The sequence below is a fragment of the Cytobacillus oceanisediminis 2691 genome (assembly GCF_007678455.1).
GTDB lineage: Bacteria > Bacillota > Bacilli > Bacillales > Cytobacillaceae > Mesobacillus > Mesobacillus oceanisediminis_A.
Map to the genome: position 1 here is coordinate 308,254 of NZ_VEEP01000003.1, position 56,269 is coordinate 364,522.

Sequence of the window (56,269 nt, forward strand, 5' to 3'; positions counted from 1 at the left end):
ATGGCAAGACCGTTCAATATTTTGACTTAAGGAAAATGCCTTAAAACCGCCATATGGCGGTTTTTTTGCCTATTATTCAAAATTGAATAAAAAAATACCAAATATAAATAATAAGCAGGATACTATCTACTCTAAAAGGAGCATGGACAATGAAAAAATTATTAGTTATTGGTTTAACATTATTCTTGTCACTGGAAATGGCGGTTGGAGTATCTCCTGCATTCGCAAAGCCTCAGCACGAATGTCTCAGCCAGTCAGAGGTCAAGTTTGAAAATCAATTCAGGAAACTGTGGGTTGACCATGTTTTGTGGACAAGCAATTACATAACAAGTGCCACAACTGCTGGTGCCGAGGATCAAAAAGAGGTGCTTGAGAGGCTCCTGAAAAACCAGGAGGATATCGGAAACGCGATTAAGCCTGTATATGGAGAGGAAGCCGGAAATAAACTTACAGATCTGCTTAAGGAGCATATTGTCATAGCCGGGGATATTGTTCAAGCTGCAAAAGACGGGAATAATGTAAAGCTCGATCAATTGAATAAAGCATGGTATAAGAATGCTGACGATATCGCTGCGTTCCTGAGCAAAGCCAATCCTAGTTTAAAAAATGATCAGTTAAAAGAATTGCTCTATAAGCATCTTGGATTGGTGGCTGATGACCTGTCAGCAAGCTTGAAAAAAGACTGGGGAGCTAGAATTGTTTCGATTGATGATGGAATGTCTCATATCGTTATGATGGCAGATGCCATTTCATCAGCTGTTGTAAAACAGTTCCCTGAGAAGTTCAAGAAATAACAAAAAATCTTGGAGGCTGTTGTGGCTCCAAGATTTTTTTATCGATTTTTTTTGCCAGAGATAAAAGGCAATTGAAAACGTCGTAGCAAATACAGATAAGAAGTTGATTCCAATCATCATTGGAACATAGGTAAATGCATTGATTAAACTTTCTGAGGTTGACCACGATGACGCATTAGGCGGACGAGAAAAAGTCCCTGCCAGATCGGGCCCGTTTGCTCCGATGATTATAAACAAAACACCCAGGAAGAAAAACGTCACCGGTACTTTGAATACCTTGAATTCTTTTTCCACCATTCCCCCCCTTTCTTCCCTGCTGCTAATCCAGATCTCCTGGTTATATTCATTCCTGGACAGGCATATTAATTACTGTACTTTGACCAAAAGGAGCTATTGAATTGATACGTATATTAGGGTTATCCTCTCTCATGCTATTTTGTATTTATCTGGTTTATGCTTATCCGCAAATTGCACAAAAAAATTCTGATGTTGAGACAAACGCTACTGTCCAGGAAGACCCGGAAACGAGTAATAACATACTAGAAACCATCATACCTGAGTTTGAATACCTGCACGAAGAAGCGCTAGACAAGGAAGTAGACGGATATATTGTTGAGACCTACAGAGAATATGAAATTCACCGTGACCAGGCTGGAAACATCATAAAACAAATCCCAACATCAAACTATGAGTATATAAGATATAGGAGCTACTAATTCTGGGCAAAGGCTCTTCTTTGCCTATTTTCATTGGAGAGAATAATTTACCGAGGAGTTACTCTCTCATTGAGCACCACCGCTGAGGATTCTTACTCCATTCGGATCCACTGCCTGTTTAACCGGGAAATTCTCCATAACAGCATCCCGGATGGTTACGGTATTGCCGATTATCGTATGTATTTCCTTTACAGGGTTTCCCAACAAATTAAGAATATCGTCTTCCAATCCTTCTTTTTTTGTTTCCACTGTTAAGCCTTCAATTCTATCTTCCATTGAATCTATTAAATCATTGTGTGTCTGCAGCTCTATCCGAAACTCATATGGCGTGGATAAAAAGGTCCTCCGTTCGCCATGATCCACTTTCCAGTTCATTTTTTCTGCATTTTTGCAAATAGCCTCTTGTTCCTTTTCTGATATGAGAAAGCCAATATGGTCAAACATGGGCTTTTTTCCATACCCAAAAGTGATATTGATGCTGCCCTTCCTGGCTTCTATAATCCGGAACATCACTTTTTTTTCACGGAAATCTTCCCATTTTAGCGGTGGATTAAAGTTCTGAAATTCTCCCTGATATTTTCCGATTCGCTGAACGATACGGAAGCCGTGATCTTCATAAAATTTTTCTGTCTCTTCGACATTTGGAGTCCAAAAATGATAATGAAAAAGCAAAGTAGCACCTCTTTTTATGGATTTTGTCACCAAGATTACCTAATGGGATTGAACAAATAGACCAATCAGCCAATAGATAACGGCTGCCCACAACAATAAAATCATTGCTCCTGCCAGCCAATTCTTCTTTTTCACCCTTCCGGTTGCTGCCACTTTCTCACGTGATTCCTGAATGACATGATCAGGTAGCAGTTTTAACAGAAGCGCAATTCCCAGCGGTACGAGGATGAGGTCATCCAGGTAACCGAGGATCGGTATAAAATCTGGAATTAAATCGATAGGGCTGAAAGCATAGGCAACTACAATCAATGCGAACAGCTTAATATAAAATGGTGTATCCGGGTGTTTGTAAGCTTCTGCAATAACAAAGATGTCTTCTTTGATTTTTTTCATCCGAACTTTGAATTGTTCCATAGCGTTACTCATTGATGTCCTCCCTTTTAACTTTCACATCCTTTTTCTAGCATAAATAGAGCCTGGCACAATGTCCAGGCTCTTCTATTTTAGGTTGCAGCCTTCGTATGGCAGTCATTAATAACACTTTGAAATGATTAATTCATTAAAACCTGACGGCATTTTTTTGATGCTGTTCAATATAAGCTTTTAGGCCAGTTTTGAACTGCTGGATTTCTTCCTTTGTATTATATGGAGCAAGCCCGATTCGAACCCAACCGCCTGATGGATAGACATCCAACACCTCAGCCATTGTGGAAGCATAGAAGTCTCCATCTGCAACACAAATATTGTAATTTTTGGCGAGCCATGCAGTGACTTCACGTGAATGATGTCCTTCTATGGTAAAAGCAAATGTCGGCGTTTTGCGGCCTGATGCTGCTCTATACAGAGTCACTTCTGGCAGGGTTCTCAGAAAGTGCTCCACTTCGGCAGCAAGCTCCTGCTCATATTCATCAATCGCATGCATACCAGACAGCAATCTTTCTCTTCTCGTCTCGCCATAGCCCAGTTCTTCAATGAATTGGATGGCACCCATCACCCCAGCAATGCCTTCATGATTTTGAGTTCCTGTCTCTAGTTTATAAGGAATCTCTGCAGGAGCAGGCTTCAGCTTATAAACCGGAAGTTTTTCAAAAAGACTCTCCCTGACAACAGCAATCCCAACATGCGGACCAAAAAACTTGTACGCCGAGCACAGAAGGATGTCACAGTCCAACTCCTGAACATTGATCGGTAAATGTGGTACACCATGGACTGCATCGACAACCGTCAGTGCCCCGACCTCCTTCGCCCGTTTTATTACGGGATTCAGATCAGTCACGGTCCCGGTAACATTCGATGACATTCCAACCGCGACCAGTTTTGTTTTTGGCGTAACAATCTGGTCTAACTCATCAAGCTTAAGACTGTACTTATCAGAGTCAAGCTTCAGGAACTTTATTTCTGCACCTTGGTCCCTTGCCAAGGTGATCCATGGATCTACATTTGCACGATGGTCTAGCTCAGTGACAACTATTTCGTCGCCTTCATTGATGAAACCAGCCAGACTACGTGCAATCGCAAAGGCATGAGTGGTCATGTTTGCGCCAAATGCCACTTCATTCGCCTTGCATCCAAGCAAATCCGCTACTGCTTCCCTGCCTTTTTCCAGCATCGCATCTGTGTCGGCACTGGTATTGAAGGTTCCGTGGAGATTCGCCATCCCATTCCTTATGTACCGATACATCGATTCGAGCGCAAAATCAACCATCTGCGTCCCGCCTGGCCCGTCAAAATAAATGACTTGCCGGCCATCATCTCTACGGCTTAAAGACGGAAACCGTTCCCTCACCTGCTCAATCGGAAACTTATCAGCCAACCTCATCACTCCCTCAGATAAAATATACATATATTATGTCATAATATTCTAACAATAACACCTTAAACCCTTCGACAATCGAAGGGTTTAAATGATTAATTATTTTAATACATCAGTTGTCAGTCAGAAGATAGGCAGAAAAAGTTCCCCACTCTTCCTTAACAGCCTTCTTATCAAATGAAAGCATAATTTCTGCATCCCTTTTGGTATTTGCATATTCAACTGTTATTTTACTGATTTCAGGGTTCAGGACCCACCCCAAGAACAAGGTTAGCTGAATCACTTATTCGTCTTCTGGTACGATTGGGCAGACTATATAGCAATACCCGCTCTCCGTACAAACAATCTCGCAGTCATCAAACGGCTCATCGCCTGTTCCATAGCAGGCTAAATAACAAATAGGTCCCATACATACCAAAACACAATCGTCAGGTACTTCTCTCACTGGAATGATTTCTAATCTAGGAAAAGGTACCCTGCTCACATTGCGATCACAAAACAAATCAGAAATATCCCCTAAATGATTTTTCCTCTTCATCTTCTCACCTCCATGTTACCATGTTATTCATTGGAGAAGACAAGGGTATGGATGTTCGTCAGGATTGAACCTAAGACATCATAGAGAAAATTGGATTATGACACCAGATAAGAAATGACATCTGAAATTCGCTGTTTAAAAGCTGTGTAATGATGCTCGGCCCCTTCAATCACTTTCAATTCTGCCTGTACTTCTTTCTGTTCAATTATTGAAAAAACCGATTTGTTTGTATCAAGAAACGGTGCTGCGAGTTTTTTGCCGCCTTCATTGGTACCGCAATCTAAATATATTTTTTCAAGTGAAGTTAAATCTGTATCCTTAAGCAGCTGCTCGATTTCTTCCTGATTCCGATAAAAGCCGGAAGAAAGTCCAGCAACTCTCTTAAAAATATGAGGATATGTGCATGCAGCGTAGACTGAAATCAAACTCCCCAATGAAATGCCTGCCATATAGGTTTGATTTGGGCTGGCAGGATACTCAGAATCAATTAAAGGCTTTAATTCATTTACAATAAACTCCATATACTCCTTCCCTTTCCCGCCTTGGGTACTCGGTTTGCCAAGCAGCTTTGTTGTATACTCACCATTTTTCCAGGGACAATACTCATTGACCCGATCTGCAGAATTCTGGTCAATTGCCACCACCATCAGGTCAATCTTATTCTTTTCCAGGAACTTATCCAGCTCAAGACCAACACCGCCAATTGACTCTTCATTGCCAAATACATTCTGGCCATCATGCATATACACCACTGGATACCGTTTACCCGCGTCTCCAGAGGGGACATATATCCGGATTCTTCTTTCCTTGCCAAACAATGAAACTTCAAAACTTTCTATCATAAACAGTACACTCATTTCATTTTTTGCAGAAAATTTTACCATAAAATAATCCATAATTATTATTTATTTTTAAAAAAGGGCTTCTCCTAACTATGCAAACTTCCTCTTAACCACGGTTTCGGGCGATATGAACCGATTGGAATCTGGATCAGGCTCGTTTGTTCACTCATTTTGTAAAGCTCATCCGCCATGCTTGCATTGAAACCAAGCAGTGGATGCCCTCCCAGTCCAAGGGCGGAGGATGTTAAAAGCAATCTTTGCACGAGCATGCCTGCTTCCATTTGTAAAATTCGGTAGCCTCTGTATCCTAGATCTTCCTGGTAAAAATCCCTATTGCATGCAACATGCAGACAAAGAGGCACCTGCTGCAGATTGACGTTATCAAAGGACAAACCTGACTGCAAGAGCATACGGTGGTCTCCTTGTTGGATTTCTAGTAATCTATGTTCCTTACTGTCATAATAATAGGCCCCATTGGGAATCCCCTCAACGTTATAGAGAGAACTATAGATCGAAACCCTGGGTTCCTGCCCGGAAAAAATATCGTCCAAATCATTGCGATAATGGAACGAAGTCATTGATTTCTTAAGCAGGACCGCCAACTGCTCCTGACTGATCCGTGTTAAAACAAAATCCATTTCAGGCGAAAAGCGTTTTTGGCTTACTTCTGCCAGATCATATGCTAATGATTCTGTTTGTGGAAGATTAACCTCTTGGTTACTGCGAACATCATAAGAGCGGTTCCGAAGCCGCGTGAATGAGTCGGTTGATTCGAATTTTGCGGCTTCATTCATGGTTATTAATTTAGGAAATTCTAGAACGTTCTTCGTCCTTTCTACCCGCTCAAAAAAAATTGGCCTTAATTCTCTTTTTAACCTATCCTCTGTTTGAGAATTAAACGTTCCGTTGCCGTTAGAACTCCAGTTTGTCGTTTCCACCGACAGCGGGATCACCGAATAGATGCTCTCCTCGTTTTCTGATAAACCAAGAAAGTGATTGATTGCTGAATCAAGATATTGATAGTAAACTCCCACGGCAAAACCAAAACGTTTTGCACTCTCCAACAGCTGCCCCATCAGCACGCCGGCATCCAGGCCTTGCAGCCGATAGGAGAAATTATTGTACTTAAAGAAGTTTTTCCAGAACATAGTGGAGACGAATACTGTGCCGAAGCAGGACGAAAGCTCACAACGTTCTCCTAAGGCAGCGGAAATGTAGGAATCAAAATTTCCAGCCCGCAACAGGACAAGTCGGTGGTGCGACGGGTCATAATGGTAGACTCCATCAGGAAGCCCTTTTATCTTCAAATATATATACAGTTCATTTGGATAGAGCGCTCCGCCAGAGGGAGCAAACCTTCTATAGGAATGGATCGGGTTTGCTTCCTCAGGAAAAACGGACTCGCTCACTTGAGAGATTCCATAAGCATACCAGAGAAAATGGCCGATTCCTTCTATATCTGGACTGGCTGGCATTCTGTATTCCGTGAGTGACAACGGAACCTCCGCAGAAAGAGGCACCACCGGGAGCCCTTTGTACAGCTTATAGGCTAAAGGCGAATCCTCCCAATTGGGTTCCCAGTTATCCTGGTTGGCACGATCGATATTAAATTGTAAATCCTTCAGAAATTCATCAAGTGTCATTTTCGCACCTCCTATGGGAATGGATGCGGCAAGTGGTTTAGTTCTTCATATGTCAATGGTTCTTTCTTAAAACCAAGCTGCATAGGGACATAGTGCACCCGATCAAGCCCTTTGAGTCGGGTCAGATGGTGCCCGAAAGTCATTGGCAACATTCCAGGTATCATCACTTTCACACAATAAAGCCCATTTTTCCTAAGTTCTGGCGGAGTCTGGTCGACAACGATGACTTTGAGTCCTATTTGACGAAATTTCCCGAGAACATCCTTTAAATCTTCGGTCAGGTCATCTGAACGGGATTCCCAGGTAAATGCATCACGAAAACTTTCCATCGAATAGTTGTCATCAAGCAGGAAGGCCAAACGCTCTTCGGACTGTGGCAGTCCGTATAGCATTCCATGGTCATCCATTTGCCGCACAAGATAATCATCCTCAAGCATTTGTAAATACTTTTCCTTGTTCTCTTCGAGTTTCCCATCAAGATTGAGCATCATCCCCGCAAGCTCCTGGATCGCACTTTTGGCAGCCTTCACTGGATCAAGATGGGCCCCTGCAGCACAGATGATGTTCAATCCCTTCCCCTTCAGGTTCTTCGCCATTGCCCAGACGCTTGGTATGCCATGCTCCATCGTAGCGTTATACAAAAGCAAATCATAACCAGCTACCGCACGCATTCGCTCTGCCATTAATTGCAATTCTTCGTCTTCTGCTGAAAAAGGATCAAGGCGGGGCAAGTTCAGCTTTGCGTACCAGGATAGAAGGAAGGAATCTCGCTCGACAACCTCCATGATGCCAAAAAAAATTGCCTCTTCCATGCTCCCTCCAAGGGCACAGCCATTGGAAGTTTCATAGACAAATCCCGCTGACCCGCATCCCAGGCTATAATAGGAGAGCAGTTCAGGCACAAGGATTGGCCGCTCTTCTGTCAAAGAATAACCCCAAACCCAATCCATCGGCCGATCAGGATCAAACTTCTGAAATGGAAACCCGGGCTTTTCATATTGCTCATCCGCGTGGACGCCAACTTCTAAAGGGTTCAATGCCTGTGCCTCTAAGTTTCGGTAACTGTCATGAATAACTGGGCGTTTCCCGCGAGGTTCAAGTCCGCAATGGCGTTCAAGGCCCTCCAATATCGCAGTCAGTTCACTATCTGCATAGCATTGTGTCCTTCCAGCTGTGCCTTCGTTGCCCCCTGAGATCATCGGCAGATTGACACTCGAATCAGCGAATGGAGTAACAAGATCGTACATTTTGCTGTTTAACAGTCCTGTCCGGTTGTCAAAGTAGTCCGCATAGAGAACTTCCTTTAATTCATCCAGCGGAGTAGTGCGGTAGCTGCCGGGGCTGATTTTTGGACTTGCTTTTAACGAAATTTTTGCGAGTTCAGCCGAATCCTCAGGAATTGGGCTGCATACCGGGCACAGAGAATCAGCAAGGAAAGAATGCCACGATCCATTTAATGTCTTTAGGTCGGTAAAATACATCCTTCCCTCGAGCTTAGACTTTTTCCCTGCAAGGATCTTATCTGTCTCCTGCACGATTACATGCGCGAGCTGTAAGACTCCGTTTTGTGAGGCCCATGGATCCCTTGTCATCCCTTCTTCAACAGCCAGCTTTTCCTTCACTGCCTGCATTTCACTTCGTTCCTGGCCCCCAAGCAGCCTTCTCAGATCGGCACATTGTGAACATCCTGGAGTATCTGGGCGAACGAGAGGGCCTGCAATTCCTTCTCCAAATGAAACAAAACCCCGGAGCCATGCGCTCCCTGTCATTTTCATTGTTTCTTCAGCCTCCTGATGGGCAGTGGGATTCCATGCATCGTGCAATACAAGGATCAACTCCGAATTTGCGGGAAGGCTATTTTCAAAATCAGTCCGTCTAAATACCTGGTAACGGGTTGATAATTCTTCCCCCACACGTTCAGCAAGCCTGCCTTCTCCAATTATTACTACGAAGGAACTCAATTCACTCCCTCCTCTCGCAGCAATACACCAACCAGCCCATTGAGTTGCTGATTAAATATCGGGTCAATCCGCAAGTCAAAGACTGACAGCCCCGTTCCGTTCTCTTTCAGGACATCCAAAGCTGCATACATGGTCTCCGTCTGGATTCTTTCTGGACAATCATGAATCGTGATGGTTTGTTTTTGCCACTCTTCAAGCTGCACTTCAGAATCTTGAAGGCAATCACCGTTAACATCGTTTTGAAAATCGTATAATGCATTCTGCAAAGCGTTTCTAAATGCCATTGTTCCATTCAAATCAGTACTGCCATACCAGCCTTTGCTCGTTCCAACCCAGAAAACAGGAAAACCGTTAATGTCCTTTCCTATTCCTACTCTCGGTGCACCCTGCATTGTCGAAAGAGCAGTAATATAGAAACGACAACGATTATCTTCAAGTTGCTCAACGTCCACAAGACTTATCAATTCTTTTTGGCCATCTCTTCGATTATTCAACTTCTCGGACAGACATTTTTGCAAACCGCGGCCAACTGCTTCCGCAAAGGTTTCTCCTGCGCCGACACCCATAAACTCCTCATTATGAAGCAAACCCGCCATTCTTGCTGCATAATCTTCAATTCCCGATAAAGCCGCTTCTATTCGTGCCTCTTCATGGGTAAAACCACTGCATACTCGCGATTCCAACAATTCGGCCGGACCTTCAGACAGCGGATTGGCTGCTTGAACACGACATTGTGCCAGTGGAAGTTGCTTCAGGTCCGCTTCCTCCCAGACATGCAAGATGCCGGTCCCCTTGGAAGTCAATAAGCTAAAGTATTGGAAAAGCCTTTCCGTTTCTGCAGTACTTTGGTTCTCTCCTAGCCGGAACTCCAGGGTTTCTATCTTTTCCAGGGTGGAGACTCTCGTTTCCAATGGATGAGGAAAAAATGAATGCCAACTTCCTTCAAGTGTCTCTAAATCTAGCAGAAAAATCCGGTTTTTTTGTTCAGCCTTTGTGACGCCAGCAAGATCTTTAAATAATTCAAAAGTGACCACGTTCGCCAGCAATGCTCCTGTTGTCAATGAAGCTGAAGGGACTCCCTGTTCTTGTTCAAAAACAGCGGAATGTAACCGTCTCCAGGCTGACTCCCAGCATACCTCTGAACCTGGATTAAATATTGGGCCAGCCAAGCCTTTATTTTTAAGAATTATAGCTGGAAGGAATGTTTTTTTCTCCTCCCTGCAAATGTTTTGCCACATCTTTAATTCTTCCTGATTGCCTCCTTGTGATACATAAAGGATATGGTCAAACGAACTCCTCAGCTCACGCCAGTTCTCTTCTTTTACCTGCAGTTCCTGGTACGCCACCTCGGAATCTGTTTTATGGGCATGTGCCACCAGCTCCGCAAGTCTTTTTCTGTTTGTATGAACTTCACTTGTAATCATGACATTCAGTTCTTTCAGGCCAGATTCCAGTAAAGAAGATACCAGCGAATTTAACATCGGCCCTGAGCCAACCGCAAGGACATTTGAATCGCGGAATTTCTGGAACCTTGCAGCCCCGGAGCCGGCCAAATTGTCAACAAACTCGATTTGCGAGGCGAATTTTTTCATAACTTCCTCAGATAGCGTATGGGAACCATCCTTTGCAGCATCCCGTACAAAGCCATTCTCTAAAAGAACCTCCGCAATTTGAAAGACACGCTCCCTATAAGGCCCGGGCAGCCCGTCAGTCAATTTTTCAAGTGAATACTCCCCATTGAACATCGGCAAAAGCTTCTCAACCCACTGATCAATCCCGATTCCCTCAAGACGGAAGGAACAAGAGTTATTACGTAAATACACTCCCCTGTTAGGTTCAGAGAGATAAAACGTATCCCTCTTCACTTTTAAACGCATGCTAGGATCCAATTTTTCCATTTCACTCCTCCTTAGGCTTTTCCAGCCCCCGCTCTGCCTAATTACCTCGCATTATCATCGTATGTATCTCAATTTGTCCCTTATGTCTCATCTGGGAATAACAAAAGCTCCTGCAATTCATTTTGCAGGAGCTTTTTTTACCAGCTATATTATTTTAACCCCGATGGCACCGGCCACAACCGCCGCATCGACCGCAGCCTCCGCAACGGAAGCAACCGCCACATCCGCCACAGCGGAAACAGCCGCCACAACGGAAACCTCCGCAGCCAAAGCAGCTGAAGAAGCAAGAGAAACCGAAACATCCGCCAAAGCCGCCTAAGCCCAAACCTAGAAAACGCTCATCCCCTGCATGATACATGTTCTGATCCCAGCTGACAGGTTGAGTTGCCTGGAAATCACCAACATTCAACATTTGCAGCTCATTATGAAAATCATTCATCATTTTTCTTTACCTCCTCGAAATAATAAAGGGCCGTTCTACACAACAAAAAACAAAAAGCATAACAAGAAATATTCCTGTAGATAAGATGCAAACAATAATTAATACTCTTCAACAATTTATGTAGACAAAAGGGCCTTTGTCACATATACAAAAGCCTATATTGTGTGGTGAAGGGAAAAAGAGGAAGTTGTGGGCAATAAGTTAGGTACGCAAAACCAAAGCAAACACCTGTAGTAGTTGAGTTTTTCACTACAAAATATTCTGCAAACGACGTAGCAAAGATGTACAATAGAGCTATAAAATTTATTCATTTTGGAGGTAAACAAATGAGGGATCATGAAATTGATTACAAAATTTACGGGGACGACATGCAGTTTGTTGAGGTTGAGCTAGATCCGAGTGAAACGGTTGTCGCCGAAGCTGGAAGTCTGATGATGATGGATCAGCAAATTGAAATGGAAACGATTTTTGGGGATGGCTCCGGAAATGGCGGCGGTCTAGTTGGCAAGCTGTTCGGCGCCGGTAAACGCCTGCTGACTGGCGAGAGCCTTTTTATGACAACCTTCACCAATACTGGACACGACAAAAAGCATGTTTCCTTTGCTTCTCCTTACCCAGGAAAAATCATTCCGATGGATTTGAGCGAGCTAGGCGGAAAAATCATTTGCCAAAAAGACGCTTTCCTGGCTGCTGCAAAAGGAGTATCTGTCGGAGTTGAGTTCCAGAGGAAGCTTGGAGCCGGTTTCTTCGGCGGCGAAGGTTTTATCATGCAAAAGCTTGAAGGAGACGGAATGGCATTTGTCCATGCTGGCGGAACAATACATAAGAAAGAACTCCAGGCGGGAGATGTCATCCGCGTAGACACCGGCTGTCTAGTAGCGATGACAAGTAATGTGGATTATAACATCGAAATGGTAAAAGGAGTCAAAACGGCCCTATTTGGCGGAGAAGGATTATTCTTCGCTACACTGAGAGGACCAGGCACTGTATGGATCCAATCCCTTCCCTTCAGCCGACTTGCAAGCAGAGTTTTTGCCGCAGCACCTCAAGGCGGAGGGCAAAACAAAGGTGAAGGCAGTGTACTCGGCGGAGTCTTCCGTATGCTGGATGGCGATTGATTAACAAAGCATGGAAAGTTTTTATGGTTCGGACAAAATCCCTGTTGGCGAGCATGGGTTTTGTCCGAAACCACATTCTAATAGATTATTCATTAAAATAGATTTAGAATAATTTAAATTATCAGTTTACAAACAGAACAACTGTTCCATATAATAGTAATAGATTCACTATAATCAAAAGATCAGGGGTGGTAATAAATGAGTAAAATCGCTGAATCACAAAGATCTTTTATTTACCTGGAACTGGACGAGCTTTATTTTAATTCGAACCTCTTAGAACTTCAAAAACAGTCAATCTACCAGGAGTTCAAGCTTTTCCTGGAAGGTGTGAATGACACTTCTCTTCTAACTGAAATCACTGATGCTATATTCGAACTTGGGGTTTCCGAGGAAGACCCATTCCCAAATCTATTAACCTTGAAAAACCAGCTATCAGACAAGCAACTGCTGCTCAAATTATGATACGACAAAATGTAAAAAGCTCAGAGATTTTGTCTCTGAGCTTACTTTTTCAAACTCTATTTCATTTAATACATTCCATTATGTCCTCTTTAAAGTGATATCCTTCCTCCGGAAAACACTAAGCACCATTCCCATAATAAAAGCATTGAAAAGCATGTGCAATAACCCATAACTGATGAACGGAAGGGACATGGAGATCAGTGGGAAAACGCCAAGAATCATTCCAACATTATAAACGAATTGGACAAGGAACAATGTCATGCCACCGAGAAGCAACAGGTTTCCGTATTTACTGTTAATCGACTTTGAAATCATCAAGATCCTTACAGCGAATAAAGATAGAATGATGAACAGCATAATGGCAAACCAATAACCGTAATGATACGTAAGGTTCAAGAAGGCATAATCAGTATGTTCAAGTGGCAAAGCCTTACTTTTAACGGTTGAACCAAACCATCCAGCTGAGGTCAATCTTTCTTGTAATTGCAGGTACATATACCCCCAGTTATCTGGATATTTTTCTGGATGCAGGAATCCTAACAATCTGGCGAGCTGGTATTCTTTTACTGTGAACCATGCGAAAATGCTGAAGGAGATGAAACCAAGACCAGCAATGATGGTGATAGTAATCGCTGTTTTCCTTTTAATCGTACTCCACCACATCATGGCAAACACCACGGTTACATAAAGAAATGTAACAGTCAAATTCGGTATGGCTAAAAATAATAAAAGGGGCACACCGAACAATAAGAAATGCTGCCACAGTTTGATCTTCTCGTTGCTGAAAAACGAAGCCCAGGCCAGGAACAAAAATGGAAGGGCCATAAAACTAGAAATCTGAATGGGCCCCACCGTTATATATGGAACACCATTAATAAATAAATTTGGAATGATTATTAACGCGATGAGAAGCAAGACGCCTGATGAATAAAACAAGTAACCTTTATTTTCAAACTTCCGATAATCAATGAACATCATGGCAACAGCAAGCAGGATGCCCAGAAGAACATGAATACTTTTCCTCGCTATATAAGCATTTTCTAACCCATCACCTACTGTAATCAATGGCAGGAAACTTAACCCCATTGTGATGGCCAGCAAACCAATAAGCAGCCAATCCACCTTTGGTCTATGCAGTTTGTTCATTTCATGTCCGAGCTTCGAGGGACTGCCCATCTGGCTGACAGCTTTCTCTTCCGCTTCGGATTCACTCATTCCCTTGCCGATCCATTCCTTTTTTACCTCATTTAAATGGTATTCCAGTTCTGAGGCTACGAATTTCTTCGCCTCCTTTGAACGGATATGGTTCATGATCTCGATTAAAAAATGCTCCCATCTCTTACTCACACCCATCACTCCTCCAGCAGCCCCCTAATTGACTTTCGTCTTGCCGCTATAGACTTTTCCTGCCTTCGGAGGTACCTTTTGCCCTTATCTCCGACCAGGTATACTTTTGTCCCTTCCTCTTTCCATGTAGAAACAATCCATCCTTTTTGTTCGAGACGGTGCAGGATTGTATATAGAAAACCTTCCTTGCCCTCGAATTTCTGAAATCCTCTTGATCTCAGAAGTCCAGTCAACTCATAGCCTGTTTTTTCAGTATTAAGAAGTTGCAGGATGGCGAATGTGATCATTTCTTCACTCTCATCAGGCCTATTGATTTGCTTATGGACCTCTCTTCTCATCTTTTCTGAAAAACTCAACTCTTTAAAAGCGGATTCCTCCATTGATTTCCGGAGGCGATTCAGACGATTCTCCATTTATATTGCCTCCAATCTTTCCTTTAAGAGTTCCTTTGCTCGTTTAAGCCGGGTCTTCACCGTGTTTTCTTTTATTTCAGTGATCGAGGATATTTCCTTGATTGTCAACTCTTCAAAATAAAATAAATAAATGACTTCGCGATAATCAACTGGCAGTTCCATGACAGCTGTGGCCAATTCACCATCCACTTCATCCTGGATCACTCTCTCCTCGACACTATCGCATTGAATAGAATCATAAATAGGCTGATAATCCGTCGCGAAGACATTTTTGTTATACCAGCTTTTCAAATAATCTTTGCAATGGTTGGACGCAATCCTCCAAAGCCATGTACGGAACTGAGATTTTCCGCTAAAAGTATGTAGCGATTTATAGCATTTCACAAAAATCTCCTGAGTCAAATCCTCGGCTACTTGCTTATTTTTCACATACGAAAATGCAAGCTGCAGAATCTCCTGACCGTATTTATCCATGATTTCATCGATTAATTCTCCTGCGTTATCGATTTCTACCATTTCTGCTGTTAATTCACCCACAACCTTTCCCCCTTCAAAGTTATAGACGACGCTGTTTAGAAAAAGTTTTTGATTATTTATAATAACAAATTAAGATTTTGCTGTATTCAGTCCTATTGAGGTTTAATCCCTCATTAAAAAAAGCACTTGATTTTTCAAGTGCTTCGGCTCTAAACTATGCTCTTCCCGCTTTTCCCTAGTGCATAATAGATTCCGTGCTGTAGGGTCTGGAGACATTCGTATTTTTTCAGGCCTGTGAGTGTTTCGGTGATCACCATTGCCAGTTCGGCGGAAATCCCTACAAGAATGACTTCCACACCTAACAATCTGGCAGCTGAACCAAGCTTATCTATCAACTCTGCAGTGTATGGGGATATGTCCTTGTTCAAACCTGTGAGATCAAGTAAAACGTATCTTGTATGATACTTTGGCAGATTATTCAATGTGTTGTTAATCAAATCCTCTGCACGGTTCTCATCATATCTGCCAATCAATGGAACGACGACTATACCCTCAAGCACTGGAATCATCGGAGAGGATAACTCCTTTACCAGATCCTGGAGCAGCTTCGTTTTTTCGGCTACCAGGCTCTCTAATTCCTGGATATGTTTATCTTCTTGTCTACTTGCCAACCTACGTATGTTTTGTTGAATACTCATGACAGATGGGAAGTATTCCACAACTGTATATGGATTGGATTCATTTTGGTATTTAATGATCTTATACCAGAAGTTACTTCCGAATAATCCTGTAAAAACCCCAGCATAATGCGCAGGAACGAAAATACCCTGCTTTTCCTCGGAACCCAATTTGTTCATTTTGTATTCCCAGTCATCTTGAATATATAAGGTGAAGTTTTTTGTATTTACATTCATTTCCTCAACACTTACGTATCCCCATCCTGCTGGTACATATGTATTTGACAGCCATTCCACAACATTGGATGTATTGATTTCCTTCATTTCCTTGAATCCTTCACCAACGATGATGCCCTGTCGGAAACCAGTGGCCTCTAGTACAAGGTTTGTTGCTTCTTCACCTGTAATTTCATTGATTGTGTCAAAGAACGTTTTCATTGCAGACACCCAGAAAAAAACGACGTCCCCACCCTCGAACAATACTTGACCTGAGTTTAAGTCCCATTTAAGTTCTACGCCGCCGACAATAAGATCCTTTTGCATCTCCATTTAAATCCCTCACTAGTCATAGATTATGTAAAATGTACATTGAGATTTATTATCAATTATATTTCGGCTTAAACATCCTAATTTCCTGCAAATTTGTAATTTTTTCTGTAATCAAATATACTCAAATTTATTGTTGAACAAAAGGGTCAGTGGTCTCAACAATTCTTTTTTAAATAAGATGAGAAGGCTGCACAGGATTCCCCTATGCAGCCTTCTATTATTAATATGGATCAGATTCGTGGCTTTTCTGAACAGCTTCTTTTGCTGCTTCATTGGCTGACAGTGAGCCTTGGGCATATTTTGATTTGCCTGATTCACGGCCAGGCACATTATCTTCATTCGACATAGCTTCCACTTCTTTCGTTCTTTTTTCAATCCCCTCTTTTACACGGCGGCCGTAATCTTCATCAGCTTGAGTGAAGTGCTCGATCATGGCATCCTGAATCTTTTTACTACATGCAGTTTGGGAAAATTTATGCAGTGTAAGAAAGCCGTCAATAATAACCCATTTCGGTTACTATGAAAAACATTTATCAGTATGTATTAAGGGGGATGTTTTTCTCTTTCCAACCACTCTATACCATGAAACGTTCTAGTTAAATCAACACTCGTCCAATGACCTTTGAGCAACACCCTAAACCATGAAAAAACGCATCGATCCATTGATCAATGCGCTGGGCTTTAAAATATATTAATCACCAATAATCTTCATTTCTTTAAACGGGTAAAAAACGACCTTTGTTGTTCCTACGATATTTTCAATTGGGACGGCTCCGATGTGGCGGCTGTCTTTACTGTTCCTTCTGTTGTCGCCCATTACAAAAACATGGCCTTCAGGTACAACTTCAGCTCCAACAGCGGTCTCTTCCAAGGTAAACGATCCTGTCAGCGGCCCATCAATCAATTGCTTTTTGATGTCATCCAAATACGGCTCATCATATGGCTTTCCATTTATATAAAGGACGTCGTTTTTATATTCTACACGGTCACCTGGCAACCCGATCACCCTTTTAATGTAATCCTTCTCCTCGGTTGCATGGAAAACGACAATATCAAACCGTTTAGGTTCACCGACCTTTGTGACGAACATCCTCTCTTCGTTATGCAGAGTTGGTTCCATGGAAGCACCTTTTACTTCAATTGGAGTAAAGAGAAAGGCACGTATAACAAATGCCAATAATATTGCAATCAGGAAAGCCTTTATCCATTCCCAAAGTTCATTTCGCTGTTTTACCATAGAACTGCATCCTCTCTAAATTTTAATCTTTAAGAGCTTCCACATACTAGCATGGAATTCCTTCTTTCCATTATATCAATTTTTACAAAAAAAAAGAGGCCGAAGCCCCTTTTTGTTGTTTAAAACTTATTTATTCACATACTGCATGAGCGTATCCGGGTCAAAACCAAGAACCCAGTAGCCATTCACTTTCGTTTGCGGCACACCCATCTGCCCAGTTTCTTCAACCAGCTTCTGTGCAGCTTGTTGATCGTATTGTACATTAACTTCTTTGTAGTTTAATCCTTGACCCTCAAGGAATTGTTTCATCATTGTGCAGTAAGGTCAAGTGTTTGTTGTGTAAACTGTAATATCATTCATTTCAAATGCCTCCTTAAAGTTTGTTATACCCTATAATGTATTATCCCGGTTATGCTAAATTTTTGCAAAAAAGATGCACCGGGATACCATTGTTTTTCCCTATTTCCACGAAAAAAAACAGGATGGGAGGTATCGTTTACATCACGGCAAGAACGATGCTGAGCGAGGCAAAAACAATAATATTGTGAGAAAAACCTGATTTTCCCCTGCATCCCTAATTGTATTATATTAAGAGCCATCAGATAGGCCTGATCTTAAAATGCCAGGGATAAGATTCGTTTATCAATGCTGGATCATTACCACCGCAGCACTAATTCCCAATACGATTTGCAGCTTATCCAATATCGTGAGTTTCTTTTTCACCTTCCATCCCCCGATTTTCCCCAAAAATAAAGAGAAGTACTTAATTGCCCTATATATGCTGGCATGTAGCAGTTAAAAACTTACATATGTAAAAGCATCGAATGGTTATTGTCTTGGTGCCATCAGCATCACAGATACTCCTACCAGGCAAATCGCCGCGCCAACCCAATCGTATAAATCTGGAGTTTTCTTATCGATTCCCCATCCCCATAATACGGACAGAATAATGAATACCCCTCCGTATGCAGCGTATACTCTTCCGAACGACGGGAAGGCCTGGAATGTGGCGATGACTCCATATATAGCGAGCGCGAATCCGCCACCGATTCCCCAATAAAGTGGTTTTCCTTCCCTCAGCCACAGCCAGATCAAATATCCGCCGCCAATCTCAGCAATTCCCGCTAAAATGAACAATATAATGGCACTAAAGATGATTATCACTTCCTAATTGTGTTTGTAACTGTATTATAACTAAAAAATATGCTTCGACGACATCGCTGCATAATGTTATATAGCGGAAAAATTGATTATATAGCGAGTTTTTCATTTTTATAGCGAGTTTAGGCTTTTTATAGCAACTTTTTCATTTTTATAGCAAATTGGAAATTTCATGCGTTTTTTCCAGTTTCAATTCTATTCATGATAAAATAAGGAAAACTGTTAAGGCGGGGTACTTATGCTGAATTGGCAGTATGTTCGAAGTGTCAGTTTGAAAGTGGATGAAGTACCTTCATTTCATTCATACCCATTTAATCTCCCCAGCTTTAAAAATTTGGATGAGATAGATTTACATCCAAAGGTGACATTTTTGATTGGTGAAAATGGGATGGGTAAATCGACTTTGCTTGAAGCGATTGCAGTGGGTCTTGGCTTTAATGCTGAGGGTGGTTCGTATAATTTCAATTTTTCCACCTATGACTCCCACTCAGAGCTGGGGAATTACCTGCGGATCGTAAAAGGAGTGGAACGGCCACAGGATGGATTTTTCCTCCGTGCGGAGAGTTTTTATAATGTTGCTTCTAATATTGAAGAAATGGATCGTGAAGTTATGGGAGGTCCAAGGGTCATTCATTCGTTTGGCGGGCAGTCTCTCCACGAGCAGTCACATGGTGAGGCTTTTTTCTCAACCTTCCTTCACCGCTTTCGCGGAAATGGTCTATACATATTGGACGAGCCAGAAGCGGCTCTTTCCCCGTTAAGGCAAATGTCGATGCTGACCCGAATACATGATCTTGTTAAGGAAAACTCCCAGTTGATTATTGCTACTCACTCCCCGATAATCATGGCTTATCCTGATGCCACGATATATGAATTCAGTGATGAAGGTATTTTTAAAAGAGATTTGGAAGAGACGAATCATTACCGGATCATGAAGCAATTTTTCGAAGACAAATCAAGGATGATCCATCACCTTCTGAGTGAGTAATCATCCTGGAATTAATCCTGAATAGCCTGTGTTAAAATGTAAAAAAGAAATAAAATTCCAGGGGGGAATTGGAGTGTATAGCAGTGGTTTGATCCTTGAAGGTGGAGGCATGAGAGGTGTCTACACGGCTGGGGTACTTGAATATTTTTTAGAAAATGATTTATTTTTCCCATATATCATCGGCGTTTCTGCCGGTGCGTGCCAGGGCTCTTCATATATTGCCAGACAGCCAGGGAGAAATAAGCAAGTGACGATTGATTATGTGACACATCAAGATTATATTTCTTATAGAAATTTGTTGTTAAAAAAAGAACTGTTTGGGATGGATTTTATATTTGATAAGCTTCCAAACGAGCTGGTACCCTTTGATTTCGAGACATTCAACAGTGCCGCGGAAACCTTTCTGATTGGTACGACAGATTGCTTCACTGGCGAACCTGTTTATTTTAATAAAAATGATGTGCCAGAGGATATTCTTAAAATCATCAGAGCTTCCAGCACGCTTCCATTCATGGCACCTGCGATTGAGTTTAGGGGAAAAACCCTTATGGATGGCGGAATATCCGATCCGATTCCTATCAGGAAAGCAATGACAGATGGAGTCCAAAAAAGCGTGATCGTACTGACGAAGCCAAAAGGATACCGGAAGAAAAAGTCCTCCTTTTCTTGGCTGCCGCGTTATGTGTATAAAGACTTCAAAGGCCTGCACCAAGCGCTTGAAACACGCTATAAAATGTACAATGAAACGCTCGATTACATCGAAGCTCTTGAAGCGAAAAATGAAGTGATCGTCATCAGGCCATCAATGAATCTCAAGGTTGGCCGTGTAGAACGAAATCCAGATAAACTGACACAGTTGTATGAAGTGGGCTATGAAGACGCGAAGGAAAAATTCGCCCAGGTAAATGACTGGTTAGGTGCGTGATTCGATGAAGGTTACTGAAGCTCTGGAAATTTTGACAAACAGCCTTGTTAAGGATAAAAGAATTCAAGCCATCTTTGTGAAGGGTTCTGTAGGACGAGGAGAGCAGGATGAACATTCTGATCTTGATCTATACTGCCTTGTTGACCAAGATGACCTCTCAGATTTCCTTTTGAGCCGAATCGATCATCTAGAAACCTACGGAAAGTTGCTTTTTTATGATGATATTTATATCATCGCCCCGCAGATTATAGCAGTGTATGAAAATATGCTGCACGTTGATTTATTTACGGTTACCGAGGAGATTTTTGTTGAAAAGGACTATTTCAAAGTAATCTATGACCCGTATAATCGGCTGGAAAGATTTAAAGCATCCCAAACTCTTCGTTTATCTCCAGAAGAATTTCAGGTCGCGGTCGATGATATAGCCTGGTTTCTATTTCAGTACAAAAAGTCATCTGTCCGCGGCAATGATTTATGGTCGGTGAATATGCTCAATCATGTGATGACTCACCTTGCGAAAGTGCTGCTTCACAGGTATCGACCGGAACGAGCACAGTTGGGTCTGAAGGCTTTAGAGTCCTCACTCCCAGATGCGATTATTGAGAACGTCCGTCAAATACAGGAAAACCTCACTCCGCAAAAACATCAGAATGCATGTGTACTTCTCCGTGACCTATTGAAAAAAGAAACTGACTGGATTCTTAGTGAAGTCGGCAATCCTGATAAAATCTACCCGCTGTGGAAGCTAATGGTGGTATGTTGACCATTGATCCTGCTGGCTTCAATTGCTTACCAGCAGGATCAATTGGTCCCCGCTCCACATCTTTGCACCTAAAAACGACCACTCTCCATCGTTGGAGAGTGATCCTTAACCTTAAAGTCTTACTCCGATAAATTTCAATTCAGTCATTTCCTCGATTGCATATTTTACGCCTTCCCTGCCGAGCCCGCTGAGTTTTACACCTCCATATGGATAATTGTCCTGACGATAGACAGAGGCCTCATTGATCCAGACGCCGCCCATTTCCAGTTTATCAGCTACCCTGTAAGCACGGCTTATGTCCTTTGTGAACACCCCTGCCTGCAGACCGTAAATGGAGTCATTTGTATTTTCAATCGCTTCATCCTCGGTCCTAAACGGCATTACGGTGACAATCGGAGCGAACGCTTCTTCTGTTACGACCTTCATCTCCTTTTTGACATTCGTGATAATCGTTGGATACACGATTGTCCCTTTTCTCTCACCTCCAGTTTCAATTGTTGCTCCCTGTTCTCTTGCTTCTTCTACCCATTCTTGGATTCTCTCAGCAGCATCCTCGTCAATCATTGGGCCGAAGTCCGTTTCCTCATCCAGCGGATCACCAATCTTCAGCTGTTCCGTTGCCTCTTTATACTTCATAAGGAACTCATCATAAACTTCTTCCTGTACATAAATCCTCTGTGCTGAAACACAAACTTGCCCTGAGTAGCCAAATGCAGCATTCACCAATCTTTCAACGGCATCATCAATTTCCGCGTCCTCAAAAACAATATTCGGCGAATTCGAACCAAGCTCCATTGTGACCTTCTTGAAACCAGCCGTATCTCGGATAATTTTTCCGACCGTCAGACTTCCGGTAAAAGTGATTTTCGGGACCTTTTTATGAGGGACAAGGGTTGAACCTGCCACTTTTCCAGTACTGAGCACCAGGTTCAGTACTCCATCCGGCAACCCCGCTTCATGGAAGAGCTTCGTCAGCATATATGCTGAAACTGGGGTTTTTTCTGCCGGTTTAAAAATCACCGTATTCCCGGCTGCAATTGCCGGAGCAATTTTATGCAGCGATAAATTCAACGGGAAATTGAAAGGGGTAATTGCACCAATTACGCCCATCGGCATCCGCTTCACCATTCCCATACGCTGGTCGCCGCGAAGTGCAGCATCCATTGGCAGCACTTCTCCTGTCATATGCTTTGAAAGTTCACTTGAAAACCGGATTACCTGAATGGATCGCTGAATTTCGGCTCTGCTGTGCTTTATCGGCTTTCCTGCTTCTATTGCAACGACCTGGGCAAAGTCTTCCTTTTTATCCTCCAATAGCTGTGCAGCCCTAAGCAGGATATCTGCCCTCTCATGGGCAGGCATCATTTTCATCGTGTTATTGAAAGCCTTGACACTGTTTTCGATCGCTTCCTCCATTTGTGCCTCATCTGCCAATTGCATTTCTGCTACAAGTTCACCAGTGAAGGGGTTTCTAACCTCCATCGTCTCTCCGTTGCTTTCTGCCTGTTCTACTCCATTAATAATAGAAGTAATTTTCATGACATCACCGCCTTTTCCTAGCATAAGATTTCACCTAGTTTCTCTGTTAGCTTCATATTTTCACTGTAATCCACTGGACAATCGATCAAGACCGGCTTATTCATTTCGACTGCTTTCTTGATGGCATCCTTTAATTGTCCGCCTTCTTCGATTCCAATCGCTTCAAAACCATACGATTTTGCAAGCTGAATAAAATCGGGATTACCAAACTTAATGTTGGAGGATCTGTTAAACTCTTTCATTTGTTTCCATTCAATGAGCCCGTATCCGCCATCTCGCCATAACAAAATAATGATCGGCAAATTTAGACGGACAGCTGTTTCAAGCTCAGCACTCGACATTTGGAAGGCACCGTCACCGACCACAGCAACAACATTCCTTTCTGTGTGCACCATTTTGGCCGATATGGCAGCTGGAACAGCAATTCCCATCGAAGCAAGGCCATTGGAAATCAGGCATGTATTCGGTTCAAAGGTATGATACATTCTCGCCATCCACATTTTGTGTGCCCCAACGTCCGAGATGACGATGTCCTTTTCGTTCATAACTGATCTCAAGTCACTGATGATTTTTTGCGGTTTTACCGGGAAGCTTGAATCATCTGAGTAGGATTGGAATTCATCCAATGTTTTTTCCCTTACATGGGATACCCATTTGTTTTCTCTGTCCCCGGCTGTGGTGACTTTCTCCAATTGTTTAAGGTTTTCGTTAATATCCCCTATGACACTGTGTTTCACTGGATAATTCGCGTCTGTTTCAGCTTCAGTTGTGTCGATGTGTAAAATAGGGCTTTCTCCATCTGGATTCCAGTTTTTCGGCGGATATTCTGCCATGTCAAAGCCAACGGCAATGATTAAATCGGATTGTTCAAAACCACAGGTAATATAGTCCTTGCCGCTGATACCTGCTGTCAAAAGGCTTAAGTCGTTTTTCCAGGAAATTGCTCCTTTACCCATAAACGTATGAACAACGGGAAGATTTGCTTTTTCCGCTAGACGTCTGAGACTATCCTCAGCCTGTCCTCTTTCCACTCCCATTCCTGCCAGGATCAAAGGGTGCTTAGCCTGTTCGATAAGCCGTGCTGCGTCCTTAATGACCCGTTCCCCCGCTTCCATTATTGTCGGTTCCATGATCTGAAGAGGACTGCCCTCCACATCCATCGCGGCAATATCCTCAGGCAGGTCAATATGTGTGGCACCAGGCTTTTCACCTGTAGCAACATCAAATGCCTTTCTGACCACCTCTGGAATGATTTCTGCTTTTTTCACCTGTGTATTCCATTTCGTCACAGGTTCATAGATTGAGACCAAATCATAATATTGATGTGATATTTTGTGCTGTCGGTCCAAACCTGCTTGGCCAGTAATGGCAACAATCGGACTGTGGTCCATATTTGAATTTGCCACCCCTGTCAAAAGGTTCGTTGCTCCTGGTCCAAGCGTCGCAAGGCAGACTCCCGGTTTACCGGTAAGTCTTCCATATGTCCCCGCCATGAAAGCGGCATTGGTTTCATGCCTCGTCACGATGAACTCAATACTGGAATCAAGAAGCGCATCCATAATATCTAGATTTTCTTCTCCAGGAACTCCGAAAATGTATTCTACACCTTCACGTTCCAAACACTTGATCAGTAATTCTGCGGCTTTCATATCAACACTCCTTAAATGGAATTTACCATGATCCTCTAATTGTCTATTCCACGCAGGTTCCCGATTAAACGTTACGCCTCCCGAATAAAAAAAGTGCGTACACCCATGGTGGATGTACGCACTTTTTTGTTTTATTTAGATTTAGGCTTGTCCTTCACCCTTGGATTTTTGTCCTGGGGCAAACCAGCCGATCAGGGCGATTGCTACCAATACACTGTAGAAGATAGTTGTCCATAATGTACTGTGAGGGAAATCATGATCCAAAATACCAATCTTCTCATGAGCAAGGGTAATAACGGCCAACTTCACACCGACCCAAGCAACGATTGCATAAGCAGTTGTTTCCAATGCAGGGCGCTCATCCAGCAGCTTAACAAACCAGGTTGCTGCATATTTGATCAGGATCAGGCCGGCGACTCCCCCAAGAAGTACTACGAGGAATTTACCACCATCCATACCGCCAAAGTTTCCTAGCGGTGAGTCCGGAAGTCCTAGTGCAAGCGCGACTGCAGCAAGAATTGAGTCAATTGCAAAGGCAAGGTCTGCCAATCCGATTTTGCCCACAGTCGGCCAGAATCCCAATCCTCTTGCTTCTTTCTCATCCTCTTTATGTATGTCCTCATTTTTCGCACCAAATTTAGCTTGGATGACATGCTTTAATCCAAGGTATAATAGATACGCTGCTCCAATTGCCTGTACCTGCCAGACATTTGCAATATAAGAAATCGCAAATAGTGCACCGAAGCGGAAGACAAACGCCATGAGTATTCCATAGCCGATCGCCTTTTTCTTTTGATCATCAGGTAAATGTTTAGCGATGATTGCCAATACTAGAGCATTGTCAGCCGATAACAAACCTTCCAGACCGATCAAAATTAATAATGCCCAGGCATATTCAAGCCAAATTGATTCCATAAACCTCTCTCCTTCCTCATTGGACCCAGGCTTTTTCCGTAATTCATCCACTTTACATACGCATTTTGGGGCTGCAAGGCCTAGAGCATTTTAAAGCAATAAGAAGAATTTATCGAAAAACTAACCCAGAAACCTCTTTTGTCGTTATCAATAGAATGACCCATAAAACCTCGGGCAATCCGCACAATTTACAGAGTCCCACTCTATGTAACCTACATTTATCTATTTCAATATACCTTTTAGAAGGTATAGATAAACTTACCATTATCGACTATAATACTCTATATTTTTCCGAAAAAATATTCAACAATTATCTCTTTTTTTCAGCAAAAAAGAAGCTCGTCCTAAATATTGCACAAACTTTTTTTAGTTGTGTATCTTGGATTTTTTCTTTAATGCCATACCAAGTGCCATCACCAGAAGGACGAGCTGCAAGCAGTAAAATATAAAGGAAAAGTTTGATTTTAATGCCAGACCGACGAGCACCGATGAACTGGATAAAAGTATCATTCCCACAATTGCCCCATTGCCCTGCCTTTTGGATCTGTTTTTCCAGATAAAACCCGCCGTCGAGATGATGAACACAAAGGTTATAGCGAAAAAAACAAGCTCCACAAATGACACCTCTTTTTAAAATTTTATCAGACTTCCCAATTATATCATTTTTTTCAGAATGTGTTGTATAAATTAAAGTTGCGCGTGAGAGAACCCCTGCATAAAGGTATCTTTTGACTTGAATGGTACCCTTATATGCGTGAGAACTACTGCATAAGGACATCTTTCGGCTTGGGAGGTACCCTTATGTGTGTGTGAACCCGTGCATAAGGGCATCTCTTGGCTTGAATGGTACCCTTATGTCTGTAAGAATCCTGCATAAGGGTATCTTTTGGCTTGAATGGTGCCCTTATGTCTGTGTGAATCCCTGCATAAGGGTATCTCTTGGCTTGAATGGTGCCCTTATGTCTGTGTGAATCCCTGCATAAGGGTATCTTTTCGCTTGAATGGTACCCTTATGTGTGTGAGAACCCTTTCATAAGGGTATCTTTTGGCTTGAATGGTGCCCTTATGTGTGTGGGAACCCCTGCATAAGGGCATCTTTCGGCTTAGGAGGCACCCTTATGTGTGTGTAAACCCCTGCATAAGGGTATCTCTTGGCTTGAATGGTGCCCTTATGTGTATCAAAATCCGTGCATAAGGGCATCTTTTGGCTTCAATGGCACCTTCCATGCTAAAAGAACCCCTGCATAAGGGCATCTTTTGCATAGAAGGTGCCTTTATAAGGGCTATGATCTAAGGTTATCCATCATATCTCTATTATCAAACCCTCCGTCTTATCGACTGGTTTTACAAGCCCCTACTATATATCGACTATATCCGACATCTTTCGCTAACAAAATGTTATCAAATGCTAGCAGTTAGCAACACCTTGCTATATTTCAGGTGAGACAGTTAAAAATCCTCCTGGTGTGACTTATTCATTTGCCTTCTTTTTTGCTTTAATTGACTCACTTTATTGTTGCGCTCTATTGTAGTTTTCGGATGAAAATGATGAACAACTCTCAGTTTTCTTTCTCTTTGCCAGTCATGATCATCTTCATCAAATTCATTTATCAAACAGGCTGCTCGTATTTCGTTTTTAGCTGTCACAACACGCTTGCTTGGGCGTCGTTTACTTGAATGACCACTTCGGTGAAACTTTGGATTCATTTCAGTACACCCCCTGCTTATTATCCCCTCACCCATTATTTTACCATGGCCATAGTTGTCCCATTAATAAATATTAAATGAATAATGATTGCTTAAATATCCGGTATTTCCATAAGAAATGAAAGCTTACCTGCCGTTTCAAATTAAAAAATAATATCTTCCTAAAAAAACCTTTTCATGAGTGTAATTTTACACTATATTGTATGTAAGGTAAACATTTCTAAAAAGGGGGATATGAATGAATAAAAATGAAGTGCTTTTGAGTGGCATTGGAATTGTCGCCTTGTTACTTGTGGCCTGTATTGGTTATCTTTTATTTGCTGATCGTGATGTTTATACATATCATACTGGGCTTGGAAGCAAAATTGCTATCTCGAATGATGATCAGCAAATAGCCTTTTCTATTTTTAACAACGGCAGTGAGGCAATTTATACAGCCAAAATGGATGGATCGGATGTCCATAGAGTAAGTAATCCGGTTAAGGCGTATCATCGTCAGCCAACATTTTCGCCTGATGGCAAGAAGATTTTGTATTTATCACAGAATCGTAACCGAATTCAGTCTCTCTACATTGCCAATAGTGATGGCACAAATCCTGAAAAGCTTTCCAGGAACACTCAGCATGTAACAGAGGCCATTTTTTCAGATGATAATCAGACGGTTTTCTTTGCCAGCACAGCAGCTGAGAATGTAAACAAGTCTGAAGGGGAAACTCAGGATGGTTTGGACCTTTTCTCCGTTAAAATTGACGGCACAGAAATGGAGCAGCTGACTGACAGGGACTTTTATACGATGGAGAGTCTTTATTACTCAGGAAAAGACAAACAAGTGATTTTTAAGGACTACAATGATACGAACGCCTTTGATCTCGAAGATCGTCGAGTGTATATGGCTGATTTCAGCAGTGAATTGCCAAAGGATTACTTCAATATGGAAATTTCACCTGATAATGGATTGGTCGCTTACACGACGGTTTCTGAGGAATCGAAGGACTCTTCACTGTTTGAATATGATTTATATCTTAAGAATTTGAAGAACGGTGACACTCAAAGATTAACAGACTTAAATTCATCTGTTGTCTCACCTGTTTTTTTAAACGATAAAAAAGAAATCCTCTTCCTGAAATATGTCAACTGGCCAAAGGAGCCAGAGGAATATAAATTGATGACAGTAGACTTGGAAACAAAGAAGTTGAGAGAGATTGCGCTGAAACTGCCTGAACTTAAGAGGGACAATTTTGTGATGATGAAGGCAGTTGATAATTCCGCAAACGGCTGGACACTAGGTATCTTGTATACGGTCCTATTCATGTTGATCACACTCTACATCAAGCCGAAAAAAGTATTTACACCGGCATTCATTAGTCTTGGAATCGGAATGCTGACGGTTGCCGCAAGCTTTGTATTCGCATTTATGATGGATCCATGGGCGGGAATTGGCGTCGGAATGCTTGCTGCCTCACTATTGGTATGCAGTGCGGTTTTGTTCATCTTTGCCTTGATTCTGAAGTTGTATCGTAAAGGAGCGAAGTAATCATGTCTGATTCTGTAGGTACCATTTTGACCATTTTGCTGAACATTGCCCTATTCGGAACGGGGAATTATATTGCGGTGAAGCTTTCTCAAGGGAATATTAAAAAACGTCTTTTGGCCGGTGTACTTTTTCTTCTTTGCACACCCATCATCTTTTTCAGCACACTCTATCTCGGTTTTACATGGGATGACACCGGTTGGGGTGCAGGGACTCTGGCTGTTATATTTACCGGGCTTTATATATTGAATGGATTGGTCGTGTTATTGTCCTCGATTCATCTTTATTTCAGAAAGTAACTTGAAAGCATCATTACCAAACCATATTCACACTCTTACACACCAAAAAAAGCTGCCAATGGCAGCTTTTTAATCTTTCTTTTGGTCTTTATCGTCTTCCCTGAATTCCTTTTTGATCTCATCTGTTATTCCATCTGTCGCATTCTTAAATTCCCTCATTGACTTGCCGACTGCTCGTCCGATTTCAGGGAGTTTGTTTGGCCCAAAGATGATCAGTGCAATCACAAGGATGAGAATTAACCCTGGAAACCCTATATTTGAAAGCATTCTATCTCTCCTATTAAAAAAGGTTACTTCTATTATAACGAAAAACGTTTGCGTTTTGAACCCAAACTCTTTTCTACGAATGAAATCCGTTGTTTGGCAAAGAATAACGTTGATATTTTTTTCAAAAGGAGAGATATAAATGAAATGGAGATCGATATTTTTTTGCTTATTTTTAATGGCGGGAATGGCCGGAACTGCACAGGCACAAACCCAGCTGCCAGCTGACTTTGGAGCAAAGGGGGCACTTCAGGATTCATCGATTACACTGGATGAAGCCCTTGTTTACGCAATCCAGGATGAATACCTCGCCCAGGCCCGTTATGATGCCGTCATCGGGAAATTTGGCAGCATCAGGCCATTCACCAATATCAAAGCAGCTGAGCAGCAGCATATTAATGCCCTTTTGGCTTTATTCCAGAAGTATAATAAACAAATTCCAGAAAATAATGCGAAACAATTTGTAACAGTGCCTGAAACATTAAAAGATGCGTTCAACCAAGGGGTTCAAGGTGAAATCGACAACATCGCAATGTATGATAAGCTTAAAACGATACCTGGCCTCCCTGAAGACGCTAAAACGGTATTCACCCAGTTAGGGAATGCTTCTAAAAACCATTTGAGAGCGTTTCAAGCAGGCGCAGAGCGGAATTAAGAAGGCTTATACTCTTTGTAAAAATAAACAGGATTGAAAGGAGATTGGAGCTGGCTCCCATCTCTTTTTTGTATTTCTATCTGAAAAATATACTAATAAATAGAGGATTCTAAGAGTTCGCATCTAATTAACTTCTTAAAAAGGAGGAATAGATCCATGAATCCATTTGTATTTGCTTGTATTGCTCCCCACGGAGGCGAGATTATTCCTGAACTGAAGGGATTAAATCCTGACCGTATGGCTGTCACCAGAGAAAGCATGGAAAAGCTGGGTAACTATATGTCTTTGGCTCGTCCTGATTGTATTGTTGTCCTCACCCCGCATGGAACAAGAATCAATGGCAGATTCTCGATTTCTGATTCTGAAAAGATGATGGGCGGCTGGGAAGAGAATGCTGTATATTATGAGATGGAAAAATTCGTCGAACGGGACCTGGCGAGGAAAATTGATGAAGAGGCAAATAAAAATGATATCCTGTCTTCCACTATTAATTATGGGACTTCGAGTGGCCCGATTTCCTGTCTGCAATTGGATTGGGGAGCAATCGTGCCGCTCCGTTTCATGCCCGATGTCCCTATTGTAGTAATCACTTCTCCAAGAGAGTTAAGCTTCGATGATCATTTTAAATTCGGTCAATCACTTCGAAACGCAGTTGCACAATATAATGGACGGGTCGGGTTGATTGCCAGCTGTGATTGGTCCCATACTCATGATGAAAAGGGACCATATGGTTTTCACCCTGCAGCGAAAGAATTAGATGAACAGACAGTCCACTTAATTAAGGCAAATGAATTAGAAAAAATGGCAGAATTCAACTCAAGCTTTATTGATGCTGCAAAACCAGATGGCATCTGGCAGACACTAATCCTGGCTGGAGCCATCCCTCCTGAAGAACGTCATGTAGAGTTCCTGTCATATGAAAACCCAACTTATTTTGGATTAATTTGCGCAGCGTATTTTACAAATGAAGAAACCCAGTGATGATCACTGGATTTTATCATTTATATCAGCCTTTATTTCTTGTATGAGTTTTTCTGATAAGTCTGCAGGAAGAGACGACCCATTTTCAAACACCCAGGCGTTCATTAACTCAAGGTCCGACTTTTGAAAGGTTAACATATACTGTTTCTCTTCATAGGTGATTTCAGCTGTTATATGCTCCTGGTCATAGGTTTCATCATCAATAATCATATTTGTAATCGAATATGGTCTCATGTTTCTACTCCTTTTTGGGGTATTGGCTTAGTAAAAGAATACCCTTAAAGTTTGTTGTTTAACATGATTTCGCCGTTCAAACAGGAATGGACGCATAGCACCTAGTAGAGAAGGACCACCAATGGGCGGTCCTTCTATCAATAGTAATGTCCTTTCGATGTCTGTTCAAAAACCTTCCAATGTCCATTCATGACAGATGAGTGAGAATTCATGACGATAAAATTTCTTGTTGCTTCCTCGTCCTTTGTCTGAATAAAAAAAGTGTCCGAACCCCGATAATCAACTTCTATTACTTCAAGTCCCTGGAACGTTCCGTCTTCTGAAATAAAGTGTTTCAAAGCTCTTTTTTCATTAAACTCATAATAAAGGTTATAAGGTCCCATAACAGAAATCATAAGGAACAAAAACAACATTATTATTAGGATTTTTTTCATATTCTACCCTCTAACTAGCTTCTTTTCTAACGTGACTATGTGAAACTAGTGAATGAAATTCAATACTCGCACTTAGTTTACATAATAAATTTATAACAAACTTATTCTACGAAAACTCATTATGCAAACCATTTAATATAAACTCCCACCGCAATAAAAGAAAGTAGAATGACAACTATGTAAATGACGGAAAGGTTCGTTGTATTCTTTTTTGCAGCATTCCTGTAGTCTGCATCCCCTTTGCCGAACAGCATTATTGTTAAAAGCAAAGCGCCTATAACAATGATAACAACCAAAACAAGTCCAAGAGTCATGATTACACCTCTGATTCCAAATATATTCTCCTATAATTATAACCCTTTTTCTCTTCTCGGAGGGTTAAAAAGAATCATTAAGACTTTATTAGTTGAGAACCGCCGACATTTGAGGCTGGCTCTGCTTTTACCTGCTTTAATGTTGCTACGATCAGAAAACTTACGATGACCAACAAGAGCCAAGAACTCACTTTTCCAAGATGAACAAGGCTCCATGCTTCCATTTGATTTGGGTATTGCCAGGCACCGAAAAACGTGGCGATATTTTCTGCTACCCAGATGAAGAATCCGATTAGGACAAAAGATAAAGCAATTGGCATACGATACTTGATTCCGCCAACTTCATATGTAACCCAGGATTTCCAAAAGACGATCATTACCATAGCCGATAACCACCAGCGAATATCCAGCCAGAAATGATGGGTGAAAAAGTTCAAATAGATTGCAGCACCTAATGGAACAACTAGCAAAAACGGCGGCCAATCAACGAGTTCAACCTTCAGCCTCCTCCATGCCTGGCACAGATAACTCGCCACACTGGCATACATGAATCCGCTGTATAAAGGTACACCAAATACTTTCGAGTACCCCTCCTCTGGATATGTCCATGAGCCCATATTTACCTTGAAGATTTCAAGTGCCAGCCCAATGAGATGGAATAAGGTTATTACCTTGAGTTCGTCCCTGGTTTCAAGACGGGAACGTACCATCCACCATTGCATCAATAGGAATATTAGCAGCAGCCAGTCATAACGAGGTAAGAGTGGGAGTTCTATGATTTTTGTGATCGCCAATGAAGCAAAGATCACTACAGGAAACAAGCATGACAGTGCCTGTTCCCAGCCAAAACGCACAAGCTGAATGATTGTTCTCATTGTTAATGCCTCCACTCTTATTCTTGAATATCTCCACCACTCTGATATTCCAATATATCCCCTGGCTGGCACTCCAGAGCCCTGCAAATGGCGTCCAAAGTAGAAACCCTGATAGCTTTTGCCTTTCCATTTTTTAAAATAGAGAGGTTCGCCATGGTGATTCCAACCTTTTCGGATAGCTCCGTTACGCTCATCTTTCTCTTAGCCAGCATTACATCAATATTAATTACAATTGCCATTGTTATCACCTCAGACTGTTAAGTCGTTTTCCGACTTTATTTCTATGGCATGCTTCAAAAGCTTTTCGAGGACTGCGGCAAAAGCAGCGATCACGATTGGAGCAAAAGTAAACACCATTCCGATAAGGATGACACCGGGAGCATCGTCCTTCTCACCGATCAAATAGAATAATGGCATGCTTGCAAGATATAAAATACTGATTGCAACGGCACAAAACTTGATGTTTTTCAACGCTTTTACAGACCAATCCGAAAATGCTATGTCCTCATCAATATAGCCTAACAGCAGGAAAGCCTGATACAGAGCGATAAAATAGGGAATCGCCGAAGCATACATCACCCCTATGATGGGATACAAAAAATTAGCAAGCACCCAGTTGCCTTGCGATGCATCTCTGATCAGCCAGGGCAGAAAAATAAAGCACGCCGCCAGTACTGGGACTGCCAGAAGGAAAACAACCACCTTTAAGAACAATGTTTCACGTTTCATAAAAGCACCTCATTCACTTAATGTCATATTGAATTTAACAAATTATTTATCGTAAATCAATATATTATTTGTGTATATCATTAAATATTTATTGTGTTTGCAAAAAAATGGGCATTTCTCTATGTAAAGAAATGCCCACAACAATTATAATCAACTTAATTAAGAATATTCCTTCTTAACGTCAAATCTGCTCATCAATTCATACGGTCTTGCTCTAAATGCTTCATACGGTAAATAGTTCGCTTCCATGGCATCAAGTGCCCTGCTTTTAAATTGTTTTCTAGTAATATAGTGATCAATATTATCCCGGGTTAACTCAGTAAAAATCACTTCCGATGTTTCATTTTCTGCTGTCCTTCCTTCTCCAGACTGATGCTCACCCCGAAAAACGATGCAAGTCACACCGCTTGTGACATTTTGATAGATTCCTGTTATTCCAATCAAGCTAACTTTGATTCCTGTTTCTTCTAAAATCTCTCGGTGAATGGCCTCTTCTAATGTTTCCCCTTCTTCCACCTGGCCACCGGGCATTTCCATTGTATCGGAACGGTGAAAATTTCTTACTAGTAAAACTTCATCTTTTTTATTTGTAATGTATCCACTGACAGACATTATGTGTTTAGGTGGGTGATAGGCAGATGGATAAGGTTCTGCCGAAGATAACAGTTCATAACTGTTTTTGCAGGCCAGTCCTTCTGTCTCTTGTATTTCCTCACTAGCATCCCTGACTATTTCTAGGTTTTCAAAGTGGGATTTGTTCTTGAATTCCCAGATAGTCAGAATCTCATCTTCCTTGTCATTCACCCATCTGCCTATTAATTTAGCACCATTTTTAACGTATTCGCGGTACTCGTGAGTGTGAAAGATTCGATTGAAGTCCTCCAGTTTACCGGATTGTATTCTTTCTGTTTTTCTTAAAAAAATCATGTTACCACTCCCCTTTTTCCCTATAATTTCCATGAAGACAGTTCTAAATCCTGCTAAGGAGTAATTTTGAGGTAACATAAAAAAATAAAGCCGCCGAAACGGCGACTTTATCAGGTATTGTTTTGTTTTACTACGTTGGCTTCCACTGATGCATTTTTATCGCCAATCGACAGCCATGTTACAAATATAAGCATGATCATCGCGCCCATCAGCTGGACATTCTGCAGCATGGTATCGAACCAGATAACCGAGATGACCATGACAGTCAAAGGCTCTACACTCGATAGAATGCTCGTTTCGACAGCGCTGATATAGTTCATGCTTCCGAGGAATAGCAGGAATGCCAATGTACCGAAAACAATCAAAATAGCCATAATGAACATCATTTTAGGCTGAGTAATAATCGACCATTCCTCTGAAAGCCAGACTCTATTAATCAGGCCAAGCATCATGCCGCCGAACAACATGCTCCAACCGACGATGGCCAGGACGCTCCATTCTTTCATGAGCCGTGATGGATAAAGTGTGTAGAACGCAAATGTCAGCCCTACCGCAATTCCCCAGAGCAGGGCTTCTGTGCTGACCAGCAAACTGCTCATGGAACCATTCGTCAATAAAAGGAACAAACCGGCCAACGTTCCGAGGATGCCTAATATCTGATAGCGAGGCGGCCATTTTTTATGGTGAAAAGAAACATAAAGGACCACAAATATCGGAGCAGAAAATTGAAGCAAAGTTGCCACGACAGCATTGCTTGTCTGAATCGCCATTGTAAATGTGAACTGCAATCCGACCATTCCCAGGATACTGAATAAGATCAGCTGATTCCGCCAGTATGGTGTTTTTACTACCGTGAAAATATCTTGTTTTTTCATCGCAAGATACGCCAGGATGCTGCTTCCGGCAATGATCATCCGGATTGTCAGGATAAAAGGAACCGACAATTCCGTATTAGCCAGCACCCATTCCGTGATCGAACCTGTCATTCCCCAAAGCATTGCACCAATAACAATCATAAGGATACCTTTTAATCGCAACATCATGAACGCTCCTATTAACAAAAGATTCTAACCATTATAAAGCTACAAAATGTCATACTAACTATTATACTACCATATAAATTGAAGAAGTCTTTTAAACTAGAGGAAAAGTTAATAGAACGATTGCTGCCACATAACAAAAGATAGTGTTCATGGCGAGAGGTCCTTCCTGCATTTAGCCAACCCTTATTTTACCAGACCGTTTTCTAACGCTAATCTACTAAAACACCTGATCATGGGGTAAATAATGGACATGCCGGAAAAATAAAACGAAAAGTGGTGAATAGATGGAACTTAATAGACAACTACCGATAACCAGACAAAAATTGGCTGGCAAATACCTGCCTTTTGCAATCCTAGGTACTGCCGGGACGCTTTACGCCTTGAGCGTAAACCGCCGGCGAAAGACTGCGGGTTCTTCCCACGCGAAAGTGCTTAAGAAGATTGACCATGGAACCAATGTCATCACTCTTGAATGGGAAGCTCAAGCTGATTCCTACCGTGTATACCGGGACAGCGAGCTTATCTATGAAGGATTTGAACCGAGTTTTGCTGACAATGAGCTGACTCCTGGCACACTGTATTCTTATAGTATCGAATCTCTCGCACAAGGCGAAGTGCAAAAGAGAATGCGAATACAAACGACTACCTCCGTGAATCACAAAGAGAAAGACAATGTTCTCGAGGATCTACTCATTACCACGATCGTCGCAGAGGGTCAAATCAGTTTTGAATGGGAGCCGATCGAGGGTGTAACGGAGTATACCATCCATCGAAACGGTATGCAGCTAGAGAAAGTGACTTCCTGTACATTTACCGACAGAGGGATCCAGGATGATCAATTTTATACTTACACAATTAAGGCAAGACGACCTTTGCAGCGTTCGGAACAAGTAAAATGGGAGCTGAAATCGTTAATTGCCAATGCAGTGGGAGCAATCAAGAAGGATTCTTCTACGAGGATGGCAGCTGATGAAGAGTTTTCCATCACAAAACGGATTGGCCCGATTCGTGTGCTTCTGAAACCAGATCGTCCACACAGCATTAGCAACGGAAACTGGCAGCTGAGATACACAACCTTTTTAAAAGAGGAGTGGTTGAAAAACCCGAATGCCGCTTCCGGGGATCAATATTTTAAGGGTGATCACCGTTCCTTTGAACCTGACTCGTCTCAATATCGGACCAGAGGTGAAATCTTTATCGATACTGACAGCCAATCCGCATTGCTTAGCAAAAGCACTGGAATTACAGAAGCGTTCAGCGGAAATCAAGAGCCTGTCGAATCCGCTCAAGCGACTGATGATGGAATTCAATTAGAAAAGGTCCTGGCAGATGATGACCGAATTAAGTTTATTCTAAAGCACTCGGTCAGCAATCCGCTTGTTGTGTCCCCTGCCATTGATTATGTTGTGTGCGGAGTCTTTTATAAAGACAATGAATTCGATTTGATCGGAAACCATGATCAGGCACCGGAACATGAAATTTATCTTAAAGAACCAGGCAAAGACAATTGGCAGGTCATCCATCAGGCTCACAGCAAAGGCCTGGAAATGATGGCTGACCCCATGGCAAACCACAACTGGCGCTACTCCTCCTTCACCAACTAAAAAAGAACGGAAAAGCTGTTTGGCTGCTTTTCCGTTCCTTTATATTATAGAAATCTTCTTCTCACATTCGGCGGCGGCAGCATACAGCTATCCTTTTGGCCGAACCATTTGAACCGATTTTTAGCAATTAGATCGTAAACAATATTCCTAACTGGAGCAGGTACAAGGATCAGAACATAGAGCAGCTTCCAGGGACCTTTTAGATGGCGGCTGATTCTGAGAGCGGCGGCTGACTTATAATAAACATTTCCATCCTCAATCAAAATCATGCTGTCCACATCATCTGCAACATTATATTCCCTCAACAGTTCCTGGCCTGCATCACTCTGAAGTGAAGCAAAGCGGAACATCTCTTTGTCATCTCGTTCCAGAATAAATTGGACACTGGCATCACAGAAATTGCAAACCCCATCAAATAGAATAACAGGATGCATGGAATATCCCTCCTTACTTCACCTAACTATATTAACATTTATCCTATTATGTCAAAATGAAACTAATGAGGGCACAGAAAAAGCCGGCAGCATCTCATGACTGCAGGCTCTTTAAATTATGAATTCTATACATTTACATCTGTCCGAACTGAATTTGCGGATATACACCAGATGAAAAGGGTCTTTTTTTTCACATGATTCCCTTCAACATTCCTTTCCAATACATGAAAGGAAGGATATTTTTCTTTAGTATATACATGCTGTAACGTTCCTTAGATTGATCGAATGGGAAGGTTTCGGCTGGTTTATTCTCATACAGGAACTCAGCCAGTACCAATTTATTATAGCCAGTAATCAGTGGACAGGAAGTGTACCCATCATAAGAGAGTTTCAACGATTGATTTTTCATGTAGCTAAGCAAGTTACCTGCTGCGACTGGAGCCTGTTTCCTGATTGCTGCCCCTGTTTTTGAGGTTGGAAGGTTCGCGCAATCCCCTACACAAAAGACATTTGAATATTTTTTTGACTGCAGTGTTTTCGAATCAACATCTACCCATCCACCGGCATCGGCCAATTTACTTTGAGCAATAAAATCGGGTGCTGACATTGGCGGGACAACATGAAGCATACTATAAGGAATTTTTTCCGTTTCTCCTGTCCCCGAATTTTCAAAAACTGCAAGTTTGTCAGCTGAATCTACTTCGATTAAGTTCATTTTATATTTAGTAGTTATCCCTTTTCTGGCAATGACCTGTTCGAGGGTATTTGCGTATTTCTTTACTGCAAAAACACTGTCAGATGCTGATGCGAAAATAATCTGGCTCTTATCTCTGACACCAGCCTTTCTGAAGGCATCGTCAGCAAGGTACATAATTTTCTGAGGTGCTCCGCCACATTTGATCGGAGTGTTAGGGTGTGTGAAAATGGCATTGCCGCCTTTGAAGTTCTGAATACTTTCCCAGGTTGAATCAACATAATCGTACGAATAATTGCTGCAGACACCATCCTTGCCGATGGCTTCTTTTAACCCTTTAATTTTATCCCAGTCGATCTGGATGCCAGCAGCCATTACCAGAAAGTCGTAGTGAATTTCGGTTCCGTTTCCTGTCGTGAGACTGTTAGAATCAGCATCAATTGAAGTAACAGCTTCCTGAAGCAGTTCCACTCCAACTGGTATAAGTGATTGCTGGTCCCGCACTGTAACTTCCTTTTTAACCGCACCAGCACCAGCAAGTGTCCACAATGGTTGATAATAATGCTTTTTGGCTGGGTCAACAATAAGAATTTTCCCCTTCAAATCCGGTGCCCCTTTAGCGAGCCTGGCAGCGACCGAAATACCAGCTGATCCACCACCCACAATTACTACCTTATAATTCACCTCATCCACCATCCCTGCAAAGATTTGAAAATCATCATATACCACTATAGGTATTACTATAACCACTATGAAAATTATAATAAATTAATCAGAATATTTCAATTTATTTCTCTCCTCATTTTCATAACAATTGGGTACCTGCCTATTTGTCCCGGGACATCTACCCTATGCTCCACACTTTGAATATAGTGTAGAAGCTATTGGAGGTGACTATGATGAACGGCTTGTATGCACATGGTTCCTCCTCCCAGGATCAGTTGCTAGCATGGGAGAAAGAAGCACTGGAAAAATTCTTCGCTAAAATGGGGGATAAGGAAAAACCTTTTCCCTGCATACCGGCAACGATTGGATTTTCAATGAATCAGTTGAAATACGGATTTGTTGGCAGTCCAAGGAGGGACACTACAATAAAAGAAATTGCTAGTTTGTTATCTAGCTATACAGAGCAATCGAGAGGATTTGGCGATTATACTTCTTTGATTATTTTCTTTGAAACGCCAGAAGAAATGAAGGAAGTTCCTGTCGAAGAATTTGAACAACTATTCTGGGAGCATCTTTCTGGTTTAAATGGGTTGGATAAATTCGACTGGCCAGAGGATCTACCCCAAGATCCCCATAATCCAATCTGGGAATTTTGCTTCAATGGCGAAAAATACTTTATGTATTGTGCTACCCCTGCACACAAAAACCGGAAAAGCAGACATTTTGACGTAATGATGCTCGCGATTACCCCGAGATGGGTACTCCAGGAATTCAATAAATCAAAAAGCTATGCAAAAAGGATCAAGGCCCAGGTGAGAAAACGGCTGGCGAAATATGACAGCATTTCTATTCACCCTGACCTTAACACTTACGGAGCAGAAGATAATTTTGAATGGCGGCAATACTTCCTGAGGGATGATGATACTTCTTTATCCAAATGTCCTTATCATCAAGTCCTGAAGTTTCTTGGCAAACATAAATGAAAGCGCAGGACAGCTCCTGCGCTTTACTGTTGGCTTAGTTGTTTTAGTAAGTCATCGGTCGTTACGATTGTGGCAAACTCCTTTTGAAGCATCGCGAGTTCGAGTTCCTGGATTGAATCAGCTGTATGCTTCACTCCTTTATTGTCCGTGATTTCAAAAGCTGCAATTGCGTCAGACACAAGAAATGTATTGAAGCCCAGGTTACCACTCATTCTGGTCGTTGTAGAAACACAGTGCTGAGTAGATAATCCGGTGATTACAACGGATTTTATCTGATTTTTCTTCAGATAGGACTCAAGCTCCGTTCCGATAAAACCGCTGTTCACATTTTTCGAAAAAATGACCTCCCCGTCCCCTGGCTTGGTGATTTCTTTAAATTCCGTACCTAATGAGTTTCGGTAATGCAAAGGAGACGCCGGGTCTAGTGACAGATGCTTCGTATAGATGATATGGCCATTTTTATTCCGCCACTCAGTTAATAGCCTTGCGATATTCCCCTCTGCTTCCTGGTTGTTCCGCTTTCCCCAATAAGGATCGTCAAAGCCCTTCTGCACATCCAAAATCAACAATGCAGGCAATTCAAGCAAATTCATACTCATCCCTCCTTAGCCATTCCACATTTTTTGTCATTTCGGTATTTTTTACTCATGATGTTCGTCCCCCATGGAAATTACTTCAAATCTATCCGCAAAACATGTTAAACTCTATGAAGGTGTTTTTATACACAATTGAAAGGCGAAAAGGAGGATCATCTTGAAACGACATTCGCTCTTTTTTTTACTAATCATTTCGCTTTTTCTTACTGCGTGCAATAATGATGCACCTGATGAAGAGGTTGTGGCAGAAACTCCTCCGAAAGAGGAGGTTAAAAAGGAAGCTGCAAAGCAGGACCTGCCAGGAAAGCTAAAGGATATCAGTCTGGAAGTTTCAGAGGAAAACCTGAAGGAATTAAAGCCTGGTACAATGATGGATGACCATACATATGAAAAGGATATCGAGGATATCGGATTCAACACTCCAGAGCTGGAGCCTGAACTTAAAAACAAGCTTCCGGAAGAGCTCGATCGATTAGCTCAGGGAACAGATGACCTGGAAACCATAAAAAAAGGCCTTATTTCGTTACTTGCGAGTCCTCACTATAAGCAGGTAATCGAAAAAGCTAATGCGTATGAGCCTTATTTTGAAGAGCCTTATTTACCAGATCCTGATAAGACGGAAAGCACAGAGAAAACTATAGGTGCAGAGAAAGCCATAATCCTGCTTGATGCAAGCTCCAGCATGATGCAGCAGTCCGGAGGCAGAGTGAAGATGGATATCGCCAAGGATGCCGTTAAAAGCTTTGCCAAAACCATCGGCCAGTCTGCAGAAGTCTCCCTTGTTGTCTATGGTCACCAGGGATCGGATTCAGATTCTGATAAAGAATTATCCTGTTCTGGAATCGAAGAGGTTTTTCCAATGGGGAAATACTCGAAGGAAAACTTCAATGGAGCCGTCGACTCATTTGAAAGCAAAGGCTGGACTCCGCTCGCAGCAGCCATCGAAAAAGCTGCCGAGATGACCACTAGCGATGAAGGGTATGTAACCATCTATATCGTCAGCGATGGTGCGGAAACATGCGATGGAGACCCAATCCAAGCAAGTAAGGAACTTGTGGTGAATAACGCAAATCATTCAGTTAACATCATTGGATTCGATGTAGACAGCAAAGCTGAAGACCAACTCAAAGCTGTTGCTGAAGCCGGAAACGGTAAATATTTCAAAGCAGAAGATCCTGAAGAATTAAAAAACACAATCCAGTACGAATGGCTGCCTTCCACGCTCGACCTCGCCTTCGCCTTTACGATGGCGCCTGACGGCTGGGATATGGTCGAGGAATACAAAGTTGCAGAAAAATATCCGCTAGAATTATGGACCATTGGAAGAAAAGAAGCCCACCGAATCATCGATGCAGCAGCCATCATGGCCGAAAATGACTGGATCACCGATGAACAGTATTCTGAACTCCGGGATTGGGGATTTGAACGAAGCGAAGCCATGAAGGAACTTCATTACTCCATGTCCAAAGCCAATCGAGAAAAAGCAGATGCAAAAAGCAAAGAAATCAGGCAAAGAGTCGACGAATGGGTGGCAAAAATGAAAGAACTCAAGAAAGAGCGCGGCGATACCTGGTAACCAACAAGCTGGAATATACCCTTTTCCGACTTAACTACAAGTGGCCCTCAATTTGAGGGCCACTTTTCTTGTTCACAGAATAGCCTTCTTTTGTTCATCTGTTTCTCATTTTCATGTCTGCTTCCCGCCTTTTGACTGGCTTATAATTTACCTGTAATCTCATCAAGGAGCTGGTGGAAATGCGAGAGAAAATGATGGATCTACTATTAGGCTTCACCCTTTTTTGCATAGAGTGGACAATCCTCTTTTTGCTCACCTCGAAGGAAAAAGCAGAATACTAAATATAAATAAACGAAAACTCTTGCAGGGCAAGATTTTTTAATTTACTGATCTTTTACTGGTTCAAATTTATCTGAGCTGTTATAGAACCCGGCAACTGCCCTTTCGCTAGTAATTCTATTTCTTGTCATTCCAAAATTTTGCTCCATACCCAACGGCGAGCACGCTAAAAATACTGCCAATCAATATGATGATGGCTGACATCCGATTACCTCCAATGATTTGGTCTTTTTAAAGACGAAGGCAGCCTGGTCCGATCATTTCCATTTGCCGAGTTAATTTGTGCCTGAGTAAGGAAAAAACTGCCTTCCAGATTGGCCCCGCTTAAATCTGCATCCCTCATGTCTGCACCGATAAAATCACACACCCTTAGGTCCGCTTCTTGGAGATCGGCAGCAATCAGCAAAGCCCCTCGAAAATCAGAGCCTTTGAGGTCAGATCGCTTCAGCTTTGCTCCCAACAGATTCTTGCGTTTTATTTTTTTGCCGTTTTTCACTTTACTTCGGACCAATTCACTTGTACGTAACAGCAGTTCGTTGACAACTGCTCGATAAACGGGGATTTCCAAAGCGAGGATTTCAACTGCATCCAAGTTCGTGATCTGCTCTATTTTGTCATAAATATCCTTAAGCTTAATTCGAAGTGATTTTGCCTCTTTCAATGCCTGTGCTTCATTCAGGTAACAAAGCATTTCATGTAGCTGTTGCATGATTGGAAAAACATCATACATTTCCGTCGCTTTCTCTGGCTGTTTTCGCCAATCAAGTCCTTTATAGGTTACCTGGGAAACTTTCTGGCCAGCCCCAAAGCATTCGTATACGGTACATCCTTTGTAACCTTTATCCCTAAGTTTTTCATGAATTCCACAGCGGAAATCCGCCTGCAAATTCCTGCAAGGAGACCCGCTTTCTTTATCAACAGGAAAATCCGCGGATTTCGCATATGGCAGAGCCACACAGCATAACCCAAAGCAGCTTTCACAATCAGCTCTAAGATTATTTTTAATCAATTGGCTAGTCATTTCTCTCATTGTCTCCATTACCAGAAGTTGTTAAATTTAGATTAACATAAATTCATCATCCCTTAAATAAAAAAAGAGCAGGGATTTTCCCTGCTTAGAGGTTTAACGGGTCTTTGCGACTGCTCCATATTCCGCAACCAGTTGTGATTCTAGAAACTTTGCAAGCTCTAACATTCCGTATTTACCTGCTCTTGCTTCTGCGTCTGAATTGTAATTCGTATTTGTATTAATATCGTAAGTAAAAATTTCACCAGTCTCATTTCTGATAAATTCAATTCCGGCTACTTGAATATTATTTGATTCTAATACTCTCTTATATTTTTCAATAACGCGATCTTTAAAGCCTTCAATCACTTGGAATTTCGGCTTTTCCTCTACTTCTTCCCCTACAGGGCAGAACAGGTCGCCGATCTGGCAGGCATCTGCCGGGCATAATTCAAATCCTTCTGATGTATCAACTTTTACTGCGTAAACAAATTCTCCGCCGACAAACTCACAGCGAGTGATATAACTTTCAGGAGACTGGATATATTCCTGAATCAGTGTTATTCCATCAACAGGTTCCTTAAACGACGGGCCCTCCACATATGCCTTAAGTGCTTCAATAGATTGAAACAACTGCACGCCAAGCCCTTTTCCAGCTCGATTGTGCTTCGTGATAAAGGCTCTTCCCTCAAATGGTTTTGCCGCTTCCAGCAGCTGCTGCTTTCCAACGGTGGCGATAGTACGCGGAGTCGTTACCCCATGCTTGTTCAGCTCAAGGTATTGCTTCACTTTGCTGACTTCCAGTTCAAGTGCCCTTGATCCGTTGTACACCTTCCGGCCATGTGCCTCCAGCCAGGCTAAAACCTGAGCGGAATATTCAGGTGCGAACCGATGTCCTCTTGTATGGGAAGAAGCACTCATTCTGCTGTAAAAGATCCCCTCTGGAGGCTCCTTTGACAAATCAAGCAGCCCTTCATCCAGATGCCACTCTTCAAAAGGTATTCCCAGCTCCTCCAGGCGTTTTGTTAAATGGACAGTCCATTCACTGTTTTCATGGATGATATAAACTTCGCTCATGATCTTCATCTCCTTAAGTTTATTTATCTATCAAACTGTCAGCTGCTTTCTTTTTACCTCCACAAGCGGCATGACCTGTTTCGCGAATCTCTCCATCTCTTCCAGTTGTGGCGAGAATTGCAGCAGGAGCAATCCCAAACCTGCTTCTTCATACTGTAAAATCCGGTCGGCAATTTGGTCAGGTGTACCTACCAAATTAGGGCGCAATCCTCGGTTTGACACCGAATAATCCTGAAGCTGGATTTGCTGCTCCAGCTGTGATTTGCTGGTGAAGTCCTTGAACCCGGCATAGGCACTGGATTCTTTTACAGAAGTAATTCGTTCCAACTCCGCGAATGCTTCAGCCTCGGTGTCCCGGCAAATAACGTAAGCGGCCATGCCGAACTCTGACAGTTCAGGATTTGATGTAGCGGCCCTTAGATTTTTCATCTCTGCAATTTTCTGTTCAATCTCTTCAACCGTTCCGCCATGCATGACATATGCATCGCATTTCTCGACAATGGTTTGCTTTCCCTTCAGACTTTCTCCGCCGGCATATAAGATCGGATTTGGACGCTGAACTGGTTTAGGAAACAGCTTCGTATCCTTTAGTTGATAGTACTTGCCTTCATATGAAAAGTTCTGTTCACTCCAAAGCCCTTTCAGTACATCAATGAATTCGTGCGTCCGGTCATACCGCTCATCATGCTCGGTAAAAATACCGCCGTACTGGCGTGCTTCTTCCTCCCACCACGCTGAAACGACATTCAGAGTAAAGCGGCCATTGCTGATCTGGTCAATGTTCGCTGCCATTTTTGCCGTAACTGCCGGGTTATGGAATCCCGGCCTCACCGCCGACATGATTTCGATTTTTTCGGTTACTGATGCCAGAGCAGCAGCGGTTGTCCACGCTTCAAGTGAGTCATGCTCAGGACCTTTTATATCATTCAAATAAAGTTCGGCAATTAATGTAGTGGAATATCCCCATTTTTCTGCTGACTGGATCACTTTCTTTGCATAATCAAAAGTTGCTGGCATTTGTTCATTCTCAACATTTCTTAACCATCCGCCAAAAATCGGCAGCCAAAATCCATACTTCATACTTCTCTCTCCTCTGCCCAATCACAATCTCTACTTAACCAACCTGTTAAGTCGGTATTTAAACCAAAAACTTGGAGACCAATTAATAGCCCCCTAAAACAAAAAGCTCCCTTCAAAAAGAAGAGAGCCATTTTATACTCCCTTCTCATCTTTCAGACAAATTGTCTGCAGGAATTGGCACAGTATTCATTGAGAACCTGTTGCCGAGGTTTCGCAGGGCCTATCCCTCCACCTCTCTTGATAAGAAGACATTCTTATTAAGTTTTAATTCATTAAAGTGATAATATTCTAAATTTGTTTAAATGTCAATTCGTTTCTCGAAATAAGTTTTAACTTCCTACCGGAAACCCCAGCAAAAACTTATTCACACGCTGTGCAGCTTCTTCCAGTCTTTCGGGAGGCTGTACCATGGCAATTCTGACATAGCCTTCCCCCTCCTGCCCAAAGGCGTCACCCGGAACCACAACAATCCCTTCCTCTTCAATCAACTTGAAGGCAAACTCGCGAGACTTCCATCCATCAGGGATTTTAGCCCAGACAAACATCGTTGCCGGAGAATTGGCTACCTGCCATCCGCTGTTCCTGAAACCGGATACTAAAGCATCCCGTCGTGCCTCATACAGTTTTAGCTGATCGCCAAGAAACGAATAGTCAGAGGTCAAAGCAGCGATTGCTGCCTTTTGGATAGGATAGAATACTCCATAATCAATATGTGACTTGAAGGATGCCAGAAGATTGATGACCTGCGAATTGCCTGCGACGTATCCAATACGGCAGCCAGCCATATTGAAGGTCTTTGAAAGCGAATTGAACTCAATGCCAACTTCCTTAGCCCCTGGTACCGAAAGGAAACTAATCTGAGGATTTCCGTCATAAATCAATTCAGAATATGCAAAATCATGGACAACTAGAATATTATGTACCCCTGCAAATTCAACTACCTCTTCAAAGAAGACTCTGTCAGCAAGTGCAGTGACAGGATTTCCCGGATAGCTCAATATCATCATTTTTGTTTTCTGTAATACTTCCTCTGGAATCTCATTTAACTGAGGAAGGAATTTATTTTCCTCCAACAGCGGCATAGGATAAATTTCCCCTCCAGCAATCGTAACGCTAGCTTCGTAGATTGGATACCCTGGATCTGGGACCAGTACATAATCACCCGGGTCAACTATGGCAGTCGCCAAATGCGCAAGTCCATCCTGTGAACCCATCAACTGCAATACTTCTGTTTTTTCATCAAGCTCGACAGAATACCGCTGGCTGTAAAAATATTTTACTGCTTCATTAAACTCGGCGATGCCCTTTAATGTGTATCCATATTTACCGGGATCCATTGAATATTTCGCCAGTGTTTCCATCACAAATGCCGGCGGCTGGAAATCCGGGCTGCCAATGCTTAAGTCAATGACATCCTTGCCATTCAACAATGCCATCTGCTTCCTGTCTACTACTTCCTGAAAAATGCTCGAAGTCATTTTTCTGATCTTTTCTGATCCGTAAATATTCATGGACATTCCCCTTTACTGTTCAATGATTCATGTTGTTCTCATGGAAGTTGATTCCCCTGAATTTTTTAAATATAAAATCGATTATAGCAGTTTCACTTTATCAGTTCTATAAAAAAATAAAAAATGAGCTGCTTTGCAGCTCATAGAATAAGTTCCTTATTAGAATAAAAGGTGTGCGATCGGCGCTACAATGATAAGTGTAAGGATTGTTCTCTGAATCCAAATGACCACCAATTTTCTCAGGCTGATTGGAATTTCTGTAGACATTATGCTTGGAATCAGTGCTGAGAAAAAGACTATGGCTGAAACTGAAACTACGCCGATGACAAACTTTGTTACCATTGGCGCCTCTGTTACAAGCATGGCAGGCAGGAACATTTCGGCGATTTCAATAGCAGATGCCTTGGCTGCCAGCATGGGTTCAGGAATCTGGAGTATCAATGTGAATGGGTAGAAAATATAGCCAATCAAATCGAATACAGGAGTAAACTCTGCTAAAACAAGACCCAACAGACCTACAGATAGAATGGACGGCAAAATCCCCATTGTCATGATCATTCCATCGCGCAAGTTATCCAGAATATTTTTCCCCAGGGAGGGTGCTTTGTTCGCTGCGAGCATAGCTTCTCCCCATGCTGTTTTGAGACGGTTCTCCGTCACTGGTTCCTCTGGAACACCTTTTCCCTCATAGTATTCGTCACTCATCGTCCTTAATGGACGCAACCTGACTGTGATGGCGGTTACAATAAATGTAACGAAAAGTGTCGTCCAGAAATACGTATTCCATACTTCCATTAATCCCAGCGTTTTTGCGACTACAATCATGAACGTGGCAGATACGGTAGAAAAGCCGGTCGCAATAATGGTTGCTTCTTTGATCGTATACTTGCCTTCCTTGAACACCCGGTTAGTAATGAGCAGTCCGATTGAATAGCTTCCAACAAAGGATGCAACTGCATCAATCGCAGCTCTTCCAGGAGTCTTCCAGACTGGCCGCATGATTGGCTGCAGAAGGACACCAAAAAATTCAAGCAGGCCATACCCGACAAGCAATGCCAAAAAAACGGAACCAATCGGAACCAGGACTCCAACCGGAATAACCAGCTTTTCATATAGGAAAGGTCCCATTCCAGGTTCAAATAGCCATGCTGGCCCAACATCTGTCAACATCATTAATGCTACTATAACTCCAATTACTTTCAGAAACGAAAAAATCATAGTCGTCGAATTCTTATTCCAAGTTTTACTGTAAAAAGGATAGATGGCACCAAATAAAATTACAATAAATGCGTAATACGGAACTGCAGCAGAAAAAGTGGTATTAATCCAGGTCACTAAGTGGTCAAGCGGGATTGACGATTTCCCGCCCACAGCAATTGGAACAAAAAACATGAATATGCCAATCGCACTAAACAGAAAAAACTTAATCATACTCAAGTTTGATAACGGTAGTTCCGGCTGTTTGCCAGCCTTTACTTCAGGTGTATTCTGCACATGACTTCCTCCTTTATTTGATTATTCAGATTATTTGTAAGAGAGGAGCTTGATTTTGCTCTTCTAGTTACCTAAGGAAAAGTGTCCTTTTTAATATTTATTCAAGCTTGAATGAAATTATAGTGTAAGGTCTCTATTTTTTGTTTTAATTTCAGTCGACAATCTCTTATTTTCATTGTGTTCGCACAAAAAAGGACTGCCAGAGCAGCCATTAGATCACTATGTCCGTGTAATAATCTTATCAATAATCCCGTACTCCAAAGCTTCCTGTGCGCTCATGAAATAGTCGCGGTCAGTGTCCTTTTCGATTTTTTCCATTGGCTGACCAGTACGTTCAGATATGAGTTCATTCAAATGGTCACGAAGTTTGAGGATTCTTTTAGCGGAAATTTCAATCTCCGTTGCCTGGCCTCTTGCCCCGCCTAGCGGCTGATGAATCATAATTTCGCTATTTGGCAGTGCAAATCTTTTTCCTTTTGTGCCGGCAAGCAAAAGCATTGCGCCAAACGATGCTGCCATCCCGATACAGATGGTGCTGATATCTGGTTTGATATACTCCATCGTATCAAAAATCGCGAACCCTGCAGTTGTAGAGCCACCAGGACTGTTGATGTAGATTGAAATATCTTTGTCCGGATTATCCGCTTCAAGAAATAATAGCTGTGCTATGACACTGTTGGCCACATGGTCGTTGATTTCATCACCAATCATGATGATGCGGTCTTTTAACAATCGGGAATAAATATCGTATGAACGTTCGCCACGATTAGATTGCTCTATGACATAAGGAATTGTACTCATTTTGTTCCTCCCTTTCCTGCTTAAGCAGCCATTCTGAAAGTAGAGAGAGGTGAACGAGAACGTGAATGCAATGACATCTCCGGAACAGATGCAGCAAGCGCCGGAATCTCCTGGATGTTTTCCAACAGAACGGTTGGGTCCTCGGATTGCTGCGATTCGCAAAGTAAGTCTGACAGCAGGTTTTCTTCATCATCGCTCAAATCCTGCCCCAGCTCTCGCAGTCTGCTATCCTTATCAAGCCTCTTTCTTGCCCGATGAAGCGCAGCTTTTACGGCCTTTTCCGTTGATCCCATCAGCTCGGCAATTTCATGTGACTGAAATCGAAATGCTTCCTTTAACACCAAAATCACCGCCTGCTTCGGCGTCAATTTGGACAAAAGCGTCTCAACAGTATCGATCACATTCCCTTGAGTGCTCGATCCCAGATTTTCCGGTATCCCCGTCACTTCACGGCTGTGCTTCCTGATTGTATCCACCCACTGGTGATAAGCCATTTTTTTTAGTAAGGCTCTGCTGACCTGGGATGGCTCATAATGGCGGATTGCCTTCATCGTCACTTCCTGCAAAAGATCATCACCATCCCAGCTGCTCTGGGTTAAAAACCGGCAATATCGCTGCAGGCTTTGATAATGGCTCATGACCCCGGATTCCTCTTCAGTATTCACATTCCTAAGCTTGTCACTCGACATTCTGTTCACTCCTTTGAACCTCTCTGCACCTTAAACGGATTGAGGGAGAGAAAAGATACGGCCTTTTAAAAAATTTTGTAAATGGTACCTTTTATATACTACTCAGCGTGCTGCGGTGGAACCATTGTAAAAATAAACGTCGGACTTATTCTTGACAGCTTTCTTTGGTTTTTTTTCCAAACCTGTCAAGATTACGAGCCTTTTTTGACAGCTTTCTTTGGTTTTTTTTCCAAACCTGTCAAGATTACGAGCCTTTTTTGACAGCTTTCATTCATTTTGCTTCAAACCTGTCAAGATTACGGGCTTTTCTTGACAGCTTTCCTTCGTTTTGGTCCCAACCTGTCAAGATTACGGGCTTTTTTTGACAGCTTTCCTTCATTTTGCTCCTAACCTGTCAAGATTACAGGCTTTTTTTGACAGCTTTCCTTCGTTTTGCTTCTTACCTGTCAAGATTACAGGCTTTTTTTGACAGCTTTCCTTCATTTTGCTTCTTACCTGTCAAGATTACGGGCTTTTCTTGACAGCTTTCCTTCATTTTGGTCCAAACCTGTCAAGATTACGGGCTTTTTTTGACAGCTTTCCTTCATTTTGCTCCTAACCTGTCAAGATTACAGGCTTTTTTTGACAGCTTTCCTTCATTTTGCTTCTTACCTGTCAAGATTACAGGCTTTTTTTGACAGCTTTCCTTCATTTTGCTTCTTACCTGTCAAGATTACGGGCTTTTCTTGACAGCTTTCCCTCGTCTTGCACTAAACCTGTCAAAATACTGACTAATACTAAATGTCTATAGTTCGTTAACTAAACTTAACTACTCTCATATGGTTCAATTATTGTTCATTCGCTTTTCCCAGTTCACCTTAAATTCAGGTGAGGCATCAGGTATAACAAAATCCTCTATCACTTGATTCACTTTTTCCTCCGATACAAGATTGTAGGTCGATAACTTTATTGTTTGATTGTTTATTGTCTTTATAACAAGATATTTCAATGAACTTCCTCCCCACTTAATATCACCGATCTCATTAATGGGAATACTTTTTCTTCTTCCTTTTAAGATTCCCGATTCAATAGTGAATATAGTCCTCCCAGATAGAATCACACTAATGAGTTTTAACAAAATGGAACCAGAAAAGATTAACCCAATGATTCCGATGATGCCGACTAAAAAGCCCCTTACGATTCCTGAATCAGGAGCGACTACGAAAAGAACAAATGCTGATAATAATGTCCCAAATAGTGCAGAGGTAATCATACAGCCGGCTCCAGGAGCTGTATAAACGACTTCCACCTTATTTTCTGTTACTTTTATATTATGTTCTTCCATTTTAAGTTCACCTTTCACAACCATATATAATAAAAGCTTACAGAGCTAATCTCTTTAGCCTGCAAGCTTCTAAAAATTTATGCGCCTTTATTGCTCATACGCTTATTCCAGTTCTCTTTAAATTCTGGAGTCGCATTTGGAATTACATAATCATTAATCACCTGGTTCACTTTTTCTTCTGGAACGAGGTTATAAGAAGATAACTTTACAGTCTTTCTGTTTGTCGTTTTGATTGCCAGATATTTCAATGAACTGCCAGCCCACTTCATATCTGTGATTTCATCAATCTTAACTGCTTTGTTCTTCCCTTTAAAATACCCATCCTGAACTGTGTATACTGCCTTCCCGGTGAGTAATGCTCCCACAACCTTAAACAGCACCATACCGATAAACAACGCTCCAAATCCACCAATGATAACTCCAATAAATGCTCTGACGAACCCTGAAGTAGGGACTATGTAAAATAAGATAAAGAGGGACGCCAAAAACATGATCCCTCCTCCAGTTAGCATGCAGCCAACTCCCCCGCTTGTATAAACTACTTCGACACGATCGTCGTAAATTTTTATGTTATTCTCTTCAATTTTATTTTCCATATTGCACCTTTTTCAATGACTCTATGACATTTTCTTTAATTAATTGGTCAACTTTACTGCGCTCGCACTGATTCATATAAAAAACATCCTCATTTTTTTCAATGATCCAGTTATTCTTGCTGTCATTTGTAAATAACACGACATTCTTTGCTACTGGCTCCTTTTGTTCCGTAAACTCCATGAATAACAGAGTATTTAACAATCCATTAGTTGATTTAAGAGTTTCATAGAATTCCTGTTTTTCCCCATGGAGCACAGGAAGTTCAAAATGTTTTTGGTTACCCTCCAGTGAGTCAAGCAACTGTTCAAATTCTGTCTGGCTTAATTCAAATCCGCTGCCACTACCATCTTCGCTTATGCGGTAAAATGCAGAAATTACATCTGCTGCTTTTCCTGCAGTTACTTTTTCAAAAACATGTACCTGCTCATCGAAAAGCAGGGAATGCTGAAGGACCGTCTTCCCGTTAAAATGGAATGATACAGACTCCTCCCCGCCGTCTTCCCCATGACGGGAAGCTTTGATTGATTGGTCTGAGTAATTTAACATAGAGATGACCTCAGAAAGCTCTTCCACTAACATGAATTTGTGATTTTCATATACCAAAAGACTTTTAGACAAAAGTGAACGTGTTGTAATTTGAAGCAGAAGATCCATTTTTTCATCGTCCAGATCTCCGAAATAAACCTGCTTCAATGCATTCCCATGTTCAAAATATCCTTCATTGTAAAAACAGTAAATTAATTCTTCGATAGAAAGTGAAATTTTATTCATGTTTCCCTCCTAGCCTCCAAACCCAAGGATTGACTTTGCCCCGCTCAATAGGCTTGAAGCATGTTCTTTTACATCATTAAATCCATCCTTCACCTTACTTACACCGGAAGCAATAGCCTCTGTTCCTTTATGAATCCCATCTTTAAAGTGCAGGGCAGTTTTATCGACCCATGCAGGTGTTTTATTTGCAATCTTGTCGCCAACCCAGCTACCAACAAAACCGCCGATTGCAGCACCAGCAACTGTTCCTATAGGTCCAGCTACACTTAGGAGAGTTCCGCCTATAACAGCCCCGGCAACAGAGGTCGCAGATACAACCGTAGTTTTATAAACGGCACTGCCTACCACCTTCGCGTTTTCTTCTTTCAACTTCTCTCCGCTATAAAGGTTATAGTTCTCGGTAATTTTTATCCCTGCGCCAATTGTTTCGGCTCCGGCTGTTATCAGTACGGCCAGTGCGGCATTTGACTTTCCTAACCTCAGCCCGTTTTTCAATACACTTCCTGCATTATTTTTAACTGCATTGAGCATCGTACCGGTTTTACCTTCAGCAATAAGTTTCGAAACGCTGTTACTGAGGCCAACAATGTCCTTTGGGAAATAATTAGCTGTTCGCTTGTAGATTAATTCAGACAGTGTTTTTTTGCCAAAAGCTCTTGTAGGGCTGACCATCAACCGTGCAAGCATATTCATTTTAGAGCTTTCAATTCTGTGAATCATGCTAGCCATAGGCAACCGAATCTTACCCAGCAAAACGTCATCGACTACCTGGAACTTGCGCAGTACTCCATCAATATCTGAGAACCTGAATCCCAGCAGGTGCATAAGTCCTGCCCCAGCAGCATATTGTGCGCCATGCAAAAAATCTACCCATCTGCCATAGGTATTATTGTAAGTTTCATATAAATTACTGGCCAAGTGCCCATCAATCTGTCTTCTTGCCGCTTCAATCGCCTTATTGACAGCGTCTGCCTGACGATTCACGCGGTTTTCCGAATTCCCGTAACGATCGGCGGATTGAATGGTAAAGGATTTCAACTGTTTCATATGCATTTCGATTCGGTCAGAGGAAGCCGAAGCACGCCGAAATTGACCGCTGATTCCATTGCGTCCGAGTATTCGTGGATCAACACTGCTTCTTACGCCGGCAACCTTATGCTGAATGCTTTCAAGTCGGCCGATTGTATGACTCAAGCCTGAAACGGAATTATTTACAGTATTAATGTTAAATACAATTTTTGAAGACAAGGACCTTCACTTCCTGTTAGAAAATTTACAAACAACACCATTGAGTTGGTGAAGTTTTCCATACTTTTCATTATAGATGAGAATGTTTTTTAATTAAATATTATTACCTAAATATAGGTTAAAAGGATTATTTAACCAATTTATAATCAAGGTCTTTTTACCCAGCTTTTTTAGCAGTTAAACTCGTTTTCGGTGCAAATGTCCAATTAACCAGGAAAATTCCAGTGAAAATCAGGGCCCCTCCGGCATAGACATACCATTGCACGACTTCATCCAGCAGCACCCAGCCTGAAAGCACTCCGAAGAAAGGGGCAAGGAACAGGAAGGCACTTGTTTTTCCAGGATCACCCTGATTTATTAGGTAAAACCAGATTGCAAACTGAACGATTGACGCCATGATGGCCAACCATAAGATAATCGTAATGGAAATGGGGTTGAGCGCCAGCCTTGGTGTTTCCATTGTAAGCCCCATCAACAAAAGGATACTTCCACCAAATAACATCTGGTATGCGGTCAACACCCAAACATTGAAACGGCTTCCCCATTGTTTGATCAGGATGGTGCCAATCGACCATGATACCGCCGCGCCTAGACCTAGAAGTGTTCCGGTGGTGAGTTGCAAATGGAATCCCAAAGTAATAAATACTCCTAGAAAGCCGACAATGGCCCCCAGCCACTGAATAAGCCTGTATCTGATTCCCAGGAAAATGGTCCCCATGATCACAACCATCAATGGATTGGTAAAGGTTAAGATGGAGGATTCTCCTGCCGTAATTGTCCGTAAGCTAAGGAAGATACAGCCCATGACCCCTGCTGTTTGCATCAAGCCAATGACAAATATCCTTCCCCAGTCAGCAAGTTTTGAAGGCAACGGATTTTTCCTGACGATCACAGCCATCAATAATCCGGCAATCGTGAACCTCAATCCAACCAATAATAATGGGGAAACATATGTCAAACCGATTTTCCCGACTGTAAAAGAAGAACCCATCAGAAAGGTAGTCGCAACCACTAGCACAACAAATAAATATGGATGTATCCTGGTTTCAGGCAAATCAATCCCTCCTAACAATTCCTACTATATTCTTTCTCCGGGGATCGAATTCCTTCCATTGCGAAACCGAAAGTTAATCGGCTTTCATGGAGCCTGGCTCACTTAATCATAAAAAAAGGACTGTAATCAACCCCAAAACACTTCGAGGTTGCCTACAGTCCGAGAAACATTTTAGCTATTTTCTTGAACATCCCTATATGCTAAAATTTGCACTTTCAAAGAAGAATAAACTCCCACCGCTGCATTTCCATAGAAAAAGCCCATGAAAACACCTGCCCAGAGGTTATGTGGGTGGGCAATGAAAATAGAAATAATTAAACCAATCAAATTTGCAATTCCAAGAACGCAGGCCTTACGGGGATGCAGCAATATTTTTAGTATCTGTGTCGCAAAAATGACAACTGGGACTGCGATAACTGCATCCCAAAAGTTCGTGTGAATGATTGGAAAAGCCTCCATGTAATGTACCAACCTTCTTTTTAATGAATATCTTTTCCAGTCTATTCATTCTTATTACATAGATTGTTTTTAGCGTTTTTTGAGGGCTTTCATCTCATAAAATTTCCTCGCTTTTCTTTACATCGGCAAACCAGCGCAGCACTCCATTGTGATGGTTTATAATCTGCTGTGCTGATAATTCTGTGGTCGGCCAGGTGCTATGCAAATCAGACACTAAGGTTACTTTATATCCCTTGCTGAATGCACTCCGGCAGGTCGTATCGACGCTAACTTCTGTTTGGATTCCTGCTAACACCAAATGTTGAATGTTCTTTGCTTTTAATTCCTGTTCTAGAGTAGTGTTGACAAATGAATCTGGAGTGTTTTTTTGGACAATGATGTCACCCTCATGAGGTGCTATTTCAGAATGGACTTCCCACAAATAAGTACCATGCACCAAGGAAAGGTCGTTATGTTGGATGTAGATAATTGGCATCTCCTGCGCACGTGTCCGTTCTATCAGTGTTTTCATTCCTTTTAGCAACCCTTCCCCATTAAATACTACGTTCCCTTCCTGAAACATTTCATTTTGGACATCTATTACTAACAGGGCTTTCCTTTTCATGGCCTCATTTTCTCCCCTTATAAAAGCATCTTCTCTAACTTATTGAGCGCTTCAGTTCCAGCCAGAGTGATAAAATAGGAATCAAATACTCCCTTGCATTGACTCTAGCTGTTGGTACTTTCTTGCTACTTCATCTATCTTTCTGCTGGTTCTTTTTCACTCAGTTCACCATTCTCAATCGTAATCAACC

The 56,269-nt window shown here is 42.0% G+C and carries 65 protein-coding genes, 1 pseudogene and 1 riboswitch (2 of these 67 running past the window's edge); of the genes and pseudogenes, 15 read left to right on the plus strand and 51 right to left on the minus strand.

Annotated elements, in window-relative coordinates:
- Both FS736_RS07940 and FS736_RS07945 read left to right on the plus strand, forming a co-directional pair.
- Positions 1-44 carry the final stretch of a LysM peptidoglycan-binding domain-containing protein gene (locus FS736_RS07940; RefSeq protein ID WP_222125063.1) on the plus strand. It extends 829 nt beyond the left edge of the window, so 44 of the gene's 873 nt are visible here — the last part of the coding sequence; its start codon lies off the left edge, out of view; the stop codon is at positions 42-44.
- A 105-nt stretch (positions 45-149) separates the two neighbouring features.
- Positions 150-794: a glycosyltransferase gene (locus tag FS736_RS07945; RefSeq protein WP_144475846.1), complete on the plus strand. Its 645-nt coding sequence runs from the start codon at positions 150-152 to the stop codon at positions 792-794.
- Here FS736_RS07945 and FS736_RS07950 read toward each other — a convergent pair.
- On the minus strand, positions 753-1,091 hold the full coding sequence (locus tag FS736_RS07950) for a hypothetical protein (protein ID WP_144475847.1): 339 nt from the start codon (positions 1,089-1,091) through the stop codon (positions 753-755). The genes FS736_RS07945 and FS736_RS07950 overlap by 42 nt on opposite strands.
- A gap of 101 nt (positions 1,092-1,192) precedes the next feature.
- On the opposite strand from FS736_RS07950, the gene FS736_RS07955 reads away from it, so the two are divergent.
- A complete protein-coding gene (locus FS736_RS07955; protein ID WP_144475848.1) occupies positions 1,193-1,510 on the plus strand; it encodes a hypothetical protein in 318 nt (105 codons plus the stop codon).
- A gap of 66 nt (positions 1,511-1,576) precedes the next feature.
- On the opposite strand, the gene FS736_RS07960 is transcribed toward FS736_RS07955, so the two are convergent.
- From FS736_RS07960 to FS736_RS08000, 10 genes are all read right to left on the minus strand, one after another.
- Positions 1,577-2,182, minus strand: a complete 606-nt coding sequence (locus tag FS736_RS07960; RefSeq protein WP_144475849.1) for a VOC family protein — start codon at positions 2,180-2,182, stop codon at positions 1,577-1,579.
- 39 nt (positions 2,183-2,221) lie between these two features.
- Complete coding sequence (locus FS736_RS07965) at positions 2,222-2,608, minus strand: YkvA family protein (protein ID WP_251541600.1); 387 nt, start codon at positions 2,606-2,608, stop codon at positions 2,222-2,224.
- Between the two features lie 133 nt (positions 2,609-2,741).
- Positions 2,742-4,001 carry a cysteine desulfurase-like protein gene (locus FS736_RS07970; protein WP_144475850.1) on the minus strand — a complete coding sequence of 420 codons (1,260 nt, stop codon included), beginning with the start codon at positions 3,999-4,001 and terminating at the stop codon, positions 2,742-2,744.
- Between the two features lie 106 nt (positions 4,002-4,107).
- Positions 4,108-4,278 (minus strand): hypothetical protein, encoded by a 171-nt coding sequence (locus FS736_RS24235; protein ID WP_186326722.1) that lies wholly within the window; start codon positions 4,276-4,278, stop codon positions 4,108-4,110.
- Positions 4,279-4,533, minus strand: coding sequence for a hypothetical protein (locus tag FS736_RS07975; RefSeq protein ID WP_144475851.1), 255 nt, complete (start codon positions 4,531-4,533; stop codon positions 4,279-4,281).
- A 95-nt stretch (positions 4,534-4,628) separates the two neighbouring features.
- A complete protein-coding gene (locus FS736_RS07980) occupies positions 4,629-5,375 on the minus strand; it encodes an alpha/beta hydrolase (protein WP_144475852.1) in 747 nt (248 codons plus the stop codon).
- A gap of 86 nt (positions 5,376-5,461) precedes the next feature.
- On the minus strand, positions 5,462-7,018 hold the full coding sequence (locus FS736_RS07985) for a SagB family peptide dehydrogenase (protein WP_144475853.1): 1,557 nt from the start codon (positions 7,016-7,018) through the stop codon (positions 5,462-5,464).
- Positions 7,019-7,029: 11 nt separating this feature from the next.
- Positions 7,030-8,979: a TOMM precursor leader peptide-binding protein gene (locus FS736_RS07990; protein ID WP_144475854.1), complete on the minus strand. Its 1,950-nt coding sequence runs from the start codon at positions 8,977-8,979 to the stop codon at positions 7,030-7,032.
- On the minus strand, positions 8,976-10,877 hold the full coding sequence (locus tag FS736_RS07995) for a putative thiazole-containing bacteriocin maturation protein (protein WP_144475855.1): 1,902 nt from the start codon (positions 10,875-10,877) through the stop codon (positions 8,976-8,978). Before FS736_RS07995 ends, FS736_RS07990 begins: the two co-directional genes overlap by 4 nt.
- A gap of 154 nt (positions 10,878-11,031) precedes the next feature.
- Complete coding sequence (locus FS736_RS08000; protein WP_395883505.1) at positions 11,032-11,319, minus strand: heterocycloanthracin/sonorensin family bacteriocin; 288 nt, start codon at positions 11,317-11,319, stop codon at positions 11,032-11,034.
- 326 nt (positions 11,320-11,645) lie between these two features.
- Here FS736_RS08000 and FS736_RS08005 point away from each other — a divergent pair, with 326 nt between their 5' ends.
- Both FS736_RS08005 and FS736_RS08010 read left to right on the plus strand, forming a co-directional pair.
- Positions 11,646-12,437, plus strand: coding sequence for a TIGR00266 family protein (locus FS736_RS08005; RefSeq protein ID WP_144475856.1), 792 nt, complete (start codon positions 11,646-11,648; stop codon positions 12,435-12,437).
- A 198-nt stretch (positions 12,438-12,635) separates the two neighbouring features.
- Complete coding sequence (locus tag FS736_RS08010) at positions 12,636-12,899, plus strand: hypothetical protein (protein ID WP_144475857.1); 264 nt, start codon at positions 12,636-12,638, stop codon at positions 12,897-12,899.
- A gap of 78 nt (positions 12,900-12,977) precedes the next feature.
- Here FS736_RS08010 and FS736_RS08015 read toward each other — a convergent pair whose 3' ends face one another.
- From FS736_RS08015 to FS736_RS08050, 8 genes and pseudogenes are all read right to left on the minus strand, one after another.
- Entirely contained in the window at positions 12,978-14,246 is a 1,269-nt protein-coding gene (locus tag FS736_RS08015; protein WP_144475858.1) for an FtsW/RodA/SpoVE family cell cycle protein, read from the minus strand.
- Positions 14,247-14,251: 5 nt separating this feature from the next.
- Positions 14,252-14,659: a PadR family transcriptional regulator gene (locus FS736_RS08020; RefSeq protein ID WP_144475859.1), complete on the minus strand. Its 408-nt coding sequence runs from the start codon at positions 14,657-14,659 to the stop codon at positions 14,252-14,254.
- Positions 14,660-15,196 carry a sigma-70 family RNA polymerase sigma factor gene (locus FS736_RS08025; protein WP_144475860.1) on the minus strand — a complete coding sequence of 179 codons (537 nt, stop codon included), beginning with the start codon at positions 15,194-15,196 and terminating at the stop codon, positions 14,660-14,662.
- Positions 15,197-15,345: 149 nt separating this feature from the next.
- Entirely contained in the window at positions 15,346-16,362 is a 1,017-nt protein-coding gene (locus tag FS736_RS08030) for an STAS domain-containing protein (RefSeq protein WP_144475861.1), read from the minus strand.
- 220 nt (positions 16,363-16,582) lie between these two features.
- A pseudogene (locus tag FS736_RS08035) lies at positions 16,583-16,819 on the minus strand (catalase); the annotation flags it as partial.
- Between the two features lie 234 nt (positions 16,820-17,053).
- Positions 17,054-17,599: a signal peptidase I gene (gene lepB, locus FS736_RS08040; protein ID WP_144475862.1), complete on the minus strand. Its 546-nt coding sequence runs from the start codon at positions 17,597-17,599 to the stop codon at positions 17,054-17,056.
- A 126-nt stretch (positions 17,600-17,725) separates the two neighbouring features.
- Positions 17,726-17,959, minus strand: coding sequence for a glutaredoxin family protein (locus FS736_RS08045; RefSeq protein ID WP_144475863.1), 234 nt, complete (start codon positions 17,957-17,959; stop codon positions 17,726-17,728).
- Between the two features lie 468 nt (positions 17,960-18,427).
- A complete protein-coding gene (locus FS736_RS08050) occupies positions 18,428-18,754 on the minus strand; it encodes a YnfA family protein (protein WP_144476071.1) in 327 nt (108 codons plus the stop codon).
- A gap of 244 nt (positions 18,755-18,998) precedes the next feature.
- On the opposite strand from FS736_RS08050, the gene FS736_RS08055 reads away from it, so the two are divergent.
- The 3 genes from FS736_RS08055 (at position 18,999) to FS736_RS08065 (ending at position 21,436) form a co-directional block, all read left to right on the plus strand.
- Positions 18,999-19,748, plus strand: coding sequence for an AAA family ATPase (locus FS736_RS08055; protein ID WP_144475864.1), 750 nt, complete (start codon positions 18,999-19,001; stop codon positions 19,746-19,748).
- Positions 19,749-19,821: 73 nt separating this feature from the next.
- Positions 19,822-20,673 (plus strand): patatin-like phospholipase family protein, encoded by an 852-nt coding sequence (locus FS736_RS08060; protein WP_144475865.1) that lies wholly within the window; start codon positions 19,822-19,824, stop codon positions 20,671-20,673.
- A 4-nt stretch (positions 20,674-20,677) separates the two neighbouring features.
- Positions 20,678-21,436, plus strand: coding sequence for a nucleotidyltransferase domain-containing protein (locus tag FS736_RS08065; RefSeq protein ID WP_144475866.1), 759 nt, complete (start codon positions 20,678-20,680; stop codon positions 21,434-21,436).
- Positions 21,437-21,547: 111 nt separating this feature from the next.
- On the opposite strand, the gene FS736_RS08070 is transcribed toward FS736_RS08065, so the two are convergent.
- The 5 genes from FS736_RS08070 to FS736_RS08090 all read right to left on the minus strand — a co-directional run bounded on the left by FS736_RS08070 (position 21,548) and on the right by FS736_RS08090 (position 27,246).
- Complete coding sequence (locus FS736_RS08070; RefSeq protein ID WP_144475867.1) at positions 21,548-22,975, minus strand: aldehyde dehydrogenase family protein; 1,428 nt, start codon at positions 22,973-22,975, stop codon at positions 21,548-21,550.
- 17 nt (positions 22,976-22,992) lie between these two features.
- The gene (locus tag FS736_RS08075) at positions 22,993-24,624 is read right to left on the minus strand and encodes an acetolactate synthase large subunit (protein WP_144475868.1); all 1,632 of its coding nucleotides are present in this window, start codon (positions 24,622-24,624) and stop codon (positions 22,993-22,995) included.
- A gap of 141 nt (positions 24,625-24,765) precedes the next feature.
- Positions 24,766-25,539, minus strand: a complete 774-nt coding sequence (locus tag FS736_RS08080; RefSeq protein WP_144475869.1) for a TerC family protein — start codon at positions 25,537-25,539, stop codon at positions 24,766-24,768.
- Positions 25,540-25,849: 310 nt separating this feature from the next.
- Entirely contained in the window at positions 25,850-26,317 is a 468-nt protein-coding gene (locus FS736_RS08085; RefSeq protein ID WP_144475870.1) for a hypothetical protein, read from the minus strand.
- Positions 26,318-26,988: 671 nt separating this feature from the next.
- Entirely contained in the window at positions 26,989-27,246 is a 258-nt protein-coding gene (locus tag FS736_RS08090; RefSeq protein WP_144475871.1) for a hypothetical protein, read from the minus strand.
- A gap of 238 nt (positions 27,247-27,484) precedes the next feature.
- Here FS736_RS08090 and FS736_RS08095 point away from each other — a divergent pair, with 238 nt between their 5' ends.
- Both FS736_RS08095 and FS736_RS08100 read left to right on the plus strand, forming a co-directional pair.
- Positions 27,485-28,780 (plus strand): TolB-like translocation protein, encoded by a 1,296-nt coding sequence (locus FS736_RS08095; RefSeq protein ID WP_144475872.1) that lies wholly within the window; start codon positions 27,485-27,487, stop codon positions 28,778-28,780.
- 2 nt (positions 28,781-28,782) lie between these two features.
- Positions 28,783-29,076 carry a hypothetical protein gene (locus FS736_RS08100; RefSeq protein WP_144475873.1) on the plus strand — a complete coding sequence of 98 codons (294 nt, stop codon included), beginning with the start codon at positions 28,783-28,785 and terminating at the stop codon, positions 29,074-29,076.
- A gap of 69 nt (positions 29,077-29,145) precedes the next feature.
- Here the strand turns inward: FS736_RS08100 and tatA are convergent, their stop codons facing one another.
- Complete coding sequence (gene tatA, locus FS736_RS08105) at positions 29,146-29,343, minus strand: twin-arginine translocase TatA/TatE family subunit (protein ID WP_144475874.1); 198 nt, start codon at positions 29,341-29,343, stop codon at positions 29,146-29,148.
- Between the two features lie 139 nt (positions 29,344-29,482).
- Between tatA and FS736_RS08110 the strand changes: the two genes are divergently transcribed.
- Together FS736_RS08110 and FS736_RS08115 are read left to right on the plus strand one after the other, a co-directional pair.
- The gene (locus FS736_RS08110; RefSeq protein WP_144475875.1) at positions 29,483-29,995 is read left to right on the plus strand and encodes a ferritin-like domain-containing protein; all 513 of its coding nucleotides are present in this window, start codon (positions 29,483-29,485) and stop codon (positions 29,993-29,995) included.
- A 156-nt stretch (positions 29,996-30,151) separates the two neighbouring features.
- Positions 30,152-30,976: a DODA-type extradiol aromatic ring-opening family dioxygenase gene (locus FS736_RS08115; protein ID WP_144475876.1), complete on the plus strand. Its 825-nt coding sequence runs from the start codon at positions 30,152-30,154 to the stop codon at positions 30,974-30,976.
- A gap of 3 nt (positions 30,977-30,979) precedes the next feature.
- On the opposite strand, the gene FS736_RS08120 is transcribed toward FS736_RS08115, so the two are convergent.
- The 8 genes from FS736_RS08120 to FS736_RS08155 all read right to left on the minus strand — a co-directional run bounded on the left by FS736_RS08120 (position 30,980) and on the right by FS736_RS08155 (position 35,529).
- A complete protein-coding gene (locus tag FS736_RS08120; protein WP_144475877.1) occupies positions 30,980-31,210 on the minus strand; it encodes a hypothetical protein in 231 nt (76 codons plus the stop codon).
- Between the two features lie 137 nt (positions 31,211-31,347).
- The gene (locus tag FS736_RS08125) at positions 31,348-31,644 is read right to left on the minus strand and encodes a hypothetical protein (RefSeq protein ID WP_144475878.1); all 297 of its coding nucleotides are present in this window, start codon (positions 31,642-31,644) and stop codon (positions 31,348-31,350) included.
- A 119-nt stretch (positions 31,645-31,763) separates the two neighbouring features.
- Complete coding sequence (locus FS736_RS08130; RefSeq protein WP_144475879.1) at positions 31,764-31,958, minus strand: hypothetical protein; 195 nt, start codon at positions 31,956-31,958, stop codon at positions 31,764-31,766.
- 77 nt (positions 31,959-32,035) lie between these two features.
- On the minus strand, positions 32,036-32,833 hold the full coding sequence (locus FS736_RS08135; RefSeq protein WP_144475880.1) for a DUF817 domain-containing protein: 798 nt from the start codon (positions 32,831-32,833) through the stop codon (positions 32,036-32,038).
- A gap of 17 nt (positions 32,834-32,850) precedes the next feature.
- The gene (locus FS736_RS08140; protein WP_144475881.1) at positions 32,851-33,072 is read right to left on the minus strand and encodes a helix-turn-helix domain-containing protein; all 222 of its coding nucleotides are present in this window, start codon (positions 33,070-33,072) and stop codon (positions 32,851-32,853) included.
- A gap of 10 nt (positions 33,073-33,082) precedes the next feature.
- A complete protein-coding gene (locus FS736_RS08145; protein WP_144475882.1) occupies positions 33,083-33,562 on the minus strand; it encodes a DUF2975 domain-containing protein in 480 nt (159 codons plus the stop codon).
- Between the two features lie 159 nt (positions 33,563-33,721).
- Positions 33,722-34,489 (minus strand): NUDIX hydrolase, encoded by a 768-nt coding sequence (locus tag FS736_RS25130; RefSeq protein ID WP_260983559.1) that lies wholly within the window; start codon positions 34,487-34,489, stop codon positions 33,722-33,724.
- A gap of 110 nt (positions 34,490-34,599) precedes the next feature.
- The gene (locus FS736_RS08155) at positions 34,600-35,529 is read right to left on the minus strand and encodes a DMT family transporter (RefSeq protein WP_144476073.1); all 930 of its coding nucleotides are present in this window, start codon (positions 35,527-35,529) and stop codon (positions 34,600-34,602) included.
- A gap of 287 nt (positions 35,530-35,816) precedes the next feature.
- Here FS736_RS08155 and FS736_RS08160 point away from each other — a divergent pair, with 287 nt between their 5' ends.
- Entirely contained in the window at positions 35,817-37,136 is a 1,320-nt protein-coding gene (locus tag FS736_RS08160) for a DUF3238 domain-containing protein (protein WP_144475883.1), read from the plus strand.
- 44 nt (positions 37,137-37,180) lie between these two features.
- On the opposite strand, the gene FS736_RS08165 is transcribed toward FS736_RS08160, so the two are convergent.
- Positions 37,181-37,570, minus strand: a complete 390-nt coding sequence (locus FS736_RS08165) for a thiol-disulfide oxidoreductase DCC family protein (RefSeq protein WP_144475884.1) — start codon at positions 37,568-37,570, stop codon at positions 37,181-37,183.
- A 190-nt stretch (positions 37,571-37,760) separates the two neighbouring features.
- Complete coding sequence (locus FS736_RS08170) at positions 37,761-38,960, minus strand: NAD(P)/FAD-dependent oxidoreductase (protein WP_144476074.1); 1,200 nt, start codon at positions 38,958-38,960, stop codon at positions 37,761-37,763.
- 203 nt (positions 38,961-39,163) lie between these two features.
- Between FS736_RS08170 and FS736_RS08175 the strand changes: the two genes are divergently transcribed.
- Entirely contained in the window at positions 39,164-39,913 is a 750-nt protein-coding gene (locus FS736_RS08175) for a YqcI/YcgG family protein (protein ID WP_144476075.1), read from the plus strand.
- A 23-nt stretch (positions 39,914-39,936) separates the two neighbouring features.
- Here the strand turns inward: FS736_RS08175 and FS736_RS08180 are convergent, their stop codons facing one another.
- Entirely contained in the window at positions 39,937-40,506 is a 570-nt protein-coding gene (locus FS736_RS08180) for a cysteine hydrolase family protein (protein ID WP_144475885.1), read from the minus strand.
- Positions 40,507-40,666: 160 nt separating this feature from the next.
- Here FS736_RS08180 and FS736_RS08185 point away from each other — a divergent pair, with 160 nt between their 5' ends.
- A complete protein-coding gene (locus tag FS736_RS08185) occupies positions 40,667-42,085 on the plus strand; it encodes a vWA domain-containing protein (RefSeq protein WP_144475886.1) in 1,419 nt (472 codons plus the stop codon).
- Positions 42,086-42,572: 487 nt separating this feature from the next.
- On the opposite strand, the gene FS736_RS08190 is transcribed toward FS736_RS08185, so the two are convergent.
- The 15 genes from FS736_RS08190 to rpiA all read right to left on the minus strand — a co-directional run.
- Positions 42,573-43,385 (minus strand): pentapeptide repeat-containing protein, encoded by an 813-nt coding sequence (locus tag FS736_RS08190; protein ID WP_144475887.1) that lies wholly within the window; start codon positions 43,383-43,385, stop codon positions 42,573-42,575.
- 102 nt (positions 43,386-43,487) lie between these two features.
- On the minus strand, positions 43,488-44,447 hold the full coding sequence (locus FS736_RS08195; RefSeq protein ID WP_144475888.1) for an ATP-grasp domain-containing protein: 960 nt from the start codon (positions 44,445-44,447) through the stop codon (positions 43,488-43,490).
- Between the two features lie 30 nt (positions 44,448-44,477).
- Positions 44,478-45,527 carry an LLM class flavin-dependent oxidoreductase gene (locus FS736_RS08200; RefSeq protein ID WP_144475889.1) on the minus strand — a complete coding sequence of 350 codons (1,050 nt, stop codon included), beginning with the start codon at positions 45,525-45,527 and terminating at the stop codon, positions 44,478-44,480.
- Between the two features lie 142 nt (positions 45,528-45,669).
- A riboswitch (SAM riboswitch) is annotated at positions 45,670-45,774 on the minus strand.
- Positions 45,775-45,856: 82 nt separating this feature from the next.
- Complete coding sequence (locus FS736_RS08205; RefSeq protein WP_144475890.1) at positions 45,857-47,038, minus strand: LL-diaminopimelate aminotransferase; 1,182 nt, start codon at positions 47,036-47,038, stop codon at positions 45,857-45,859.
- A gap of 159 nt (positions 47,039-47,197) precedes the next feature.
- A complete protein-coding gene (locus FS736_RS08210) occupies positions 47,198-48,469 on the minus strand; it encodes a YjiH family protein (protein ID WP_144476076.1) in 1,272 nt (423 codons plus the stop codon).
- A 282-nt stretch (positions 48,470-48,751) separates the two neighbouring features.
- On the minus strand, positions 48,752-49,333 hold the full coding sequence (gene clpP / locus FS736_RS08215; protein WP_144475891.1) for an ATP-dependent Clp endopeptidase proteolytic subunit ClpP: 582 nt from the start codon (positions 49,331-49,333) through the stop codon (positions 48,752-48,754).
- 20 nt (positions 49,334-49,353) lie between these two features.
- The gene (locus tag FS736_RS08220) at positions 49,354-50,022 is read right to left on the minus strand and encodes a sigma-70 family RNA polymerase sigma factor (protein WP_144475892.1); all 669 of its coding nucleotides are present in this window, start codon (positions 50,020-50,022) and stop codon (positions 49,354-49,356) included.
- A gap of 823 nt (positions 50,023-50,845) precedes the next feature.
- Complete coding sequence (locus tag FS736_RS08225; protein WP_144475893.1) at positions 50,846-51,346, minus strand: DUF5381 family protein; 501 nt, start codon at positions 51,344-51,346, stop codon at positions 50,846-50,848.
- 77 nt (positions 51,347-51,423) lie between these two features.
- Complete coding sequence (locus FS736_RS08230; RefSeq protein WP_144475894.1) at positions 51,424-51,942, minus strand: DUF5381 family protein; 519 nt, start codon at positions 51,940-51,942, stop codon at positions 51,424-51,426.
- Positions 51,932-52,714, minus strand: a complete 783-nt coding sequence (locus FS736_RS08235; protein WP_144475895.1) for a hypothetical protein — start codon at positions 52,712-52,714, stop codon at positions 51,932-51,934. The genes FS736_RS08230 and FS736_RS08235 overlap by 11 nt, the downstream gene beginning before the upstream one ends.
- A 9-nt stretch (positions 52,715-52,723) precedes the next feature.
- Positions 52,724-53,962 carry a glycine zipper 2TM domain-containing protein gene (locus FS736_RS08240; RefSeq protein ID WP_144475896.1) on the minus strand — a complete coding sequence of 413 codons (1,239 nt, stop codon included), beginning with the start codon at positions 53,960-53,962 and terminating at the stop codon, positions 52,724-52,726.
- 157 nt (positions 53,963-54,119) lie between these two features.
- A complete protein-coding gene (locus FS736_RS08245; protein ID WP_144476077.1) occupies positions 54,120-55,001 on the minus strand; it encodes a DMT family transporter in 882 nt (293 codons plus the stop codon).
- 186 nt (positions 55,002-55,187) lie between these two features.
- Entirely contained in the window at positions 55,188-55,475 is a 288-nt protein-coding gene (locus tag FS736_RS08250; RefSeq protein WP_144475897.1) for a hypothetical protein, read from the minus strand.
- Positions 55,476-55,569: 94 nt separating this feature from the next.
- Entirely contained in the window at positions 55,570-56,079 is a 510-nt protein-coding gene (locus tag FS736_RS08255) for a cysteine hydrolase family protein (protein WP_144475898.1), read from the minus strand.
- Positions 56,080-56,213: 134 nt separating this feature from the next.
- Positions 56,214-56,269: the 3' end of a ribose-5-phosphate isomerase RpiA gene (gene rpiA / locus FS736_RS08260; protein ID WP_144475899.1), read on the minus strand. It continues 619 nt past the right edge of the window; only the last 56 of its 675 coding nucleotides appear in the window; the start codon falls outside the window, past its right edge — the gene reads right to left on this strand; its stop codon occupies positions 56,214-56,216.

What these genes read in the sequence shown, in the direction of transcription:
- FS736_RS07945 (WP_144475846.1), top strand. Translation starts at nt 150, where the DNA reads ATGAAAAAATTATTAGTTATTGGTTTAACATTATTCTTGTCACTGGAA.
- FS736_RS07950 (WP_144475847.1), bottom strand. Translation starts at nt 1,091, where the DNA reads ATGGTGGAAAAAGAATTCAAGGTATTCAAAGTACCGGTGACGTTTTTC.
- FS736_RS07965 (WP_251541600.1), bottom strand. Translation starts at nt 2,608, where the DNA reads ATGAGTAACGCTATGGAACAATTCAAAGTTCGGATGAAAAAAATCAAA.
- FS736_RS07970 (WP_144475850.1), bottom strand. Translation starts at nt 4,001, where the DNA reads ATGAGGTTGGCTGATAAGTTTCCGATTGAGCAGGTGAGGGAACGGTTT.
- FS736_RS07975 (WP_144475851.1), bottom strand. Translation starts at nt 4,533, where the DNA reads ATGAAGAGGAAAAATCATTTAGGGGATATTTCTGATTTGTTTTGTGAT.
- FS736_RS07980 (WP_144475852.1), bottom strand. Translation starts at nt 5,375, where the DNA reads ATGATAGAAAGTTTTGAAGTTTCATTGTTTGGCAAGGAAAGAAGAATC.
- FS736_RS07985 (WP_144475853.1), bottom strand. Translation starts at nt 7,018, where the DNA reads ATGACACTTGATGAATTTCTGAAGGATTTACAATTTAATATCGATCGT.
- FS736_RS07995 (WP_144475855.1), bottom strand. Translation starts at nt 10,877, where the DNA reads ATGGAAAAATTGGATCCTAGCATGCGTTTAAAAGTGAAGAGGGATACG.
- FS736_RS08000 (WP_395883505.1), bottom strand. Translation starts at nt 11,319, where the DNA reads ATGATGAATGATTTTCATAATGAGCTGCAAATGTTGAATGTTGGTGAT.
- FS736_RS08005 (WP_144475856.1), top strand. Translation starts at nt 11,646, where the DNA reads ATGAGGGATCATGAAATTGATTACAAAATTTACGGGGACGACATGCAG.
- FS736_RS08010 (WP_144475857.1), top strand. Translation starts at nt 12,636, where the DNA reads ATGAGTAAAATCGCTGAATCACAAAGATCTTTTATTTACCTGGAACTG.
- FS736_RS08020 (WP_144475859.1), bottom strand. Translation starts at nt 14,659, where the DNA reads ATGGAGAATCGTCTGAATCGCCTCCGGAAATCAATGGAGGAATCCGCT.
- FS736_RS08030 (WP_144475861.1), bottom strand. Translation starts at nt 16,362, where the DNA reads ATGGAGATGCAAAAGGATCTTATTGTCGGCGGCGTAGAACTTAAATGG.
- lepB (WP_144475862.1), bottom strand. Translation starts at nt 17,599, where the DNA reads ATGGTAAAACAGCGAAATGAACTTTGGGAATGGATAAAGGCTTTCCTG.
- FS736_RS08055 (WP_144475864.1), top strand. Translation starts at nt 18,999, where the DNA reads ATGCTGAATTGGCAGTATGTTCGAAGTGTCAGTTTGAAAGTGGATGAA.
- FS736_RS08065 (WP_144475866.1), top strand. Translation starts at nt 20,678, where the DNA reads ATGAAGGTTACTGAAGCTCTGGAAATTTTGACAAACAGCCTTGTTAAG.
- FS736_RS08070 (WP_144475867.1), bottom strand. Translation starts at nt 22,975, where the DNA reads ATGAAAATTACTTCTATTATTAATGGAGTAGAACAGGCAGAAAGCAAC.
- FS736_RS08075 (WP_144475868.1), bottom strand. Translation starts at nt 24,624, where the DNA reads ATGAAAGCCGCAGAATTACTGATCAAGTGTTTGGAACGTGAAGGTGTA.
- FS736_RS08080 (WP_144475869.1), bottom strand. Translation starts at nt 25,539, where the DNA reads ATGGAATCAATTTGGCTTGAATATGCCTGGGCATTATTAATTTTGATC.
- FS736_RS08085 (WP_144475870.1), bottom strand. Translation starts at nt 26,317, where the DNA reads ATGTCCTTATGCAGTAGTTCTCACGCATATAAGGGTACCATTCAAGTC.
- FS736_RS08090 (WP_144475871.1), bottom strand. Translation starts at nt 27,246, where the DNA reads ATGAATCCAAAGTTTCACCGAAGTGGTCATTCAAGTAAACGACGCCCA.
- FS736_RS08095 (WP_144475872.1), top strand. Translation starts at nt 27,485, where the DNA reads ATGAATAAAAATGAAGTGCTTTTGAGTGGCATTGGAATTGTCGCCTTG.
- FS736_RS08100 (WP_144475873.1), top strand. Translation starts at nt 28,783, where the DNA reads ATGTCTGATTCTGTAGGTACCATTTTGACCATTTTGCTGAACATTGCC.
- tatA (WP_144475874.1), bottom strand. Translation starts at nt 29,343, where the DNA reads ATGCTTTCAAATATAGGGTTTCCAGGGTTAATTCTCATCCTTGTGATT.
- FS736_RS08110 (WP_144475875.1), top strand. Translation starts at nt 29,483, where the DNA reads ATGAAATGGAGATCGATATTTTTTTGCTTATTTTTAATGGCGGGAATG.
- FS736_RS08115 (WP_144475876.1), top strand. Translation starts at nt 30,152, where the DNA reads ATGAATCCATTTGTATTTGCTTGTATTGCTCCCCACGGAGGCGAGATT.
- FS736_RS08120 (WP_144475877.1), bottom strand. Translation starts at nt 31,210, where the DNA reads ATGAGACCATATTCGATTACAAATATGATTATTGATGATGAAACCTAT.
- FS736_RS08125 (WP_144475878.1), bottom strand. Translation starts at nt 31,644, where the DNA reads ATGAAAAAAATCCTAATAATAATGTTGTTTTTGTTCCTTATGATTTCT.
- FS736_RS08130 (WP_144475879.1), bottom strand. Translation starts at nt 31,958, where the DNA reads ATGACTCTTGGACTTGTTTTGGTTGTTATCATTGTTATAGGCGCTTTG.
- FS736_RS08135 (WP_144475880.1), bottom strand. Translation starts at nt 32,833, where the DNA reads ATGAGAACAATCATTCAGCTTGTGCGTTTTGGCTGGGAACAGGCACTG.
- FS736_RS08140 (WP_144475881.1), bottom strand. Translation starts at nt 33,072, where the DNA reads ATGGCAATTGTAATTAATATTGATGTAATGCTGGCTAAGAGAAAGATG.
- FS736_RS08145 (WP_144475882.1), bottom strand. Translation starts at nt 33,562, where the DNA reads ATGAAACGTGAAACATTGTTCTTAAAGGTGGTTGTTTTCCTTCTGGCA.
- FS736_RS25130 (WP_260983559.1), bottom strand. Translation starts at nt 34,489, where the DNA reads ATGATTTTTTTAAGAAAAACAGAAAGAATACAATCCGGTAAACTGGAG.
- FS736_RS08155 (WP_144476073.1), bottom strand. Translation starts at nt 35,529, where the DNA reads ATGTTGCGATTAAAAGGTATCCTTATGATTGTTATTGGTGCAATGCTT.
- FS736_RS08160 (WP_144475883.1), top strand. Translation starts at nt 35,817, where the DNA reads ATGGAACTTAATAGACAACTACCGATAACCAGACAAAAATTGGCTGGC.
- FS736_RS08165 (WP_144475884.1), bottom strand. Translation starts at nt 37,570, where the DNA reads ATGCATCCTGTTATTCTATTTGATGGGGTTTGCAATTTCTGTGATGCC.
- FS736_RS08170 (WP_144476074.1), bottom strand. Translation starts at nt 38,960, where the DNA reads ATGGTGGATGAGGTGAATTATAAGGTAGTAATTGTGGGTGGTGGATCA.
- FS736_RS08175 (WP_144476075.1), top strand. Translation starts at nt 39,164, where the DNA reads ATGAACGGCTTGTATGCACATGGTTCCTCCTCCCAGGATCAGTTGCTA.
- FS736_RS08180 (WP_144475885.1), bottom strand. Translation starts at nt 40,506, where the DNA reads ATGAATTTGCTTGAATTGCCTGCATTGTTGATTTTGGATGTGCAGAAG.
- FS736_RS08190 (WP_144475887.1), bottom strand. Translation starts at nt 43,385, where the DNA reads ATGACTAGCCAATTGATTAAAAATAATCTTAGAGCTGATTGTGAAAGC.
- FS736_RS08195 (WP_144475888.1), bottom strand. Translation starts at nt 44,447, where the DNA reads ATGAGCGAAGTTTATATCATCCATGAAAACAGTGAATGGACTGTCCAT.
- FS736_RS08200 (WP_144475889.1), bottom strand. Translation starts at nt 45,527, where the DNA reads ATGAAGTATGGATTTTGGCTGCCGATTTTTGGCGGATGGTTAAGAAAT.
- FS736_RS08205 (WP_144475890.1), bottom strand. Translation starts at nt 47,038, where the DNA reads ATGAATATTTACGGATCAGAAAAGATCAGAAAAATGACTTCGAGCATT.
- FS736_RS08210 (WP_144476076.1), bottom strand. Translation starts at nt 48,469, where the DNA reads ATGATTAAGTTTTTTCTGTTTAGTGCGATTGGCATATTCATGTTTTTT.
- clpP (WP_144475891.1), bottom strand. Translation starts at nt 49,333, where the DNA reads ATGAGTACAATTCCTTATGTCATAGAGCAATCTAATCGTGGCGAACGT.
- FS736_RS08220 (WP_144475892.1), bottom strand. Translation starts at nt 50,022, where the DNA reads ATGTCGAGTGACAAGCTTAGGAATGTGAATACTGAAGAGGAATCCGGG.
- FS736_RS08225 (WP_144475893.1), bottom strand. Translation starts at nt 51,346, where the DNA reads ATGGAAGAACATAATATAAAAGTAACAGAAAATAAGGTGGAAGTCGTT.
- FS736_RS08230 (WP_144475894.1), bottom strand. Translation starts at nt 51,942, where the DNA reads ATGGAAAATAAAATTGAAGAGAATAACATAAAAATTTACGACGATCGT.
- FS736_RS08235 (WP_144475895.1), bottom strand. Translation starts at nt 52,714, where the DNA reads ATGAATAAAATTTCACTTTCTATCGAAGAATTAATTTACTGTTTTTAC.
- FS736_RS08250 (WP_144475897.1), bottom strand. Translation starts at nt 55,475, where the DNA reads ATGGAGGCTTTTCCAATCATTCACACGAACTTTTGGGATGCAGTTATC.
- FS736_RS08255 (WP_144475898.1), bottom strand. Translation starts at nt 56,079, where the DNA reads ATGAAAAGGAAAGCCCTGTTAGTAATAGATGTCCAAAATGAAATGTTT.